Raw genomic sequence first — 56,556 nt, 5'->3', positions numbered from 1 at the left:
CCATGACCACGCCCGCCCCGATCCCCGCCGAAGCACAGGCCTTCCGCAATGGCATGAGCCTGCTGGGTGCTGCGGTGAACCTCATCACCACCGATGGCCCGGCGGGCCGGCACGGGCTGACCGCCTCTGCGGTCTGCTCGGTCACCGACACGCCGCCCACCTTGCTGGTCTGCATCAACCGCAATGCCTTTGCTCATGACGCTTTCGTCCGCAATGCGGCGCTTTGCGTCAATGTGCTGGGGGAAGAGCATCAGGCGCTGTCGCTCTCCTTCGCGCGCTACACCGGCGAAGACCGTTTCGTCCCGGAGGCCTGGGGGGTGGCCGCAACCGGCGTGCCGGTTTTGAAAAATGCCACCGTCTCCTTCGATTGCCGCATCGCCGATGTGCAAACGCGGGGCACGCACAGCGTTTTCTTCTGTGAGGTTCAGGCAACCTCCGTCAAGGATCAGGCCAGTGCGCTTTTGTGGTTTGGCCGCGGGTTCCACACGCTGAAAGCGGGCTGACCGGCAGCGGCGCGGGGAAAACACCGGCAGCCGCCGCCGCAAAAGCTGGTGAAATTATGTGCACATTACTTTACCTTCTCCCCCCATTGGCATTATCTGCACCAGAGCTTACCGACCCGCCCCGGACGTTTCAGGCGCAGGGCCGCGACAATCATTGGACCACCGAGGAGCCTCCCGTGAACGCCCCCAGCGCAAGACATGTCAAAATGGACTGGCCGTTTTACTGGATCAGCCGGGTGAATGCCCGCTATGTGCAGGCACTCGAGCGGCGCCTGAAGCCGATCGGCATTGATGTGCCGCGCTGGCGGGTGCTGATCTCACTCTGGGAAGAGCAATATCTGTCGATCTCGGAGATTGCGGAATTGTCGACCATGCGGCTGAACACCACCACCAAAGTGGTACAGCGGATGATCACCGATGAGCTGGTCACCACGCGCGTGCGCCCGACCGATGGCCGGGTGACCGAGGCCTGTCTGACCGAAAAAGGCGACCGGCTGCGGGCTCTGGCGCTGGTCGAAGCGCAATCGATCCTGCAGGACAGCTTTGGTGAGATCACGGCGGAAGAACGCGTGCTGCTCAACAATGTTCTGGGCCGCGTTTTCGCCCGGCTCGACCGCATGTAAGACCGCCCCCCCCCAAGGCCGGGCCACCGATATTGACCCTTTCGGGGCGGGGCTGCGTCAGGTGTGATTGGTATATCTCGAAAGCCGCGCATTCGGACATCCCGCGCTGCGGAGCGTCGCCCTGCGCCCTGCATATTCTTGCAATTCCCGGGATAATGCAAAATCCGGCCGGGCCCCTGCCCTCAGACTTGTGCCCTCAAACCTGCGCCCACAGAGCTTCGAAGCGGTTGTCGGAAAAATACTCGACCAAAGTGTCGATGAAAAGCCGGGTGCGCGCCGGAAGATGGCTGCGCGACGGGAAGGCAATGTTCATCGTCAGCCGCGGCAATTCCCAGTCGGGCAGCACGCGCACCAGCCGTCCCGCGCGGATGTCATCATAGACCACATAGGCCGGCTGAACCATGATCCCCAGGCCATCCAGCGCCGCCTGACGCAGCAATTGCCCATCATTGGAAACAACTTCGCCTTTCACCGGCAGCACCCTGACCTCGCCGTCCCGGCAAAAATGCAGGCGCTCCCAATCATCGGCCAACGTGTACAGCAGCATCGCGCGTTGCTGCAGATCTTCGGGGGTTCGGGGCATCCCGTTGCGCGCAATATAGGCGGGTGACGCCGTCAAAACCCGTTTGACCTCTGCGAGTTTGCGGATCGTGACGCTGCTGTCCACCTCAACCCGGCGTGTGCGCACGGCCAGATCCAACCCGTTCTCGACCAGATCATAATACCGGTTCGAGGATTGAACTTCGACGCTGACCTGCGGATAGCGCGTGCGGAACAGCGCGATAACCGGCATCAGATGCAGCATGGAAAACGACAATGACGCGCCCACGCGCAGGGTGCCGCGCGGTTCCGCCGCGACATGGCTGATGCTGTCCTCCGCGTCGCGCAAACTGGCCAGAATCTCCCGCGCACTCGCCGCGAAACGCCCGCCTTCCAGCGTCAGATGCATCTGCCGGGTGGTGCGCTGGATCAGCCGCACCTGCAGCCGATCCTCCAGGGCTGAGAGATGCCGGCTGACGCCCGAGACGGAAATGCCCAAGGCACTGGCGGCCTGGGTCAGGCTTTCTTCTTCGGCGATCTTTGCGAATACCTCGAGTTCGGTGAGCCTGTCCATTGCGTGCATCCATGATTTGTTACGTTAATGTTACTGCAAATCGGACATCTGGCAATTCTCTTATTGCGCGCGAGGTGCTTTTTTTGACGAAACTGCAAAACTGTTTCCTGAAATACGTGATTAATCCTGTAAAAGCAGCTGCTACTGTCAGAGCTGAAAAAAGCGGCACCCTGACGTTGTGCCGTGACAAACACGAGGATCCCGATGGCCACAAAGCCCCCCTGCCCGATCCGCCATATTGTGATGTGGCGGGTCACTGGCGAAACTGACGCAGAGCGCTCTCTTGCCATGGCCCGGGTACGCAACGGATTCGAAGCCCTGCGCGGCGCGATCCCCGGCATGACGCATCTGGAGATCGGCATCGACATCAGCCGGATCGACTACGCCTGTGACATGGTGCTGGTGACCGAGTTCGACAGTGCTGCCGCACTCGCGGCCTATGCGGTTCATCCCGCGCATCTGGCGCTGCGCGATACGCTGGCCGGGCTGCGCATCGCGCGCCATCAGGTCGATTACGTCGTCGCATCGGCAGGGGAAGTCTGAATGCAACAGCGCCAGTTTACCTACACCAGCCATCCCGCCCGCGTGATTTTCGGCAGCGGCACCATCGCCCGCCTGCCGGAAGAACTGACGCTGCTCGGCGCGGAGCGGGTCCTGATCCTCTCCACCGCGGCGCAAACCGCCGAGGCCGAAGCGCTGGCGGCCCGCATTGGCGCCCGCGCCGTCGGGGTTTTTGCCCGGGCCGCCATGCACACGCCGGTGGAGGTCAGCGAAGCCGCAACCGAGCATGCCCGCCAGCTTGGGGTGGATGCAGTCATCTCGCTCGGGGGTGGCTCGGCCATCGGGCTTGGCAAGGCGATTGCGCTGCGCACGGATCTGCCGCAGATCGCGCTGCCCACCACCTATGCGGGATCGGAGATGACGCCGATCATCGGCGAGACGGACGGGGGGCAAAAGCGCACGCAGGTCACCGCGAAAGTGCTGCCCGAAGTGGTGATCTATGACGTGGATCTGACAATGACCCTGCCCGCCGCCATGTCGGGCACCAGCGGGATCAATGCCATCGCCCATGCGGTCGAGGCGCTTTATGCGCGGGACACCAACCCGGTGATCAATGCCCTCGCGCTTGAGGCGATCGCGGCCCTCGCCCGGGCGCTGCCCGCCATCGCGCAGGATCCGCAAGATCGCGCCGCCCGCAGCGAGGCGCTCTATGGCGCCTGGCTCTGCGGCACCTGCCTTGGCGCGGTCGGGATGGCGCTGCATCACAAGCTCTGCCACACGCTCGGCGGCAGCTTTGAATTGCCGCATGCCGAAACCCATTCGGTGGTTTTGCCGCATGCGCTGGCCTATAATGCCCCGGCGATCCCGGAGGTGATGGCGCAGCTCAGATCCGTGCTCGGCGCGGATCCCGCGGGTGCGCTTTATGATCTGGGCCGGGCGGTCGGCGCACCGGCAGGCCTGGCTGCCTTGGGCATGCCGGAGGCCGGGGTGGCACGGGCCGCCAATCTGGCACTGGCCAATCCCTATTGGAACCCGCGCCCGCTTGAGCCCCGGGCCCTGCGCGACCTTATCGCGCGGGCCTATCACGGCACCCGTCCACTCTCCGAATGAGGTAACCATGTCGCAATATCTGACCGCAGAGAATTCCGTTGAGGTTGTGAACGCCCGGATTGGTGCCGAAACCGATCCCCGGCTGGCACTGGTGATGTCCTCGCTCGTGCGCCATCTGCATGCCTTCATCAAAGACGTGCGCCTGACCGAGGCCGAATGGGAGAGCGCCATCGGCTTTCTGACCGAAACCGGCCAGATGTGCAGCGATCAGCGGCAGGAGTTCATCCTGTTGTCAGACACGCTGGGCGCCTCGATGCTGGTGGATGCGGTGAACCACCCCAAGCCCGCAGGCGCGACCGAAACCACGGTCTTTGGCCCGTTTCATGTGGCCAATGCCCCCGAACGGCCGATGGGCGCGCAGATCAGCCTCGATGGCAAGGGCGAGATCTGCCTCTATCAGGGCCGTGTCCTCGATCTGGACGGCAATCCGGTTGAAAACGCGCTGATCGACGTCTGGTCTGACAATGCCGACGGGTTTTACGACGTGCAGCAGCCCGGGCTTCAGCCCCAGTGGAACAATCGCGGTATCTTCCGCACTGGCCCCGACGGGCGCTATGCGTTCCGCGGGATCAAACCGGTCTCCTATCCGATCCCCGATGATGGCCCTGTGGGCCGGATGCTGGCGGCGCTGGGGCGTCACCCCTGGCGGCCCGCGCATATGCATTTTCTGGTGACCGCCCCGGGGTTTGAGCGCGTCATCACCCACACCTTTGTGGCGGGGGATGACTATCTGACCTCGGATGCCGTCTTTGGCGTCAAGCAATCGCTGATCACCACCTTTGTCCCCACCCAAAGCCAGTCTGAGGCCTGGGTGGCCGATTATGACTTCGTGCTCACCAAAGCCTCTTAAGAAGGCGCATCACTCACGGGTCGCGAACGGCCCAAGGCCCCGCCAGATGACTGGCGCGGCAAAAACTCAGGGAGAGACCTATGAAAATCGCACCGCCCGACAGCGCCGTTGACACGCTTTTGCCCGCCGTCGCGGATTTCCTCGCCGCGCCAAAAATGGTGATCGGCGGCGAGAATGTCGCCTCGGCCAGCGGCAAGACCTTTGCCGTCTACAACCCGGCCACCGGCAAAGAGCTGGCCCGCGTCCCCGCAGGATCGGCCGAAGATGTGGACCGCGCCGTCAAAGCCGCGCAGGCCGCGTTTGAGGGCCCCTGGTCGAAAATGCTGCCCGCCCAGCGTCAGGGGCTGATGCTGAAACTCGCCGATCTGATCGAGGCGCATGGCGAGGAACTGGCGCAGCTCGAGACGCTCAACAACGGCAAGTCGATCATGCTGTCGCGCCTGATCGAAGTGACGGCATCGGCAGAATATTTCCGCTATATGGCCGGTTGGGCCACGAAAATCACCGGCAGCACGCTGGATGTCTCGATCCCGATCCCGCCGGGGATGCGCTATCAGGCCTATACCCGCAAAGAGCCGGTGGGGGTTGTGGCGGCGATCACCCCCTGGAACTTCCCGCTGAACATGGCCTCGTGGAAAATTGCGCCTGCGCTGGCGGCGGGCTGCACGATTGTCCTGAAACCCGCCGAAGAGACCCCGCTGACCTCGATCCGGCTGGCGCAGCTGGCGCTTGAAGCCGGGATCCCGGAGGGGGTGGTCAACGTCGTCACCGGCATGGGCGAAGACACCGGCGCGCCGCTGGTCGCGCATCCCGGCATCGCGAAAATCGCCTTCACCGGTTCGACCGAGACCGGCAAGCTGATCGGCGTGCAGGCGATGAAGGACATGAAGCGCGTCACGCTGGAGCTCGGTGGCAAGGCGCCGATGGTGATGTTTGACGACATGGACCTCGATCTTCTGGGCGTCGCGGCGGGCATCGGCAGCTTTTTCAACACCGGGCAGACCTGTTGTTCGGGCGTGCGGATCTATGCGCAAAGCGGGATCTACGAAAAGGCGCTGGAGGTGATCACCAACATCACCCGCAGCCTCTCCATCGGCTCCGGCCTTGACCCGCGTCACCAGATCAACCCCGTGGTTTCCGCCCGCCATCAGGCGCATGTGAAATCCTGCATCGCGCGCGGGATCGAACAGGGCGCAAAACCGATGATCTGCGCCACCGCGCCGGAAGACGGCTTTTTCGTCGCGCCCGAGGTGTTTACCGATGTGCGCCAGGACATGGCCCTGATGCAGGACGAGGTCTTCGGCCCTGTCATCTCGGTCACCCCCTTCACCGATGAAGATGCGGCAATCCGTATGGCGAATGACACCCGCTTTGGTCTGGGCGCTTCGATCTGGACCACTGACCTCAACAAGATGATGAAATATGTGCCCCGGCTTCAGGCGGGCACCGTCTGGGTCAACAGCCACAACATTCCGGATCAGAACATGCCGTTCGGCGGCATGAAGCAATCCGGCATCGGGCGCGAACATGGCGCGGGCGCGGTCGAGAATTACCTCGAGACCAAATCGGTCTGCATCGCCTACCGCTGACGCCAGACCCCGGCTTCTTCCCCCCCGACTACCCCTCCGGCCCTGCGCCGGAGGGGCTTTTACCCGTTCCACGCTTGCGCAGGGCACTCGGTTCCTGTCCGGTCCAGCTGCGATAGGCCCGCCAGAACACCGTACCATCCGCATATCCCAGCGCGTCGGCAACCTGCCCCACCTGCGCGCCCGTCTCGCCCAGATGCGTCACGGCCAAAGCCTCGCGGTGCTCGCGCAGCAAGGCCCGCAGCGACGTGCCCGCCTCGGCCAGATGCCGCTGAAAACTGCGCGGCGACATCCGCATTTCCGCCGCGAGTGAGGCGACCGTGATCGGTTTCTTGCCGAGGAACGCGCCGATCATGTTGCGCACATTCTCGGTGACCGAGAGGCTGGACGTCGATTGCCGGATCAGATCACCGATGTGATGTTCGAGAATGGTGACCAGCCCCTTGTCCTCGGCGCGGTAGACCCGCATCGCATCGCTGCGCCGCAGGATCAGCCGGTTGCAGGGCTGGCGATAAAGGACAGGGGCGCGGAAAACGCGCTGCATCAACGCCGGGTCCGCCTCGTCGCCATGCTCGAAATGCACCTCCACCGGGCGCCAGTCCGAAGCAAAGCTCGAGCGGATCAACTGACAGACCGCCGCCAGCGTGTATTCCGCATCCTGACGGCGCGGCCACAGCGCGGGGTCGCTCGGCCTGTAGGTCCAGACCAACTCGTCATCCGCCTCGAAGAGCGAGGACTGCGTGCCGCCCTGCAGGGCCATCACATGGGCCGCAAGCCGTTGCATCCCAACGCGCAGGGTGGGCGACAGCGAGAACAAGACGCCCATCGGCCCCATATCCGCGGGCCGGGCCTTCATGCCGATCCGCAAGCCCAGCGAGGCATCCTCAAGGGCTGCGGCCGACGCCTCGAAAAGCGCCACATATTGCGACAGCGCCACAACCGAATACGGATCCGCCAGATCAGCAACCCGCAGGTTCTGCTCTGCCAGCAGCCCTGATTCGTCGATCGGCGACGCCACGAGATACTCATAAAGCGGCGTCAGCGCCGAAGCGCGTATGGTCGTCCGGCCCGGCTGCCCGGTGGGGCTGTTTGCGTGCCGCATGGGCTCTCCTTGGCGCAATTTATCGGATCAATGGCGCGGTTGGCAATGGGCTGTCAAGACGCGCGTGGCATACTGGCAAAAAACAAAAGCATCATCAGGGAGTCATCATAATGTCATTCGATGCCCAAACGGCGCCGCCAAACGGCACCACGCATCTCAAGCGGAACTCGATCGGTCTCGCGCATATCGTGTTTTTTGTCGTGGCGGCGGCGGCACCGCTGACCGCCGTGGTGGGCGCGTCGCCCGTGGCCTTCGCCTTTGGCAATGGCGCGGGCGTGCCGGGAGCGTTTTTGCTCTCCGGGCTGCTCTACATCATCTTTTCGGCCGGTTTCACCACCATGAGCCGCCATATCGGCAGCACCGGCGGTTTCTACACCTATATCGCGCAGGGCCTGGGGCGCCCCGCCGGCGTTGCCGGGGCGATGATGGCGCTGCTGACCTATACGGCGGTGCAATGCGCGGTTTACGCGATGTTCGGCGTGTTCTTTCAGGGCGCGATGGCGGGCCTCGGGCTTGAAGCGCCGTGGTTTGTCTGGTCGCTGATCGCCATGCTGCTGGTGCATCTGGCCGGGCAGCGCAACATTGCCTTTTCCGGCAAGATCCTTGCGGTGGCGATGACGCTGGAGGTTCTGATCCTGTTGATGCTGGACATCGGCATCATCCTGCAGGGCGGCGGCCCCGAGGGCCTGACCCTGACCACCTTCGCCCCGGCAACCGTGTTCTCCCCCGGCCTTGGCGTGGCACTGGTCTTTGTGATCGGCTCGTTCATCGGCTTTGAAGCCACCGCGATCTTCGGCGATGAAGCCCGCGATCCGCACCGCACGATCCCGCGCGCCACCTATGTCGCCGTGACGCTGATCACCGCCTTCTATGCGCTCTCGACCTGGGCCATCGCGGTCTATTACGGCCCCTCGAACATCCAGAGCGTGGCGCAGAACGGGTTGGAGACGCTGTTCTTCACCGCCGCCGAAAACGTGCTCGGCCATTGGTCGGTGACCTTGATGAACGCGCTGCTGCTGCTCTCGCTCTTTGCCTGCGTGCTGTCGTTCCACAACACGCTGAACCGCTATTTCTTCGCGCTCGGCCGTGAAGGGATCATTGCCAAAACCCTCGGTCAGGCGCATCCGGTCTACGGCTCACCCTCGCATGCGGGCTATCTGCAAACCGCCACGGCAGCAATCATCCTCGGCACGTTCATCCTGCTCGGCGCCGATCCGATGCGGATCGTCTTCTCCTGGATGTCGGGCATGGCGGTCCTTGCGGTGCTGGCGGTGCAGGTCATGGTCTCGCTGGCGATCATCGCCTATTTCCGGCGGGTCAATGCCCCTGAACACCCGCTTCTGATGACCCTGATCCTGCCGCTTCTCGGCCTCGCGGGTCTGGTGACGGTCATCGCGCTGGTCTTGCAGAACCTCAGAATGCTGATCGGCGTGGACTCGCCCATTGTCTATCTGGTCCCCGTCATCATTGCGGCTGCGGGCGTCATCGGCCTGCTGGTCGCAACCCGGATCAAACGCGCAAACCCCGCCCTTTACGACAATCTGGGCAGCGTTTTCGAATAACGCCCCCGATCAATTCCCCCGGTGGCACGCAATGCGGCCACCCCCCCTTTCCCACTGGAGACAATCATGTTGGACCGCACGGATAACTTCCTGCGCGAGCATAACGCACGCCATCAGTTCCACCCGATGACCCATCCGCTGATCTCGCAAGAGCATCCGCCGCAGATCATCACTGACTCGCAAGGGTGCTATGTCACCGATATCGATGGCAAATCCTATGTCGATGGCATTGGCGGCCTGTGGAACGTCAATGTCGGGCACAACCGCCGCGAGGTGAAAGAGGCCATCATCGCGCAGATGGACAAGATCTCGTATTACTCCAGCTTTGCCGGCACGGCGACGGGCCCGTCGATTGAACTGTCGGCCAAGATCTGCGCGATGGCCGATGTGGAAGAGATGGACAAGGTGCTGTTCTCGGCCAACGGCTCGGATGCGGTGGAAACCGCGCTGAAGCTCGCGCGGCAGTACTGGAACCTGATGGGCGAATCGGGCCGCTACAAGTTCATCTCGCTGAAGAATGGCTATCACGGCATCCATTTCGGCGGCGTCTCCGTCAATGGCGCGCCCTATTACCGCAACGTCTATGGCCCGCTTTTGCCCGGTTGCACGCAGATCGACACCCCCTGGACCTACCGCAACCCCTATACCGAGGATCCGGAAGCGCTCTCGGCGATGATCGTCACGCTCCTTGAGCGCGAGATCTATCACCAAGGACCTGAATCAGTTGCCGCCTTCATCGCCGAGCCGATTCAGGGCGCGGGCGGTGTCATCGTACCCCCCGCCAGCTTCTGGCCCAAGGTGCGTGAAGTGCTGGACCGCCACAATATCCTGTTGATCTCGGATGAGGTGGTCACCGGGTTCGGCCGCTCCGGCAGCATGTTCGGCGCGCGCGGCTGGGGCGTGAAACCCGATATCATGTGCTTCGCCAAGGGCATCTCGTCGGGCTATATCCCGTTGGCCGCAACCGCGTTCAACAAGCGTGTCACTTCTGCCTGGTACAAGGGCTTTTCGCCCAATGGCATCATCATGCACGGCTTTACCGCGACGGGTCACCCGCTGGCCTGCGCGGCGGGTCTGGCCGCCCTCGACATCGTCGAGCGTGAGGATCTGCCCGCCAATGCCGCCCGGCAAGGCAAACTGCTGCTCGACAGTCTGCAGCATCTCGCCACCTCTTCGAGCCTTGTCGGCGAGGTGCGTGGCAAGGGCCTGATGGTGGGCATTGACCTTGTCTCGGACAAAAAGACCCGGCTGTCGCTGGACCCCGGCACCGGCCTTGGCGAAAAGGTCGCCGCCTATGCCCGCGACGCGGGCGCGATTGTGCGGCCCGCCGGATCGACCATCATCCTGTCGCCGCCGCTGGTGATCAATGAGCAAGAGGTCATGGTGATTGTGGATGCGCTCAACAGTGCTTTCGCGCGGGTTGAGAAAGAGCTCTGACTTTCCTCGGTCCGGGGCCGCGCGATTGCCGCGGCCCCGGCGCCGGACCACACCGGCGCAGGTGTCTTAAACTATTGTTTTAAATATGATTTTATCAAACCAACGCTGCATCGCCCGCGCAGTGTTATTTCAGCTTTTCATAAGTCTGTTTTGCAAAAATAGCAAAAAACTTTCCAAATCAAACTGCTAGCTTCAGTGCCATGGGAGCGAAGATTCCCCCTTTGCGACAAGACCATCCAACATGGAGACGGATATGGCACTTTCCACCTTTACCCCTGTGCTTCGCGGCATGCTTTTCACTTCACTCCTTGCAGCGCATGGGATGGTCTGGGGCAGCGCTGCCGCCGCAGAAGACACCCTGCGCTCGCTGACGGCTTTCCCGTCCTCGGATACCACGGCAAGCCTCTACGGTCGCTTCGTTCAGGAGGTGAACACCCGCGGCAAAGGCATCGTGCAGATCGAGGTCGTCGGCGGCCCCGAAGCCATCCCCGGCCTGCAGCAAATTGATGCGGTGGGGCGCAACGTGGTCGACATGACCTATGGCCCGCTCAGCTATGTGCTGGGCACCATGCCGGAGGCCGACGCCTGGGTCGGCAGTGACGTCCCGCCCCTCGTCTCGCGCGAGAACGGCGGTTTTGCGCTGATCCAGAAGATCGGGCAGGAGAAACTGGGCGTGCATATCCTCTCGCGGTTCGCCCCGGCCGCGCCGGTGAACCTGTGGTTCCTCGAAAAGCCCAAACTCAAAGAAAATGGCGAGATTGATCTGACTGGCCTGCGCCTGCGCGCCTCGCCGCTCTACAATGCCTTTTATGAAAGCCTCGGCGCGGTGCCGGTCAGCATTCCGGTGCCCGATGTCTACACCGGCCTTGAGCGCGGCACCTTTGACGGCATGGGCTATCCGGCCTCTTCGATCGAAGGCTGGGGTTGGGACAAGTTCCTGAAATACCGTCTGGAGCCGAGCATCTTCCAAACCGATCTCGGCATCTACATCTCGCCGAAGAAATGGGACGCGCTGAGCGAAGAGGCCCGTACGATCCTGACCGATACCGCCGCCGCCTTTGAGGAAACCTCATATACGGAATGGCAGAGCTACACCAAAGAGGTCACCGACAAGCTCGAAGGCAACGGGATGCAGGTCATCACCCTCGAAGGTCCGGCGCGCGACGCCTTTGTCAATCAGGCCTATGATTCGGTCTGGGCGCGACTGAAGGCCTCAGGGTCGCCCGATTACGAGAAACTGCGTGCGGCCTATTTCTCGCACTAAGCGTCACCCCGGTTGATATCGGCGCAGTCATCCTGCCGCCGATATCCCATTTGGGCAGATACCAATGCAAAAAATCCTTCGATCTTACGACCGTCTCATCTACGGGCTTGCCTGTCTCGCGGGGATCTCGCTCGCGATTGTCACCGTGCTTGTCATCTATGACGTGATCAGCCGCAATCTGGGTCTGCGCCCCTTCCGGGCGATCAGCGCCATTGTCGAATATGTGCTTTTGTTCAGCACGATGGCGGCCGCACCCTGGCTGGTGCGGATCAACGGGCATGTTTCGGTGTCCTCGATCCTCGGCCTGATGCCGCGCGCAGTTCAGGGCCTGGTCAGCCGCCTCTCGCTGGTGTTGGGTGCGGGCGCGACGGGGCTTCTGGGTGTGGTTGCGGCACGTCTCGCCATCGCGCAGGCACGCGCCGGAAACGTCGATGTCCGCGCCGTCAGCCTGCCCGCCTGGATCCTCTTCGCCTTCCTCGCCGTCGGGTTTTTCCTGATGGCAACCGAGCTGTTGCGCATGCTTTTGCGCGGCGAAACCTATACCGGCGCGGAAGGGGATCACTGAGATGATGGAATGGTATTCCGCAACGGCGCTGCTCATCGGTGGCCTTGTCGGGCTGATGTTCATGGGCATCCCCGTCGCCATTTCGTTCCTGATCATCAATATGGTCGGGGTCGTGCTGTTGATGGGTGGTTTCGCCGGCATCGAGCAGCTTTTGGTCAATGCCTCGGCCTCGGTGACCACTTTCACCCTGGTGCCCGTGCCCCTGTTCCTGATCATGGGCGAGCTGTTGTTTCATTCGGGCCTCGCCATCGGCGTTTTCAATGCGCTGGACAAATGCTTTGGCAATATCCGGGGGCGCCTTGCCTATCTTACCGTCGGCGGTGGCACAATCTTTGCCACATTGTCGGGCTCGTCCATGGCCAATACGGCAATGCTCGGCACCTCGCTGATGCCCGACATGATCAAGCGCGGCTACAAGCCCAAACTGATCATGGGTCCGATCATCGCCACCGGCGGTCTGGCGATGATCATTCCGCCCTCCTCGCTCGCGGTGCTGCTCGGATCGCTGGCCAAAATCGACGTCGGCGGCCTGTTGATGGCGGGCCTGATCCCGGGGATCATTCTTGCCAGCCTCTATGTCTTCATGATCTGGCTGATGATCCGCCTCGATCCCGAAGCCGCCCCCGGCTATGCCACGGAAAAATACCCGCTCCGCGAGATCATCGGCGGCCTGATGCGGGACGTGTTGCCAATGGGCCTCGTGGTTTTTGCGGTGATCGGGCTGATCCTGCTCGGCTGGGCGACGCCGACGGAATCCGCCGCCTGCGGCACCGCTGCGGTCCTGATCCTTGCGACGTTTTACCGCCGCCTCAGCTGGGATGTCATCGTCAAATCCATGCGCGGCACGGTCAAGGTCTCGGCGATGATGCTGATCATCATCCTCGGCTCGACCACCTTCTCGCAGCTGCTGGCCTTTTCGGGTGCCTCACGCGGGTTGATCTCTTTCGCCACGGGGTTTGAGCTGTCAGCCTATGCCATGTTGCTGGTGATGCTGGTGGTGCTGATCGTGCTGGGCATGTTCATGGATCAGCTCTCGATCATGATGCTGACCTTGCCGATCTTCATGCCGCTGATCGCCTTTTACCATTTCGATCCGATCTGGTTTGGCGTGGTGATGTTGCTGGCGCTGGAACTGAGCCTGGCCACCCCCCCGTTCGGCCTGTTGCTGTTCGTGATGATGGGGGTCAGCCCGAAGGGCACCACGATGTCGCAGATTGTGCAGGCCTCCGCGCCTTTCCTTTTGTGCTCGTTGTTCCTGATCCTGCTTTTGGTGTTGGTGCCTGACCTGGCCCTGTGGCTGCCCGGACTGATCCGGAACTAGGCACCGCAACCCGGCGCAAGTTGCCCAAATCCGGCCTCGGCCCGGGTTTGGGCATCACGCCACTTTAGGGCGAACCTTTCCGCGCGGCCATTTTTTCAGGCGGGCCGGTGTCACGACGCTGACGACAGACGAACGTGGCATGGTGGTGCACCATCACAATCGCGTCTGCGCGGCCGCAAGCCTTTCGATCACAGTCCAAGGGTGGTAGCGTTCAAAGACCACGGTTAGTCTTCCCCACAAAGGACATTTCTTATGTGCAACCTTTTCAGGGCAACCGCCCTCTCTTTGGCTTTTTCCTTAGCCGCTACCGCCCTCGCGCAGGCGCAAACAGAAACCCAACCGACGGCCACAGAAACAAAACCCGCCGAAGCCGCCCTCACGCTGCCGCAGATCAAAGAAATTTTGGCAAACGCCACCGATGACAGTCAAAAATCGCAGGCGATGACCGACCTCGAAAGCCTGGCAACACAGGGCAATGTTCAGGCGCAAAACCTGATCGTCAGCACGCTGCTGAGTGCCGGTGACGGAGAAAAAGCAAGCGAACTGCTGCAAACTTTCGCCGATGCGGGGTCGATACCCGCCATGCTGAAACTCTCCAAACTCCTGCTCAATGACAAAGTGAAGCCGACGGATCCCGCCCGCGCAGAACAGCTGATGGCGCAGGCCGCCGCCTTGGGCGACACGGGTGCCCGCCGGGATCTCCTGAACGCATATTACCGCGGCAAAACCCGCGGCATCGCCGCCGATCCGGTCAAGGCCCGCAAGCTGATGGAAGAAGAGCTGAAGGCAGGCGATGCGACCTATGCCGCCGCCCTGGGCGACATGTACCGCGATGGCACCGGCGGCCCGGTCGACGGGGCCGCGGCACTGGCGGCATATGCCGCTGCCGACAGTGAGGGCGCACATATCAAACGCGCAAAGCTTCTGTTGGCGGGCGACCTTGTTCCGGCAGACCCCAAAGCTGCCGAGGCGGATTTGCGCCAGGCCGCCGACGCCGGAAGCCAGCCCGCGATGCTGCTGTTGATGCGGGGCTACAACAAAGGCCAGTTCGGGCAAGCGCCTGACCCGCAGGCCGAGTTGCGCGTGGCCGCGATGCTGGCGAAAACCGGCAATCTGGCGGGGGCGCTGACTGTGCTTCGCCAACCCAAGGAGGCGGCCACCCTCGGCGCTGATGTCAGCGCCGCTGCGGCACTGGCCGAAACGGCCGCGCGTGAGGGGGATGCCAGCGCGTTCAGAACGGTTTATGCCTATCTGAGCTCCCCGGCAGCGCCGCAGGATGCCGCACCGAAACTGGCCGCACTCGTCGCCGCCAAACCGGATCTGGTGCCGATCCGGGATCGCGTGAAATCAGCGCAGACATTGGGCGCCTACGCAGATTTTGCCACTGAGATCCGCGAAACCGCCCCCAAGGCACGCGCGGCCAAAATCCGTGCGCTGCGCAGCGGAAATCCCAATGCCTATGTCTATTTCATGCAAGAGGTGCTGGACGCAGATGGGCTTTATGACGGGCGCAAGAACGGGCTTTTGACCTCGTCGACCATCGTGGCCTTCAGCCAGTTCTGCAAAAAGGCCAATATCGCCGAAGAATGCATCCGCGGGCCGCTCTCCGGTCCGGCCGCAAGCGCGTTTGCGCGCACGGTTGCCGAAGCGCCCTAACGCCCGCCGCCACCGGCACCCAGACATAATGCCCCCCACCGCAGGGTGGGGGGCATTTCCATTTCTCAGGCTGCGCCCACACAGACAGACCTGCCAACCAGGTTCAATGCAGCCACGCTCAGTGCATCAGAACCGCAACCGTCGGGCAAACCCTGAAGACCGCCTCAACAGGTTCACCCACATCGACAAAACGCATGCGCATACCGCCCGGATTGCCCATCAGCCCTTCTGTCTTGGCGCTTCCGATGTAAAAACTGCTTGTGTTGCTCGCGTCATCTCCAAGCAAACGACCACTGAACCGGCTTTTGATCGTTTCTGTCTGACCGGCGTTGAAATCGAGTTCGATCTCCAGCGATCCTTTGGTCAGCACCGGCATCTCCACCTCAAGCCGGTCCTGCAGCGCCATGCCAACCGGCCCGTCCACCCATTCCCCCGGCGTGAAACTCTGACGAACTTCAAACGAATAGGGGCTCTGCGTACAATCGGGCTGCACCGCGCTTTGCACCTCGCGCAGGGTCGAGCGGAACGGCACTTCCGAGAAAGCGGTATAGGGGATCTCCCAGAGGATCAGCGACGGCGGGTTCTCGTCAAAACCATGCGCCGAGAACCTGCGCGCCGCGATGTCCACACCGCCGCCGTCCAGAGCCCAATTCTCCACATCCTGCTGCAAGGCATATTGCACGGAATCCTCCCAACGGAAGCGATCCTCATTGGCCTTGTTGGAGAAACTGGTCCCCCAAAGCACCACGCGGCCAAGCCCCCCGACCTGATCACCGAACAGATCGTCTTCACTGACTTTCTCAGCACCTTTGGCGGCGACGACGGCTTGATATTCCACCGTCTCGACCGGGACATCGACCTGACAGATTTCCGCAACCCGGGCCCCGATCAACCCTGCAATATCAAAGGTCTTCGTATCCCCAAGGACATAGGTGGATCCGAAATCGGGCAAGGTCAGGGTCAACACCTGCTCAAGCGTGGTGCGCAACGCCAACGCGGTGCGCAATGCGGCACCGGGGGTCCAATGGGTGTCGGTATCGAAAAAGAATTTGGGTTGGCTGGCATCGGCAACCAGCGTGCTCAGATCCGGCACGATCGCACCAGCGGATCTGATATCGCCCGTCAGGTCCAGATAGGACTGGCGCACCGTGCGCTCGGCGAGAAAATCGGTGGAAGGCAGGCCGCGTGGCGGCGTCAGGATCATTGCGAGGTTTGTGCCGAACCTCTCGCGCAGTGATTTGACCGTGATGGCAAGCATGGACACCGTGTCGGGGGACAGACGGTCCAGAGGCTCCAAATCGCCTTTGCGGAGCATTCTTGTGCCGCCCCGCGCAATTTCAATCGGCGCCAGCCAAGTCCAATCCGCAGGATATTGCGAGACATCCGCGAGGGCGGGACAGCTCACCTGCGCAACAGATGCCAGAGGCGCGGTGATTCCCATCGCCAAAGCGAGGGATGCAGCCTTGAGTTTCATTTTTGTACCGCCTCTACAGTCAGATAACGCTCGGGAATTTCCCAAAGGACCACATTTGGCACCGTCTCTGCCGTGTCCAGCTGACGGAGAAACCGGCGCATGGGCTCAAAGGGCCCCTGCCCTTCCAGCGCGTAATTCACCACATCTGCCTGACAGGCCGATTTGAGGAAATCGGCGAAATGCCAGTCCTCGATGGCGGAGTAACTGGTCCCGACCAGGGCAATCGGCGGAGCTGTTTCGCCGAACAGGTCCAACGCATCGGCATCGGCGCGCGCGCTCGTGTAAATGGCGACCCGCTCCGGAAGCAGCCCCAGTTCGTCTGTGAACGGGCCCAACGGAATAAAGTTCAGCAAATCCCCGGTCCGGTCCGCGAACCCGGTAACGGTCGTTGTGAAAGGTGCATGGTCTTCACTCAGCAAGGGCGCGGCAGAACATAGGGTTGCCGCCACCGTTTGAGCGCCCTCCGGCGTCCAATGCGTGTCCGTGCGCAGGAAACCGGGAGAAACGGTCGAGAGCGCTGCCCGCAAATCCGGCAGAGCAATCCCGCCGCGCCGCAGTTCGTTCAGCGCCAGATCATAGCGCCCCTCGATCCGCGCCGCACGCGCTGTGACTACTTCAGCCGAGGCCATCCGGGCCTTGTCCGGCAGCAAGGCGACCTGCAGCGCGATCCCCCTCTCGTCCAGAACATCACGCACGGCCAGGATTTCCGCGAGGCTTGTTGCCAATCTGTCTTCGAAGGTGACATCAATCTGATATTCTTCATCCGAAAACAGCCAGCCGTTGCGCCCGACCACGACGCCCTTGGCCACTTCGCCAAATACGCTGTACCGCAGGGCCGACCAAGCGGCGATCGCAGGATCGCGCACGATCACCGCGGCCTCAAAGGCACGCTCCAGCCGCTGTTGTGTCTCTCCATCCACAATGTCGGCGGACAAGATTGGCTTCAGATCGGCCTGAACCAGGCTCGCGCCGCCAATTATCGCCATGACCACCAACAGAGATACGCCGGAATATTTTGTCCACATGGCCCTAGAACTGGAAATAAAGGAAAGGGGAGAATGATTGTGCGACCATCCTGCTCAGGGTGACGATGAAGAGCAGGCTGTAGGTCAGGCTTTGCAGCGCGGGATGGATCCTTATATCGGCAAGCTTCAGGCCACGCGGCAACAGGCACAGCCCCATCGCAAGCACCAGAACCAGAATTTCACTGCGTTGAATCTGCCAGCCAATTTCAGGGGTGATGGCGATGCCGTTCAGGCCGATCATGCCAGCATACATGGAAAAGGCCGCGCTGACGCTGCTGGCACGGAACATCACCCAGCCGATCACCACAAGACAGAAGGTCAGAGGCAGCGCCACCGCGGCGGGCCAGATTGACTTGCGCCCTTTCGCCCCCAAAGCACGCTCGAACGCCATCAGGCCGCCGTGCCACGCCCCCCAGAGCAGGAACGTCCAGTTGGCGCCATGCCAAAAGCCCCCCAAAAGCATGGTCAGCATGAGGTTGACATAGGTCCGCACCTTGCCGTGCCGGTTGCCCCCCAGCGGGATATAGAGGTAGTCGCGCAGCCAGGTCGACAGCGAGATGTGCCACCGCTGCCAGAACTCGGTGATAGAGCGGCTGATGTAGGGACGGTCAAAATTCTCGATGAAGTGAAAGCCCATCATCAAGCCCAGGCCGATTGCCATCCCGGAATAACCGGCGAAATCGAAGAAGAGCTGAAACGAATAGGCCAGAGCGCCCAGCCAGCTTTCCCACAAGGTCGGTGCGGGCAGCGCGAAAATACGGTCCGCCAAAGGTGCGAGCGTATCGGCGACAAGCACTTTCATCGCCAGCCCGAGCAAGAAGCGATAGACGCCACGCGTCACCAGTTCTGGCGAATGAGTGCGGCTCACGAACTGATCCGCCAGATCTTTGTACCGCAGCACCGGCCCTGCAATCAGCTGCGGAAACAGCGCGCCAAAGGCGAGAAAATCGACCAGCCGCCGCGCGGGCGGCGCGTCTCCGCGATAGACATCAATCACATAGCTTATGGATTGGAAGGTGTGGAACGAAATGCCGATCGGCAAAAGGACACGCGCCACATCCCAATGTTCCGACCCTGAAAAGGTTAATATGCCATTCACATTATCGACGAAGAAATTGCAGTATTTAAAATACAGCAAAGCACCCAGGTCACAGCCGATCCCGAACCACATGGCACCGAGGCGCATTCGGCGTGTGCTGCCGTGGTGGGCGATCTTGGCTGTGTAAAAGCTGAGGGTCGACATCGCGAAAATAAGCAGCAGGTACTCATATCGCCACCAGCCGTAAAAAAGGTATGACGCTGCCAGAATGACGTAACTTTTCCCGCGCCAGGGCGTCACATAATAAATTGCGAGAAAAACCGGCAAGAACAGAAAAACGAAGAGATCCGTGGAGAAGATCACTCGACGATACCCTTGTGGACAACGGAATAAATCAGGCTCACCGCGCCATCCCCATCGACCAGAATTGTCGGGTCTTCCCCACGGCGCAAATCTATCTTGTACTCTTCCCCAAGGGGCTTTCCTTTATCAAATGTTTGTAAAACAACGGAAATCGGGTTCACCAAACGCTCCCCCATCCCCCCCGCAGCCACGTCGGCAACAATCGGCACAACTTTCTTGCCCACGGCCTTGAGATCGACACTGCGGCCGGACAGGTTCACGACGCTGATGCGCACTTTCTCGGCTTTGCGCTCTCCCTCGATCAAATCCACCGATGCGCCACCCGCGGCACCGATGACCGTCGCGAACTGGCCGGGATCCATCGCAACCTGCGGGCCATGAAAAACCAAATAATCCTGTGTTTTCAGTATTTCCAACGGAACGTCGACACCATGCCAAGTGACCGGAGCAGCTGTTTCCATTCCCAGAAACCGCACGAAAACAGCATCTGGCGGCGGCGGCGCATCATAGAGCGCTTCGTCCTGCGCAAAACTCTGACCGGCGGCAAGAATACCAAGCCCAAAGACGAGACCCAGAAAAGGTACACGCATTCCCATTATAAACTTCCACAAAAACGATTCTGCAATTTAAGGCATGATTCCATACTGCTCTAGGTTAGCAACAAAAATAACACAACAACGCTTTTCGCATCTTTTAACGGTGCGACTTGCCTGTTTTTAACCACACCGAAGGGGCACTCACCCCGATTCAGGTTCAAAAATCAACAATCGTTGTTCCTTTCAGGACCGGAGCCCGGTCACATCGGCGCTGCGGTACGACCCTACGCCGGACCGCGAGCGGCGCTTTCGGCTCCCGGGATCAGCCAAGCCAGAAGCCCCGGGCCGCCCCGAGGGCCCGGAGGCGCTTCATCACGGCGCTGCGGATCTGGGGGTCGGTTCCGGCCCCGCGTTTCCGGCGACACGGGCCTGTTCAGGCGGCGCTTCCCCGGACTTTGGCGGGGCCGGAACCATTGCCCGCAGCGGGGCGTTCCCTCCGGAGCAAAACCCCACCGCGGACACGCGCCCGCCGCAGGCAGCTTTGCCTGTCAACCGGGCGATATCGCCCTGATGCGGTGCCACAAGAAAGGATACTCCATGTCGGACACGGAAAATCCAAAGTCGATCATCCCCCCCGAAGTGCTGCGCACCGAAGGGAACACGATCAATCAGATGCAGCAGCAGATTGATCCTGCGGGCCAGCACCGGCAGGATACGAATGCCAATGCGGAAAGCCCGGAAAACACCAAGCAACCTGGGCGCCTGCCAGCGGAAAAATCCACGGACACCGAGGTGCGGCAGGTGCGTGACGCGGGCACCGAGGCAATGCGCAACCCTCCCAAGACCTGGTCGCAGGTTGATGAAGAAAGCGACGAGTCGTTCCCCGCCAGCGATCCGCCCGCAAATTACTGAGACCCCGCAGGGGCTCCGCCGCCGGGCCCTGCCAAGATGGGCGGCAAAACTTGTGTGGCGGCTGTCAGCACCCGGCACAACCACGGCTCCGTATGGTTGCGCCGATGGAATAATGCCGGTCCCCCTCCCGTTCGTCGGGCAGGAAGTGGCACGACCGTCGGTGCCAATCGGGACAAAGGAGAGACATCAAAATCCCTGCTGACTCCAAGGCCCAGCGAAGTGTAGCCGAAATGGCGCTGGCGGCCAGGCGCGGAAAAGCCAGGGCAGCCGATCTTTGGGGCGCGGCGCCGGGGAGCTGCGCCCCGCCCTGCCCCGCAGTCAGTACCTGGCCCCCGCTCAGAAATCGCCCGGCGCGCATTGCAGGCAGGTCAGACCGGCATCGCGCCAGAAAGCCACCACGGAGGATCGGTCATCCACCACCAGCCACGGCCGGTGCCCGTCGGCGCGGATGCGCTGCAGGGCAAGGGCCTTGGCGTCAGGATCGGGCAGCGGATCTTCCTGCGGCTGCCGAAGATAGACGGCATCAAAGGGGATATCGGCCTGCCGCAGCCAATCCTCGGTCAGCGCCTGCCAACCGACCGGACGGCCCGAACATATGACGATCTGCTCACCCTGCGCCTTCAGATGGCGCAGCAGCCGGACGATGGGCGCAATGGCGGGGGCATCGGCCATCGCCGCGTGAAATTCGTCCCACCGTTTTTCGACGCCATGCACCAAAGGACCCAGCCGCTCGGCATCAAATTGGGCAAGGGTGCCGTCCACATCAAAGATCACGCAACTCATCGGTCGCTCCTTGCCGCGAAAAGCGGCTGTTCGTGCCACCCACCGGCGGTGACCGAGAAGAGCAGCGGGGTTGTGTTCGGGGCTGAGGCCCCGGTGAAATCGCCCCCTGTGAGCGCGCGTGCGGCGCGGATCACACCGGAATGCGCCACAATGACCGGCAGAGCCGTTCCGGCCGCCATCAGGCACTGCCGCAATGCCCCGGCGACGCGGGCGAGCAAAACCTCCCAGGCTTCACCCGCAATGGGGGTGGTGGTGCGGGGGGGAAGTTCGGCAAGCGGGCGGCCCTCATGGATGCCCCAGTTGCGTTCGCGCAGATCCTCGACAACGCGCGCACTTTGGGCCGGAAATGCCAGCGCAGCGGTTTCGCGGGCCCGGTCCTGCGGGCTGGTGAACAGCGCCACGGGGCGCGGCCAGACCTGCGCGGCAAGGGCGCGGGCGGCATCACGGCCCGGCTCGGTCAGTTGCGCCTCGGTCCGGCCCGCGATGATGCCATCGCGGTTGGCCTCGGTCTCGCCATGGCGGATCAGGCAAAAATCATACGGGGGCAGGATCATAGCAGAGTCCGTTCGCCAAAGGTCAGGGCCAGATCGGTTTCCAGCAGGTAATCCTCGGGCATGGGACAAAACAGTGGCGCAAAGCGCCGTGCGCCCAGCCGCGCCAGCATCCGCTTTTGATCGCCGAGCGGCGGGTGGACGTTCCAGCGGGTGAAATGCCCTCCATGCGCCGCGATGGCGCGGGCATGGGCGGTCATATGGCCGGTGAAGATCACCACCGCCCGCTGACCCAGGGCGCCACTGTCGCGCCAATCCTGCACGAGGCGCCAAGCCATGCCGCCATCCGCATTCGGCGTGTCGCAGATCAGGAACCGCGCCGCGGGATCAAAGGGCATGTCGATCACCGAGGCCAGCTGGCGCGCCTTGGCACTCACCCCGCCCGCCGCCAGCGCGGCGCGCAAGGTGGCGCGGCAGGCATCGTCGAGCGTGACCGCACCGCGCGCCATCAGATGCAGCGCCACCTCGCCCGCGCGCCCCGAGGGGGGCACCGGAAACAACACCTGCACCGAGGGGTCGAGCCCCTCCAGCACCGCATCCAGGGCGGCGCGCCGGGCCAGTTGCGGCACCGCGTCGAGGTGATAGGAGGCGTCGATCAGCGCGGTACCGGCGGCAGGCGGCGGATCAAAGGCGAACCAGTCGGATTCCTCCGACCAATCGCCGGAATAAAACAGCCCCTCGCGCCCCAGCGCAAAATGCAGCCAGACGCCGCCCAGAGCATGGCCATTGCGCCCGGTGGTCAGGGTGATGCCGTCGATGACGGTCTGTCCCCGCTCGGGCAGCAGCCGCAGATCCGCGCCGGGCGGCAGCGCCCGCGCGGTCTGTGCCGTGGTGTGGATCGGCAGGCCCGCACGGATCGCATGCGCCGCGCCGCCGATATGGTCGATGTGGTCATGGGTGATGAACACCGCATCGGCCCCCTGCAACCATTTGGGCTGAAAGGGCGAATTGGCCTCGGGACCGAAACCCACATCCAGCAGCCACAACCGCCGCCCGGTCCAGAGCCGGATACAGGCGGGGCCCTTTTCGCCCAGACCCGACAAGACCTCGATCCAGGGGGCGGTGCCGCGATCCTCAACCCCTGCGTGGAACATCAGAGATTCACGCATCCTGCATCTCGCGCAGGATCGCGGTGGCACTTGGGTCATGAAAGGCCCAAGGGGATTGCAGCGACAGGCGCATCTCTTCGCCCGGACGGGCGCGCATTGGCGCATGGGCGATCAGGGTTTCCTGCGCCGTCTCCAGCACCAGCCGGAAGCGGCCGCCCTGATAGGTGCAGGCGCTGACGCGGGCGCGGATCGGCCCCTGCGGATCGATGCGCAGCTGCTCGGGCCGGATGCAGATATGGGTCGGCGCGGCATCGGCACCGCGCGCCTCGATCTGCTGACCCAGCGCCTCGACCAGGACCCGCCCGCCCTGTGGCATTGTCGTGGCCTGCAGGGGGATCACCGCGCCATCCCCCACAAAGCCCGCCACAAAGCAATCGCGGGGCCGATCATAGAGCGCCTCGGGGGCCGCGAATTGCCGGATCTGGCCGCCCTGCATCACCGCGACGCGGTCGGCCAAGGCCAAAGCCTCGGTCTGGTCATGGGTCACATAAAGCATCGTCGCCCCGGTGCGGCGGTGAAAAGCGGTGAAGGCCTCCTGCATGGCGGAACGCAGCGCGAGATCGAGGTTCGCCAAAGGCTCATCGAGCAGCACCGCGCGCGGATCGGCGACGAGGCAACGGGCCAGTGCCACCCGCTGCCGCTGCCCGCCCGAGAGCTGCGCGGGCGCGCGGTCGGCAAAGGCGGTGAGGCCGGTCAGCGCCAGCGCTTCAGCAACGCGGCGCTGCCGCTCGGCTGTGGGCACCCGCCGGACCTCCAGCGGGTAGGCGACATTGCCCGCCACCGTCTTATGCGGCCAGAGCGCATAGGACTGAAACACGATGCCGATATTGCGGTCTTCGGGCGGCACGAAACGGCCGCCGCCCGCAAGGATCTGCCCGTCGAGCGCGATCTGGCCGCCGTCGGGCATTTCAAACCCGGCGGTAAGGCGCAAGAGCGTGGTCTTGCCACAGCCCGAGGGGCCCAGCAGTGCCACGAATTCGCCCTTGGCAATCTCGGCGCTGACGCCGTTCAGGGCCGGGGTGCCCGCGAAGAGCTTGGAGACGTTGGAAATACTCAACCCTGCCACGGCACGGTTCCTTTCGGCAAACGGGCGGCAGCAAGCTGCACGATCCCCATGAGGGTGATGACAAGCGCGACGATGGAGGCGGCAAGCGCCGAGGCCATCACCGTATCGCCGCTGTCTTCGAGGTTGAAAATGACCACGCCGAGCGTTTCCGTGCCCCCCGCCCAGAGCAGGGCCGAGACCGTCAGCTCATTCACCGCCGTCAGGAACACGAGGATCGCGCCCGCCGCCGCCGCCGGGGCGCAGAGCGGCAGCACGATGGTGCGCAGACGGCGGCCAAGGCGCGCCCCGGCACTGGCGGCGGCCTCTTCCATCGCGGGGTCCAGCTGGCCGATGGCAGCCTGCACCGGGCGCAGCATCACCACCAGAAAGCGCGAGAGATAGGCCAGCAGGATGAGGGTCAGCGTGCCATAGAGCGTGAGGCCGAAGGGCAGACGCATGAAGGCCAGGATGCACGAAATGGCCAGCACCACGCCCGGCAGCGCATAGGGCAGATCGACCAGCGTGTCGATCGCACGGGTCAGGCGCGTCGGACGGCGGCTCATGATCCAGGCGAGCGGGATTGCCACCGCCATCAGGATCGCGGCGGCGGCACTGGCCAGAAACAACGAATTGGCATAGGCGCGGCGGGTGAAGGGCTGGTTGAAGAGGACCTCGCCCCATGCTTTCAGCGTGGCGCTCTGCAGGGTCAGCGGCACACCATAGGCGGGGATCAGCGAGGTGGCCAGAAGCGCCAGCAGCGGCAGAACCAGCGTCAGTGCGATGAAACCCCACAGGAAAAACTCAATCACCGGGCGTTTGCGTCCCAGCGTCAGCGTCAACGGCTGCGCCGAGAGACCCACGAGGCCATAGGCGCGGCGGCGCAGAAAGATCCGCCCGGCCAGCACGCCGATAATGGCCACCGTGCCGATCAGCAGGGCCAGCACCGCAATCTCCGGCAGCACCGAGGGGCCCATGCCCGCAAGCCGTTGATAGATCAGCGTCGGCAGGGTGGAATAGCGCGCGGGAATGCCCAGCATGGCGGGAATCCCGAAATTCCCCAGCGCGGTCACAAAGGTCATTGCAGCGCCCGCGGCCAGGCTCGGCAGGCTCAGCGGCAGCACGATCTGTGCCCAGACCCGGGCGCCCCGGGCGCCGGAAATCCGCGCGGCCTCGACCAGATCGCCGGGGATCATCCGCAGCCCGGCACGCAGCGTCAGAAAGACGATGGAGGCATGCTGAATGCCCAGCAAGACCGCGATGCCCCAGGCCGAATGCAGCGGCTGCGGGCTGCCCAGCGGCGGCGCAATCCCCAAGGTTTTCAGGAGCACCGACGACGGCCCCGTCACTTGCATCCAGGCCAGCGCGGTGATCTGCGGCGGGATCATCATCGGGATCATCAGGCAAAACACCAGCGCCTGTTTCGCGCGAATATCGGTCAGCGCCACCACAAAGGCGAAGGCAGCCCCGATCACGATTGAAATCAGCGTTCCGGCCCCGGCGGTGATCAACGAGTGCTGCAAGGCGGTCAGCGTGGTCGGGCGGCCCAGAACCTCGGCCGCATGCGACAGGGTCAACCCGCTGCCCCATCCAAAGCCCTCGGCCAAAAGCCGCAGGATCGGCCCCAGCGCGATCAGCGCCACCGGCAGCAGCAAAAGAGAAATCAGCCGGTCCGGGGACCGGCTGATGAGGGTGCGCGAGAGGCGGATCATTTGATGCCGAAGATCTCGGAGAATTGCGCCTTGTTGGCGTCGGTATCGGCCAAGGCCTTGGCGGCATCGAAGGGCATCAGGTTCAGGCTGTCACGGGCGGGAAAGCCTGCGGGGCTGGCCACGCCGTTGCGGGCCGGGATGTAGCCCATGTCGGACACCAGTTGCTGACCCGCCTCAGACAGGACGAAATCCACGAATTTCTCGGCGGCGGCGCGGTGGGCGGCACCCTCCATGATCGCCACCGGCTCGGTGACATAGGTCAGACCCTCCGAGGGGAAGACGAAATCGACGGGCGAGCCTTCGGCCTTGGCGCGCAACGCCATGTAATCCACCAGAATGCCATAGGGTTTTTCGCCCGAAGCAACCGCCTTGAACACACCGCCATTGCCGCCATCGGCGCGCAGATCATTGGCGGCCAGCGCCTCGTAATGTTTCCAGCCAAGCGCGGGATTGTTGGTCAGCGCTGCCAGATGGATCAGCGCAGCGCCGGAGTAAAGCGGCGAGGGCGCGGCCACGAGGCCCTTGTATTCCGGCTTTTCCAGATCGGCCCAGGCGCCCGGGATCTCGGTCGCGCCGGTGTTGTAGACGATGCCGGTGGTGATCAGCTTGGTCGAGTAATAATAGCCCTGCGCGCTGAACAGCGCCGGATCATAGGCAGCAGCCTCGGGCGAGGTGTAGGCGGCCAGCTTGCCTTCCTGCGCCAGCCCCTCCAGCGTGACGGTATCGGCGATCAGCAAGACGTCGGGCTGACCGGCACCGGCCTGCATCTCGGCCGCCATCCGCGCCATCAGCTGGGTGGTGCCGTCGCGCACCCATTCGACGCTGATGTCGGGGTTCGCCGCCTGGAAAGCGTCAACCGTCTTTTGCGCATCCTCATTCGGCTGCGAGGTGTAGAGTTTCAGGGTTTCGGCCGAGGCCGCGACGGGCAGCGCCAGCGGCAGGATGAGGGCGAGGGCAAGACGAGACATGTCGATCTCCGGGGTTTGTGCTTTCGTACGAAAGCTGTTTTGAAACGGCGATGGGCAGCGAATACCCCGCCTCTGTGACAGAGAGGTGACGACATGCGGCTTTATCTGCAAAAATTTTCGCTTGGGTATCAGGGTTTTTGGATCATACTGGCGCTGCCCCTAGTTTCGAACGAAAATGAAAAACACAGAAACCGCACGCCGCCGCGACCGCATTCTGAGCCTCTTGTCCAGCCATGCCTCGCTGTCGGCCACGGCGCTTGCCGAACGGCTGGCGGTGACCGTCCAGACCATCCGCAGCGATCTTCGGATGCTGGACGAAGAGGGGATCGTGCGCCGGCGTCATGGCTCGGCCCATCTGCTGACGCCCGGCGACAACATCGGCTATCAGCCCCGTATGGCGGTGGCCCGTGACGAAAAGATCCGGATCGGCGAAGCCGTTGCCGCCCTGATCCCGCCGGGGGCGAGTGTCGCGCTTGGCACCGGCACCACGGTGGAGGCCTGCGCCCGCGCGCTCGCCCGGCATGAGGGGTTGAGCGTCTTCACCAACAACATCCATGCGGTTCTGGCGCTGCAACTGGCCCCGAAGGTCTCGGTCTCGCTCGCGGGGGGGGCAGTGCGGCTGCGCGATCTGGACTTTATCGGCTCGGAAAGTGTCGAGTTCTTCGCCCGTCTGCGGCCGGATTTCGCGGTGTTCAGTGTGGGCGGGATTTCGGCGGCAGGCGATTTGCTGGATTTCAACATGGAAGAGGTTCGCGCCCGCCGCGCGATCTTTGATTGCGCCCGCCACCGCATTCTGGTGGTGGACCAGTCCAAGATCGGCCGCGCGGCACCGCATTCACACGGCAAGCTCTGGGCGGCAGAGACGCTCGTGTGCGGCCGGGAATTTCCGGATGCGATTCAACAGGACATGCACCTTGCGGGACGACGGCTGGTTCGGGCCTAGCGCAGGCCGCACCTGAGGACAGGCAAGGCGCGTGACGACAGGGCCAGGCATTTTCACGCCAAAGAGGCGGCGGTGTTTCCGGCTGACGGGGACCGCGCGCACCCGGAGTTGCCGCAGCCAGACCCCGGGTGTCGGCGGGCCGCGAAAGCGCCGGAACCCCGCGGCACTCCGCTAGGGCGGGAAACCGAAATCATGGATAAGCTGCCACAATGCGCGGTTCAGGGCGGTCAGATCCGCGATTGTCGCGCGCAGCCCATCAATTGCCGCCCCATCCAGCCGCCGCTTGTCCCCCATCCGGATCGCATCACGACGGTCGGCGATCCGCATCTGGATCGTGCTGATCCCGCCGCCTTCCGCATCAAAGGCATAGATCGCATGGTTGTAGCGGTTGCGTTCGGCGGCATGCTGAACCAGCGCCTTCGTCGCCGCCAACAGGCGGTGCAGATCCGCCTCGGGCATACCCTTGTGCTTGGCCAGACGCTCGACCAGATCAACCCGCGCCCGGGTGGTGTTCAACGTCAGAAACAGCACCAGCGCGGTTTCTTTGTCACAGCCGACCAGCCCCGCCATGAAATGCACCAACAGACTTTCGGTATTGGTCCAGACATAGGTCAACCGGCCGATCTCTTGCAGCGCCAACGCGAATGGTGGCGCGGCATCACTCATGGCTCGCGGCCCTGCCCGGTCAGATAGCGGGTGGCCGCCTCGGTTCGGTTCGCGACGCCGAGTTTGGCGATGATGTGATGAATGTGCAGCTTGACGGTGTGCTCGGACAGCCCCAGCGCATCGGCAATCACCTTGTTGCGCTGCCCGCGGGCCGCAAGCCTGAGCACCTCATTCTCGCGCCGGGTCAGGTTGCTGCAGGGCTGCGGTTCCGGAACCGCGCCGGCGCCTGCCTGTGCCGGACCTGGTGCCGGTTCCGGACCGGCAACCAGCGCCGCCGGGACCATGATCTCACCGGAGAGCAGCATCCGCATCATCGCCACCAGCGCCTCGACCGACATTTCCATCGGCAAGAACCGCATCTGCCCGGCGGGTGGCCGGTCCTGCTGGCGGTGCAGCAGCGCCCGCGCCAAAGTCAGATCCCGATAGGCCATGACCGGCACCGCTTCGCCGCATAAACTCTGCAAACGGTGCGGATCTTCAAACAACCGTGCACCATAGCTTTCCTCAAATATCAGCAGGCGGACCGGACCGGTCGCCCCCTCCTCATCGAAGTCGGCGACCTCCATTCTCCGGGCCCTGGCACCATCGATTTCATTTCCGACAAGGCGCAGCATGACATCCGGAAAAACAAACTTACTACCGATAAAGACAATCTGATCGTGCCAGCTCTCGGCAGGCTGCACGACGGTATCAACCGCGAACACCACTTTACCCTCCCCCCGGATGCAATATCCGAAAATGGGCTGCCATCTATCAGACTGATCATGCCCATTTTGAAGAAGAATAGCCCAAAAAGGCTGCATCCGTAACTAGCCGAAAGATTATTGCCCGGCGGATGACTGATTCCCTCTTGCCAAAAAGACAGGGAGATGGGCCGCAAAGAACCGCCGCCGGGCGCGCAACCCAGAGGGGTAATTTTATTTCATACAAGAGTTTACAGCCGCAATTTTCTGCACATACAGAACCCCCAGCCCGTAGTCCCTCCTCGCAGGCTGGGGAAACGGCGGACTCCAGAAATTTGCACAAAAATTCGGTTTATATCATTAAAAAACATATAGTTACTATATAATTGAAAAAATTAACCGTTTGGTCATCTAGCGAGCGTCCTGGGTTGCTGGCAGCCTGTGTTCACCGGTCTTGGAGGGGCCGGCATCGGTTTCTCCAAGGGGGAACGGGGTCAAGGCTCCGCCGAATCAGCATCAGTTTCCGTGCCTGCTGCATGGCCCATGGGGCCGGTCGGCAGTGCACCACCGGGTACCGGCGCAGCGCGCGCCGGTGGTCACAGCGCTGTTGCCTGACACAACCTTTGCAGAGCCGGTCACAGCAACCCGCCCCGCTTTTACCGCCTTGGAAACGACTGGCGGTCCCCCGGGGCATTGAAAGCTATGGGAGAGAGCCATGTCACGCAAAGGTCCGAGCGGCAGCAATCAGGTCATGTTCGATGATCTGGAAGTTGACGAAGTGAATATTGATGTCGATGCCAAAATCGACATCGAAAAGGCCGAGATTGACGCCGATACGCAGCAACAGCAGCAACATGCAGCAGCGGATGCAGACGCGGACGCCGATGCCGATGCTGATGCGGAATCCAACGCGAGTTCCGAGGTGAAGGTGGACACCGACACCAAAACGGAAACCGAGCAGGATCAGGAACAGGCGCAACAGCAGCAGCAAACCCAACAGCAGCACAACAGCAATGGTGGTGATGACAGCAACGCCAACTCCAATGATGTCGATGTGAACATCGACTTCGGCGGCGGCGAATGGATCCCGCGCGATGACGACAACATCGACATCGACATGAAGGATCATTCCGCGATCGGCGAGTTTTACGGGGCGGGCCGCGATATCGACACCGGCAATGACCAGTCGATGAACAACATCCTCAGCCATTCGCTGAATGGTGGCGGCATGGCAACCGGCGTGGTCAATGCGCAAAACGCCAGCCTGTATGATGATGACAGCCTCTATGACCCGAGCGTCAGCAACGATGGCACATTCACCTTTGGCGGGTCGGCCAATGGCGGCACGGCCACCTCGTCCGACGGGATCAGCTCCAGCTCAGGTGGCGGTGACGGCGGCGGTCACGGAAGTGCCGATGGTGGTGCGGCCTGGGGCGGCATGGCACTCGGCGGCTTTGCTGCGGGCGGCGACGGTGAAGGCGACGAAGGTGGCAATGCCTCATCCGAAACCGGCAATGGCGGCGATGCTGCGGTGACCTCGGCGGCTTTGGGTCTGGGCCTGAGCAACGCTTCGAATGACAGCGAAACCACCGGCGGCCGGGGCGGCGATGCGGATGCCGACAATGACGTCGACACCCATGCCGAGAACGACTCGGAAACCGACGGCGACAGCGGCGATGGCGGCGATTCCGCCGCGCTGGGTGTTGGCCTTGGCTTGGCGGGCGCGGCGTCGGACGCCGAGGCCGAGGATGCCACGGGCGGCGATGCGGGCGCGCTGGCGCTCGGGGTCGGGCTTGGCCCCAACGGCGCGGACGCCGAGGCCGAAGATGCCAATGGCGGCGATTCCTCGGCCGCGGGGCTGGGCATCGGGGCCGGTCTGGGCGCATCGGGCGCAGATGCCACGGGCGGCGACGGCGGTGATTCCGGGGCCCTTGGTCTGGGCGGCGGCCTCGGCTCGGCCGAAAGCGACGCCGACAGCCGCAGCGGTGGTGCCAGTGGCCCGATGGGCATGATGCACGGTGGCGGCATGCCGCATGGCGGCGGCAGCAGTGGCGGTGGCAGCGGCGCGGAATCCGGGGATGTGGCCGGGATCGGGCTGGGCCAGGGCATCGGCTCGTCGCAGGGCGGTGACGGTGGCAATGCGGGCGCTGAATCCGGCGATGTGGGCGCGGTCGGCTCGGGCGAAGGCATCGGCTCGTCTCAGGGGGGCAATGGCGGTATCAATGAAGCCGCCGCGGCCAATCAGGGCGACGGCACCGGTCAGGCCAGCACCGGCACCACCGAGGGCGGCATGGGCGTGAACCAGGCCAGCGCGGCGGCGGATGCCAATGGCGACGGCAGCGCCGACGCGGACAGCGATGCGGGCGACGGCGGGATGAATTTTGTCTTTGCCGAACATGACATCGATGGCAGCGCCGACGGCATGGCACAGGCGATCTCGGGCTATGGCACGGGTGGCTACTCCGGCAATGATGCTGCCAGCCTCGCCAATGGCGGCGCCACCTCGAACGCGATGCTGAACGGCACCGGTGATGGCGGTGAGGGCTATGCCCACGGCGGCAACGGCGGCTATGGCTATGGCGGCGACGGCATGATCGGCGACACCACCGGCGGCGCAGCGCTCGTCGGGGATGCCGGCAGCGTCTACAACGGCGCGGGCGGTGAGGGTGGCAACGGCGGCACCTGGGGGTCGCACAACGGTGATGATGGCTATGTCACCGGGGAATCCCATGCCTCGGCAGCCGCGACGCTGGATCTGGCGGCCTTCAACCAGAACATCGTCATGGGGGCCAATGTGCTCGGCAATACGGTGGATATGACCGTGGTCGGTGGCGACCACACCACCACGCTGATCGGCCAGGACGACATGAGCTGATCACAAACTCTCTCGCGGGCCCGGCATGCCGGGCCCGTTTGCTTGCTTTCATTTGAAACAAGCCCCGCCAGACCCCGCAACCCGCAGGACCGGCGCAGGCGACAGGGGGCGCCTCACATGCCATTGGACCATATTTCTGAAATCATCGCGCATTTCATCGGGACGCTGCACACCACCGGCGAGACCCTGCGCATGCGCGAGGAATATGAGGGCTTTCGCGGCCGCCATCCGGCAGCAGATCCGGCCTTTGACCCCACACATGTGCGCATTCACATCACCTCCCCCTATGATCTCGAAGGGTTCGATCCTGGCCTCCGGCTGGAACTGCCCCCATCGCCTCCGGGCCAGCCCGGCGGCATCCGTGTGGAACTGGCGGCGACGCCGCATCACACCATATCGCTCCTGCATCTGTCGGGTATGTCCACCGGGGCACGGATCCTTGGCGCATCGGGCCAGAAGGCGGATGTGACCTGGAAAATTCCACTGCCGCCGGAAGTGATTACCGTGACCGAGCAGGTTCTCTACCTGTCGGACAATGATCTGCTGTCCTTCCGGGGCGGCACCAGCTTTGCCGATCCCGCGGGTCTGACCGAATTCATGCATGATCTGGCCGCCCAAGCTGCAGCCCTCGGCGGCGATCTGTCCAATCTGATCTATGGCCTTTTGCCTGATGCCGATGTGCCCACGGCCGCCGACATCCTGAGCTTTGCCGAAAGCGTCACCGCCCTGCCCGCAGAAGCAGGCCAGATGCCGCTGATCCGGCTCTACAGCCCGACCGCCAGCGATGAAGGCGCCGCCGACACGGCCGGCACCGATGCGTCTGGAACTGATGCGGATGAGGTCACGCTGGTCTATGTCAACGGCCATGCCACCGACAGCATGCCGGACTTTCACGACTATTTGCCCGCGGCCGTCGCCGCCCGCATTGATCCGCCCGCGGACCAAACCCCCGCTGCCGGAGACACCGCGGCGCCCGGAGCAGGCTATGCCGATGCCTATGCCGTTCCCGCGGGCCATCACCTGACCACCGGCGGCAATCTGACGGTCAACGAGGCCTATATCGCGTCCAATGGCGTTGATGCCGATGTGATCCTGGTCGGTGGCAATCTGGTGCAGATCGATGCGATCAGCCAAGTCAATCTGGCGTATACCACGGCCGGAACGGCCCTAGGCGCCGCCGCCGACAGCACCATGCCGGAGGCACGCCCCCCCGCTGCGGCGGATCTGACCGGCGCGGCAGAAACCGGTGATGCCAGCCACGGCGCCGACATCACCGGGGTGACCGCTCCCGTCGCTGCCCCGCCGCCTGCCGCACATCCAACGCCAGAGACCGACCCGGCCCCCGGAGCGGCGCGCGCCATCAATGCGGCGCATATCGACCCGCATCAGAGCCTGCCAGACCCCGCGGCGCAGACCGGATCTGCGCATGAGATGGTCCTGCCCGCGCACTGGCAGTTGCAGCGCATCGAGGGGGATGTGGTCTTTGAAAACCGCATCGATCAGCACATCTTTGCCAGTGATCACGACCGGGTTGAGGCCGTGTTCACCGCCTCGGCAACGGCGATCAGCACCGGCGACAACACCTTGTCGAACTTCACCACCCTGCAGGCGCTCTCGCAGCATTATGACTTCGTCATCGTTGGCGGCAATTTCCTCACCTTGAACCTGATCCAGCAGGTGAATGTCCTGTTTGATGTCGACGATGTCAGCGGCGTCCCGGGCGATGGTGTCTGGAGCTGGGGCAACGATCTGCTGATGAACAGCGCCGACATCCTGCATGGCAGCCGGGACACGCTGCACGAGATTCAGGACAGTTTTCAGCAACAGTTGCAAAGTCTGGCCGAGGGCGGTGCGGCGCTGTCGGCCACGGTGGCGCGCGATGCCCTGTTTGACGGGCATGCCATGCTGTCGGCGCTCTATATTTCCGGCGACCTGATCGAAAGCAACATCATCCGGCAGTTTTCCTATCTGGGCGATGTCGACCAGATCGCACTGGCGCAGGGCGAGGCGCTGGCCACCGCAAGTGCCGCGGGCATGAGCATCGACACCGGGCAGAATGTGATGCTGAACGCGGCGCGGATCAATGATCTGGGGATCGATTCCGCGCTCGTGGCGGCGGGGCAGGTCTATTCCGACGCGCTGATCCATCAGGCGGGCCTGATCGACGCGCAGATGCCCGGGCTGGACGGCCTGACTGGTCCGTCGGCGGCGCTGGTCAGCGAAGCGGTGGCCTTTCTGGTGCCCGAAATGATGGAACAGGGCCAATCCGACCTGCCGCAGGCCCTCGCCCATCCCGGCGATCTGGCGGGGGCTGCTGCTCCGCCGGACGGCTTGCACATGCTGATGAGCTGACACCACGCCGGACCGGTGCGACAGGCGCTGCCACCTGTCGCAAAACTGCAGAATGCGCGGAACGGCCCAGCCGCCAACCGCACGACAACAGGTGGAAAACCTGGGGGGGATACGTTGAAGGACCATAGCGAAACATATGAGACCGCGCACGCCTGCCGCGATAGTGCGGCGGCGACCCCGATTGCGGCGCGGAAAGACCCACTGCCGCTGACGGCCGCGATGCGCCGCGACGGGGCTCAAAACCCGCCAGACGCCGCCCCCGCAGATGCGGCACCTGCTTCCGCCCCGGCCACGGCCCGCCCCATGGCGGAGAGGCCCGCCCCGTCAGCCGCGCCAGCCCCCATCCCGAACCTGCAGCAACCCGCGCTTGCGCGCACCGCGCAGATGGCCGCCCCGGCGCGCCGGGCAGCGGCCGAGGCCGCGGCGGCCGAAATGGCGCAGGCCGCCAGCGCATTGGCTGAGCCGCCTCGGGCACAGCAAGAACCGCTCTCCGCTGAGGCGCCGTCATCTCCCCGCGCATCCCCAGATCCTGCCGCACCCCCGCCGCAGGGCAGGGCGGCGCGGCAGGACCCGCTCCCGGACAACGCAACGCTGCCAGACAACGCAAAGCTGCCGGAGACCGAAGAGCCCCCTGCCCCGGAGCGCGGCAACAGCACCCGTGGCTGGGACCGGGGCGGCGCCCCTCTCGGGCCGACGCTCGATCAGGATCGCGGACCGATCCTGCGCCGCGACGGTGGCGGCAAACCCCCGCGCCCCTCCGGCGAGGGCCCGGGGGGGGGTGGCCCCGGCGGTGCGGGCGGTGGGGCCGCATTTCACCGGCGTCTGGGGCCCGAAGATTATTCCGGCGCGATGAAACGCGGCCTTCGCGCCGTGCGGGGCAATCTGGGGCTGGTGTTCATCATGACATTGGCCACCAACATTCTGATCCTGGCGATCCCGATCTATCTCTTCCAGATCTCGGACCGGGTGATGACCAGCCGCTCGGTCGATACGTTGATCATGCTGACGCTGGTGATTGTCGGTGCCGTGATCCTGCAAGCGGCGCTGGATGCCATCCGCCGCTTCATTCTGATGCGCAGCGCGGTGGAACTGGCGGCGCAGCTGGGCGCGCCCATCCTCTCCGCCGCGGCCCATGCCTCGCTGTCGGGCAATGGCCGCGAATATCAGACGCTGGGCGACCTGCAGCAATTACGCAGCTTTCTGACCTCAAGCACCCTGATGTCTTTTCTCGACGTGCCTTTCGCGCCGCTGTTCATGCTGGCGATTTTCATGGTGCACCCGGATCAGGGGATGATCGTTGTGGTCACCGGACTGGCCTTGGCCCTGATTGCGGTGATCAACCAGAAGGTCACCCACGAGCCCTTTGCCCGCGCCACCGCCGCGCAAAGCCGCGCCAATCTGCATCTGGATTCCATGACCCGCAACAGTCAGGTCATCAACGCCATGGCGATGATCCCCGAGGCGGTGGAAATCTGGGGCCGCGACACCGCGCAATCGCTGACGGCCCAGGTTCTGGCGCAGGACCGCAACATCATCTCGGCCTCGGTCTCGCGCGGGGTGCGGCTTTTGGCGCAGGTCTGCATGCTCGGCTGGGGCGCGCATCTGGCGCTGGCGGGCGAGATCACCGGCGGCATGGTCATCGCCTCCTCGATCATCGCGGGCAAGGCGCTCGCCCCGATCGAAGGCGCGATCGAGGGGTGGCACGTGTTTTTGCTGACCCGGGCGGCACAGGGGCGCATTCAGCGCCTGCTGCAAGGCTCGCGGTTGCAGTTCGAGCGGCTCTGGCTGCCCAATCCGGAGGGGCGGCTGGATGTCGAGCGGCTGCTCTATGTGCCCGGCGGCACCAAACAGGTGGTGCTGAATGGCATTTCCTTCGCGCTGAACCCCGGCGAGGCTTTGGCGGTGATCGGCAATTCCGGTGCGGGCAAAACCACTCTGGGCAAGATGCTGGTGGGATCGGTCCTGCCCACCTCCGGCAATGTCCGGCTGGACCTGATGGACCTGCGCAACTGGGATCCGCGGCAACTGGGCGAGAATATCGGCTATCTGCCGCAGGACGTGCAGCTGTTCCCCGGCACGATCAAGGAGAACATCGGCCGCATGCGGCGGGGGGCCAAAGATGAGGACATCTACCGCGCCGCGGTGCTGGCCGATGTGCATGACATGATCGCGCAATTGCCGCAGGGCTATGAGACGATCGTGGCCGCCGATGGCGCGCCGCTCTCGGGCGGACAAAAGCAGCGGATCGCCCTCGCCCGCGCCTTTTTCGGCAATCCGAGGTTTCTGGTGCTGGACGAACCCAACGCCAATCTGGATGTCGCGGGCGACAAGGCGCTGGCCCGCGCCATCGACCATGCGCGCGCCAATGGCATCACCACGGTGGTGATCACGCAAAAGCCCGCGCTGCTGAACTCGGTCGACAAGATCATGCTGCTGGCCAATGGCAGTGTGGCCTTGTTTGGCACCCGCGAAACGGTGCTCGAACGGCTGGCGGGCAAAACCGGGGGGGCTGACGCGTCCGGCGCGGGCGGCGGCGGGCATCTGCCCGGCCAGAACCTTTAGGGAGGGCATGTGATGACAACGACCGATCCTGCGGAATGGTATGCCGAGGTGCCGCGGCGGGTCCGCAACCATGCCATGCTGGGATTTGCGCTGATGGCGCTGGCCTTTGGCGGCTTTGGCTTTTGGGCCTTTCGGGCCCCGCTGGCGGCTGCGGTGATGGCCCAGGGCAGTTTTGTCGCCACCGGCCAGAACAAGGTGATGCAGCATCTGGAAGGCGGGATCATTGCCGAAATTCTGGTGCGCGAGGGGGAAAACGTCACCGCCGGGCAACCCATCATCCGGCTGGATGGCACGCTGGCCACCGCCACCAAGCGCGAACTGGACGTGCGCCGCGCCCGGCTGGAGGCGACGCAGGCGCGGCTGCTGGCCGAACATCAGGGCGCGCAGCAATTGCAATTTCCCGCGGATCTGAGCCGTCAGGCCGCTGACCCCGAAATCGCCTCCATTCTTGATGGTCAGCGCAAGGGTTTTTTGGTGGCACAATCCGCGCTGTCGAATGACCTGATGCTGATCCAGCGCAATCTTGAGGCGCTGGAGGCCCGCCGCCATGGCTATGAGATTCAGCGCAGCACGATGGCGGCGCAACAGGTAATCCTGAGCGAGGAACTGGAGAGCAAGCAGGGTTTGCTCGACAAGGGCATCATCTCCCGCGACACTGTTTCGGCGCTGCGGCGCGCGCGACTGGACGCCGAAGGACAAGGCGCCCGGATGGAGGCCGAGATGCTGGAGATTGACAGCATGAGCCAGCGCTATCTGACCCAGATCCAGCGCACTCTGGATGAGCACCGCGAGGCGGCCCTGACGGAATTGCAGGGCATTCAGGCCGAGCTGGAAAGCGTGCGCGAGCAGATCCGCAAGGCGGAAAACGTCCTGTCGCGCACCGATCTGGTGGCCCCGGTCGCAGGGACGGTGATCCGGCTTTACTACCATACGGCAGGCGGCGTGATCGAACCGGGCCGCCCCATTGCCGAGATCCTGCCCGCCGATGCGCCATTGATCGTCGAAACCCTGATTTCCCGCTCGGATATCGACAGCGTGCAACCCGGTCAGGAGGCGACGATCAAGCTCATCGGCCTGAACCAGCGCACAACCCCGGTGCTGAGTGGCAAGGTAGACTACATTTCCGCCGATGCGGTCGCGACCGGCGATCCGACATCGGGGCGCGAAGCCTATGTGGTGCGCGCCTCGCTGACGCGGGATGAGCTCGCGCGGGTCCATCACTTTGTGCCCAAACCGGGGATGCCGGTTGAGGTGATGATCCGCACCGAAACCCGCAGTTTCGCGCAATATATCGCCAAGCCCATCGTCGACAGCATGTCCCGCGCCTTTCGGGAGCAATAGTGCGCGCTGCGCCAGATACGGCGAAAGGCAGCGCCCCCAAGCGGCCGGGCAATCCGGATCCGAAGCGAATGCGCGTCTGATCCGGCAATGTCGCGATCGGCGCACTGAGGCAGATGTCAGGTCTCCTGCCGCGGTGCATGGGCGCCTCTGCACGGCAGACGCGAAAGAGGCCGCGCGCGGGCAGAGTTCCGGATCCGCCCAGCATCTGCCCGCCGATGCGCTTGCCGGGGGGAGGGCGGCAAAGAGACAGGATCGGCGGGATGCGACGCCGGGCCTCCGCGGCGGACCGGAACGGGCTGAAGATCAGGGCTTTGAGATGGCAGCGCACATCACCTCTCTGCCGCCGATGGTGATCTCGACAGAGGTGCCCTCCGCGCCAGCGCGCCGAGAACCGCAACAGCGATGGTCCAAAGGGCTTTCCGACCCGGCAGGTGGCACATTCCGCCACCGGTGGCGCGGGTGAAGGTGATCGGCGGATCGCCCCCAGCCGCGCCTTCCGATCAGGCGCATCAATACCCGGCCCAAGCCTGAGGGCGTCCGTTCCCCGGTAGTGTTCCTCGCCGACCAGTACGGCCACTTCCCCGCAAAACGCTGTGGTCAGCGGCAGGCGCCGTTGTCCCCCCGTTGGAAGCGTGTGGCGGGGGGGCGAAAAGCTCCTCCCCCCCTTCAAACCCTCACAGCACAAAACCTCAGCGCCCGGGTTCAGACGGCGCAGGCCAGCTGCCCCCTGCCCGCGCGGCGGCCCAGCCAGACAATCCCCAGACCGGCGGCGGCCAAAAGCCCGCCTGCGACAGGCACGGCGGCATAGCCGAGCCCTGCGCTGATCACCCCGCCGCCAACCGCCGCGCCGATGGCATTGCCGAGGTTGAAGGCACCGATGTTGATCGATGATGCCAGCCCCGGCGCCTCCGAGGCCGCCTGCATCACCCGCATCTGCACCGGCGGCACGATGGCAAAGGCGGCACCGCCCCAGACCAGCAATACGACCGACGCGCCCGCATGGCTGCCAATCAGCAGGGGCATCACCAGCATGATCACCGCCAGCGCAGCGAGGAAAATCGCTGTCGCCCCATCCAGCGACCAATCCGCAACGCGCCCGCCAAGGCCATTGCCGAGGGTGAAGCCCAGGCCGATCAAGGCCAGCGCCAGCGTGACGAACCCGCCCGACGCCCCCGTCAGCGTCTCCAGCAGCGGCGCGACATAGGTGTAGAGCGTGAACATGGCGCTGGCCCCCAACACCGTGGTCAGCAACGCCATCACCACCTGCGGCCGCATCAGCACCTTCAGTTCCCGCATCACCTCAGGTCGCGCCCCGGGCGTGCCCTTCGGCAGGGCCAGCCACAGCGCCGCAATGGTTGCCAGCCCCAGAACCGCCGTGCCCGCAAACGCCGAACGCCACCCGAGGTTCTGGCCGACCCATGTGGCCACCGGCACGCCGCCGAGATTGGCGAGGGTCAGCCCCATGAACATGGTGGCCACCGCGCTTGCCTGTTTGTCCTTCGGCACCAGACTGGCCGCCACAACCGACCCCAAACCAAAGAAGGCGCCGTGGTTCAGGCTGGTCACCACGCGGGCCATCAGCAGCGTCCAGTAATCGGGCGACAGCGACGACAGGACGTTGCCAAGGGTAAAGATCACCATCAGCGCCATCAGCGCGGTGCGTTTGCCCCAGCGGCTGAACAGCAATGTCATGACCGGCGCGCCGATCATCACGCCGAGCGCGTAGGCGCTGACCAGAAGTCCGGCCGAGGGGATCGAGACCTGCACCCCTTCGGCAATCACCGGCAACATGCCCATCGGCGAGAATTCCGAGACGCCAATCGCAAAGGCGCCCACCGCCAAGGCCAGCAGTGACCAGCGGAAGCCACGCAAGTATTCTGTGTTGCTCATATCCATATCCTCACGCGGTCCACTCGGGCGCCAGCCCGTCGGGGCTCACCAGACGCCCCCCGGGCCGGGCAAGGCCGCTGATGGCCGCCATCTCGGCGGCAGTCAAAACGAAATCGAAAATGTCGAAATTCTCGGCGAGACGCGATGGTTTCGCGGTTTTCGACAGGGTGACGACCCCCTGCTGAACCAGCCAGCGCAGCCCCACCTGCGCCGCCGATTTTGCATGGCGCGCCGCGATATCGTTGATCAGCGGATCGCGCGGGACGGCCCCGTCGGCCATGCCGAAATACCCGGTCAGGCGGGTGCCCGTCTCCTGTGCCACAGCCGCCATGTCGGATTGATCCAGATAGGGATGCATCTCGATCTGATTGGTCACCACGGGCGCGGCGCTGAGGGCGATCGCTTCCCGCAATTGGCGGCGGTTGTAATTGCTGACGCCAATCAGCCGCGTCTTGCCCGCCGCCTGCGCGGCGTTCAGCCAGGCCACCTGCTCGGCCACCGGAACCGCCGCGCCCGGCCAATGCGCGAGCAAAAGATCGACCTGCGCCACACCCAGCCGGTCCAGACTCTCGTCCACAGAGGCAAGGAACCGCGCCGCGCTGTAATTCTCCACCCAGACCTTTGTGGTCAGGAACAGATCGTCGCGCCGGACCCCCGTCGCGGAGAGCGCCCGGCCCAATGCGGCCTCGTTCTGATAGATCTGCGCGGTGTCGAAATGGCGAAACCCGACCTCAAGGGCCGCAGGAACCACCGCCTCCACCTCGGCCTCTGACATGCGGAACACGCCAAAGCCGAGCGCGGGGATCTTGGCCCCCGCGACATCCAGATACTGCATTTTCATCTCCTGTTATCGCGATCAGCGCCACCGCACACCCGCACCGGGCGCGTGGCTTCGGGAACCCGCCCGGTGGCAGATCCCCTCCGGGGCGCAGCTTTCTGTCTTGAGCCGAGATATACGCCTGCGGAATAGCCTTGATAATCGGCCGATTTTGCATTTCATCTTGGAATGAAATTCACAGGTGACAGATATGGACAATCGGGCGGGCGAGATGCAGGCCTTTTTGCGGGTGGTCGAAGCGGGCAGCTTTTCCGAGGCGGCCCGCCAGATGCGCATGACGCCCTCCACCCTGTCCAAGATGATCGCGCGGATCGAGACGCGGCTGGGCGCGCGCCTGCTCGAACGCTCAACCCGCCGCCTGTCCCTGACGGCAGAGGGCTGGATCTATTACGAGCGCAGCCAAACGCTGCTGGCGGGGATCGAGGATCTGGAGCGCGACCTGTCCCAGGGCGCCGCGAGCGTCGGCGGCACATTGCGGGTCAGCGCCTCGGTCGGGTTTGGCATGGTCGCGATCGAGCCCATCCTGCCCGCGTTCTGCGCGGCATTTCCCAATATGGTCGTTGACCTCTCGCTGTCTGATGAGGTCGTTGACCTTTATCTCGACCGCACGGATATCGCCTTTCGCGTCGGCAGTCTGGCCAGTTCCAGCCTGACGGCGCTGAAGCTGGGCACCGCACCCCGTCTGATCGTGGCATCGCCGGCCTATCTGGCGCGCAACGGGACCCCCCGGTCCGCCGCGGATCTGGCGCAGCACCGTTGCCTTGGCTTTAACTTCCGCCGCTCCTCCCCGGTCTGGCCGCTCCGCGAAAGCGGCCGGATGGTGGACCGCACGGTCACGGGGCCGCTGCTGGCCAACAATGGCGAGACGGTACGGCGCATGGCGCTGGCCGGGATGGGATTGGCGCGGATGGGCGAGTTCCACATCCGGCAGGATCTGGCAGCGGGCACGCTGGTTGAGGTTCTGGCCGAGAGCGTTCAGGGCGACACCGAGGATATTCACGCGCTGTTTTTCGGCGGAGAACGGTTGCCGCACCGCGTGCGCGTCTTCCTCGACTTTGTGACGCCGCCGTTGCGGGCTTTTCTTGTGGACCGGCCTGAACCTCATCGCGCCGGGCCATGACCCGGCATCCGGGCGCGGCCCCGCCCGGGCCGGGATGGCGCCACCACCACCCTCTGGCGGCGGACGCAGACGGCTGCCGCCGCACCGCAGGTAACCTACGCCTTGTGCAGGGCCTCTGCCGCCAGTTCTGAGACCTTCCGGCGCCGTTCGATGAAAGGTGCGATATTGGCTTTGACCACCGCCAACAGCTCCGGATCTGCCGAGGCAGGCGACCCCGCGGTGAAGGGCGGCGCCGGATCATATTCGATCTGCAACTGGATTTCTTCAGCCGCGCGCTGCCCCAAAATCTCAGCCACCACCGTCAGGGCAAAATCAATGCCTGAGGTCACCCCCGCCCCGGTGATCCGGTTGCGGTCGCGCACGACCCGCTCGGGCACCGGGATCGCCCCGAACAGCGCGAGCTGGTCGAGGGAGGCCCAATGCGAGGTGGCGCGGTACCCCGTGAGCAGCCCCGCCGCCGCAAGAACCAGCGAGCCGGTGCAGACCGAGGTGACCCACTGACACTCTCCCGCAACGCGGCGCAGGAATGCCAGCGTCCCGGCGTCGGACATCAGATCAATTTGCCCCGGGCCGCCGGGGACACAGATCACATCCAATTTTGGCGCCGTCCCGAAGCTGTGCGACGGCAGGATCCGCATGCCGCCATCCGAGGTGACATGCTCTGTCGTCTTCCAGATCAACGAAATCTCGGCGCCAGGCATGCTGCTGAAAACCTCAAACGGCCCGGTCAGGTCGAGTTGGGTCAGGCCCGGAAACAAGAGTAAACCGATCTGCATGTGTCTGCCCTTCACAATACCCTGCGCCAGACGACAGGCTATTGCCGGATCCCGCCGGTCGCAATGGGCCGCAGCGCGATCCAGCCGGATGCGCCCGGTCCTTCGGACGCGCCGGTGCCTGCCCGACGCCGCTCAGGTCGCGATCACCTCCACATCCGCCTCCCGCAGCATGACCTCTGACACCGCGAAACTGTGATCAAGGGCGCCGTCATGCTCCGGCCGCGGCGGGCTGATGACCATGGTGATGCCGCTTTGAATGATCGCCCGCGCGCAATCGGCGCAGGGAAAGCGGTTGACGTAGATCGTGCATCCCGCAACCGGCGTGCCAACCCGCGCCGCGTTGTAGATCGCGTTGCGCTCAGCATGCTCAAACCAATAGAACTTCTCGCCGCTCGCGCGGTCAAAACGGGCATCATCCCCGGACTTCACGCCGCGCGGCAGGCCATTATACCCTGTTGCGCGGATTTCATGATCTGGCCCCACGATGACGGCCCCCACATGGAAATCCCGGTCCTCGGACCATTCGGCAATGTGGTTTGCCAGATCCGAGAACCTTTTCGTCCAGATGTCCCTGTCAGCCATGATCACCCCGCACAAACATAAGATGTTTTTACCACCGTATAGAATTCAACAGCATAGCGCCCCTGTTCGCGCGCGCCAAATGAGGATCCTTTGCGCCCGCCAAAGGGCACATGGTAATCAACCCCCGCCGTGGGAAGGTTGACCATCACCATGCCCGCCTCGGCGCGCCGCCTGAACGCCCGCGCATGGTAGAGGCTGGTGGTGCAAATCCCCGCCGCCAGACCAAATTCCGTGTCATTCGCCATCGCCACCGCCGCGTCGAAGCTGTCCACTTTGAGGACCGAGCCGCAGGGGCCGAAAATCTCTTCGCGGTTGATCCGCATCGCGTTGGTGGTGCCCAGAAACAAGGCGGGGGCCTGATAAAAGCCGGGCTTGTTCAGCTCAAGCCGTTCTCCGCCGATCACCTCAGCCGCTTCGGATCTGGCCAGGTCGACATAGGCGAGGTTGGATTTCAGTTGCCGGGCATCCACCACCGGACCGATCTGCGTGCCTGCATCCAGCGCGTCGCCCACCGTCAAGGCCTGCATCTGCCGGATCAGCTCTTCGACGAAACGGTCGTGAATGCCCGCCTGCACGATCAGACGCGACGAGGCGGTGCAACGCTGCCCGGTGGAGAAATAGGTGCCGTTCAGACAGGCCGAAACCGCCGTGGAAAGGTCGGCATCGTCCAGCACGACCATGGGGTTTTTGCCGCCCATCTCCAGCTGCACCTTCTTCTTCATCCGGCCGCAGACCTCAGCAATATGATCGCCGGTGGTCCGCGACCCGGTGAAGGATATTGCCGCAATATCGGGATGGGTGACGATTGCCTCGCCCACCGTGGCGCCGCGCCCCATCACCAGATTGAACACGCCGGGCGGGCAGCCCTGTTCGTGCAGCACCTGCGCGAGGATATGCGCACAGCCGGGCGTCAGATCGGCGGGCTTCAGGATGACGCAATTGCCAAAGGCGAGCGCGGGCGCGATCTTCCATGCCGAAATCGCCATCGGAAAATTCCACGGCGTGATCAGCCCGACAATGCCGACAGGTTCGCGCGTCACCTCGACATCAATGCCGGGCCGCACCGAAGCTTGCAGATCCCCCACTTGCCGCAGACATTCCCCGGCGAAGAATTTGAACACCTGCGCCGCGCGCAGGGTTTCACCAATCCCCTCGGCCAGGGTCTTGCCCTCCTCGCGCGCGAGAAGGCGGCCGATCTCTTCCTTGCGCGCGGCCAGCTCCCGGCCGACGGCCTCAAGAAGATCATGGCGGGCTTGCGGCGTGGCATCGGCCCAGCCCGCCTGCGCGGATTTGGCGGCCGCGACAGCCGCCTCGACCAAAGCGGCATCGCCATAGGAATAGGCGCCGATCACATCCCGCGTGTCCGAGGGATTCACATTGTCCTGATAGTTGCCAGAACTGACCCATTCGCCTTTGATCAGATGATCGTGGTTGCGCATCGGCAGTCTCCCCCTGATCGCGCGGTCACAGCGCCATCGCCGCGGCCAGGTCCGGAATGGCGTTCAGGGCGGCCCGTTGCGCCTCGGTCAGGGGCGCGAAGGGCGGGACAACCTTGGCCCACCGCGCATCGCCGCGTTGGCGTGCGACCAGATATTTGATCGCCGGGATCAGGGGTTGGCTGCTGATCGCCCCGCGTTGCGCGGTAATCTGCGCGACCAGATCGGCGGGCGGTGCCGAACGCGCCGCCCAGATCTGCGCGCAGAGCGGCGCCGTCAGATTGACGGTTGCGGAAATGCAGCCCGCGAACCCCGACGGAACGGCCTCCGAGAGCGAGGTCTCGGAACTGGGAAAGACCTGCAGCCCCGGCACGTCGCGCGCCAGTTGGCGGCAATAAGCGAGGTCCCCCGACGAATCCTTGATCCCGCAGAACCGCTCGGGAAAGGCTGCCCGCAGCCGCGCGATCAGTGCAACGGACAGGGTGATGCCCGTCATCTGCGGATAATTGTAGAAGTAAACCGCGATCCTGCGCGTGCCGAGCGCCTCATGCAGCGCCGCGTACCAGTCAAACAGCCCCTCATCAGAGACGGGTTTGTAGTAATAGGGCGGCAGCACCAGCGCGACGCCATAGCCCAGATCATCCGCATGCCGGGTCAGCGCGATGGTCTCGTCCAGCGACGGGGTGCCGGTGCCCACCATCAGACGGGCGCAATCCAAGCTTTCGGCGGCCCAGCCCATCACCCGTTTCCGGGTTGCGGTGTCAAACGAATTGGCCTCTCCGGTCGAGCCGAGCACGTTCAGCCCGTCACAGCCATGGTCGAGTGCCCAGGCGCAATGGCCAAGAAAGAGATCGCGCAGCGGCGCACCCTTCGCGTCGACCGGGGTCGGCACGGCGGCAATAATTCCTTGCATGCTCTGTCCTATTCCTGAGAGGGGCGGGTCTGCGCGCGGCGCGCCGCAACCGCCGGATGGTCGGGGATCGGCGGCGCGGTTTTGCGCCAGCCGCCGGGTTCGGAAATTTGGCCGTCTGCGTTCTGAAACACCGCGATGTTGATCTGAACGAAATCCGCCTCAGCGGCGTCGGCCTCGTCATCATAGCGGATCGCATCCACCGGGCAGATGCTCTCACACATCCCGCATTCGATGCATTCGGTCGGGTGGATGTAGAACATCCGCTCGCCCTCATAGATGCAGTCGACCGGGCAGGCCTGCGTGCAGATCCCGTCTTTGACATCAATGCAGTTGCTGCCGATGAAGAGCGCCATATCGCCTCCGCTATTTCCCGCGCCAGACGGGGGCGCGCTTTTCCCGGAAGGCGGCAACGCCTTCATCGGAATCCTCGGATGAGAGCGCCGCCATCAGCGCGGGGATCTGCAGCGCGCGGGCCTCTTGCGGGGTCAGATGCCCGGTCTGGCGCACGGTCTGCTTGATCGCCGCCACCGAGAGTGGCGCGCAGGCGAGGATATCCGCCACCCAGGCATCCACCTCGGCATCCAGCTGCGCGGCGGGCACCACGGCGTTCACGAGGCCATAGGCATGCGCATCCGCCGCCGAGAGCATCCGCCCGGTCATCATCAACCCATTGGCAATGTTGCGCGGGATCAGCCGTTGCAGCGCCACCATGCCGCCGTCCAGCGGCAGGCGGCCCACCTTCGCCTCGGGAAGACCAAAGCGGGCGGTGTCGGCGGCAATCACGATATCCGCGCCCAGCACCATCTCCATGCCACCCCCCAACGCCAGCCCGTTCACCCGGGCGATCACCGGCACCGTCAGACTGGTGCGCAGGGAAATCCCGCCAAAGCCGTTGGGATTGAGCGCGGCCCAATATTCCAGCCCGGATTTGCCGCTGTCAGACTTCAGATCCGCCCCGGCGCTGAAGGCGCGCTCTCCCGCCCCGGTCAGCACGATGCAGCGGATATCGTCGCGCGCCTCGATCTCGGCCCAGATCCGGTCAAGCGCCGCCTCGGTCGCGGCATCCACCGCATTCATCCGCTCGGCCCGGTCAATGGTGACGCGGGCGACGTGATCGCTGACGGTGAACCGCACGCTCATCCCGCTGCCCTCTCCGGTGCGGCACCCAGATTGAACTCTGCAATGATTTCATCGGTATGCTCGCCCAGACGCGGCGGCGCATGCCGGATCGTCATCGGCGCCTCGCTCAGATGCACGGGAGAGCCGACCAGCGTGATCCCCCCAAGGATCGGGTGATCGATCTCGACCAGCATGCCGTTGATCGCCGTCTGCGGATCCGCGAGCGCCACATCGAGGGAGCGGACGGGCGCGCACAACAGATCCTGCCCCTCCAGCCGTTCCAGCCAATGGTCGGTGGTGTTGGTGGCAAAATGTTCGCGGAACACGCCCTGCAGATAGGGCTTGTTCGCCCGCTGGATGGCGAGGGTCGGATAGGCGGGCGAGAGATCCTCAATCCCCAGCGCCGTGCAGATGTCGCGCAAGGGATTGGTCTTGAACGCGCCCACCACCACCAGCGCGCCGTCGGTGGTGTCAAACACCCCGGTCAGCGGCATCGCGGCCCAATTCAGCACCTCGCCATGCACATTCCATTGTGCCGCTTCCTGCATCTGCATCGCGATCATCGAGTCATAAAGCGAGACGCTGACCTGCTGCCCCTGCCCCGATTTCGCCCGCGCGAGCAGCGCCGCCAGAATGCCCTGCACCAAATGCATCCCGGCGGTATAGTCGCACAACGTGGTCGGATAGATCGATTTCGGGATCGACGGGTCCGAGCGTTTGTCCATCACGCCGCTCATCGCCTGGGCCAGAACATCCTGCCCGCCCTTATGCGCATAGGGCCCCGTCGCGCCAAACCCGGTGCCCGAGGCGCAAATGATGCCCGGATTGATCGCCCGCAGACGCTCATAGCCAAAGCCGAGGCGGTCCATCACCCCCGCCCGGAAATTGTCCACGATCACATCGGCATGGCGCACGAGGTCATAGACCATCTCTTTGCCCTGCGCGCTTTTCGTATCAATCTCGATCGAGCGTTTGTTGCGGTTGAGCGAGGCAAAGACCGCGTTGTTCAGCGCCGCCTCCGAGGTTTCGCCATAGAAACTGCGCGAGAGGTCGCCCGCACCGGGGCGCTCCACCTTGATCACATCCGCGCCGAAATCGGCCAGCATCTGCGTGGCGCAGGGCCCCAGCATCACTTGGGTGAAATCAATGACACGAATGCCGGCAAGCGGAAGGGTAGTGTTCGGCATCATCGCCTCCTATGCGTCAATTTTCGTGTCGACCAAAGCATTGGCCGAAGGGATGTCGCCGGGGTCTGCCCCCTGGGCGCGCATCTGTTGCTGGATCCGTTTCACATCGACATCGCGCAGCGCCGTGTTGCCATTCAGCGCGAGCGCGACGGCCACGCCCGCGGCCTCGCCCTGCGCCATACAGGGCGGAATTTCGCGCGACATTTTCTGTGCTTCGCTTTCAACCGAATAATGACGGCCCGCCACGATCAGATTGTCGATGCCCTTGGGCAGCAGGGCACGGTAGGGGGTGTAGTAATCGCGCCCGCGGCAGACCGAATCCGCAAAATGGCGGCGGCTTTTCACATCCTCTTTCGTCACCACATATTCGCCCTGCAAGAGGCGGGTCTGGCGCACACCCATCTGCTCGGCCGCGCCCAGCATCTTGGCATTCTCAAAGCCCGGAATATTGGCGCGGGCAAAAGCCAGCAGGCGCATCATCCGCTCGCGGCCTTCGATTTCGGCGGCCACCATATGTTCGGGCGAGAGGCCGTCATATCCGGGCATATGCGGGCAGTTGCACCAGACAATACCCGGCAGCGGCGTCTTCAGCCACCACATGCCCCAGGCGCCGCCAATCACCCGCCGCGCCTCGCGGTCGAGCTTTTTATAGGCCTCGGGGTTGGCATATTCATAGGCCTCGGCCTTGTCGGTATCGACATCGCAGAGCCGGAAGACGGTGGTGACGATATACTGCCCCTCGATGAACGAGGCCCCCGCTGACGCGGCCACATCCAGATCGCCGCTGGCGTCAATGACCATATCCGCGCGGATCGCCTGACGGCCGAGCTTGGTCTGGCAAATCACGCCGGTGATCTTGTTGCCTTCCACCAGCGCTTCCGAGAACCAGGAATGCAGACGCAGGTTGATCCCGCTTTGGGTGACCAAATCGAGGCTGACCCGTTTCCAGGCATCCGGGTCAAAGGCAACCGCATGGATGATCGGCTGCGGCATGCCGGTCGCGTGAAAGTCGATGCAGCCCCAGCGCGACCATTTCTGCCACATCTCCCAATTGGTCAGGCAGTCCTGCGGCGGCGGAAACACCGCGCCGTCCTGCTTGGCCATCCGCTCGACATATTCGCTGACAATGCCGGTGGTGACGATCTCGGCGCCGGCATTGACCATGTCATCCAGCACCAGCACCATGCCACCCGAGGCCATGCCGCCCATGTGGTGATAGCGTTCCAACAGCGTGACCGAGCAGCCGTTGCGCGCCGCCGACACCGCCGCCGACACCCCTGCCGGGCCCGCCCCGATCACCACCACATCGCTGTGGGCGACGACGGGCACCTGTTCCTGCCGGGATTGAATATACTCTTTGATTTGCGCAGCCATCAGGCATACTCCTCTCGCAGCGCGGCTGAGACCCTGATCTCAAGAAGCGCATTTCGATATTGAATTCAGTTTTTTAGACTACCAGCGCACCACCAGCCGCTCGACAATCGAGACCGCTGCAAAGAGCAGGACCGACAGACCCGAGGACATGAAGACCGTCGCGTAGAGGAGCGGCGAGTTGAAGTTGAACGTGGCATCGAGGATCAGCGCCCCAAGCCCGACATCCGCCCCGACCCATTCCCCGACAATCGCGCCGATCACACATGTGGTGGCCGCGATTTTCAGCGCCGAGAACAGGAAGGGCAGTGACGAGGGCAGCCGGATCTTCCAGAACACCTCGGCTTTGGAGGCCGAGAGGATGCGGGCCAATTCCAGCGCCTGCGGGCTGACCGCTTGCAGGCCGCGCACCATGTTGACCAGCGTCGGGAAGAAACAGATCAGCGCCGCGATCACCACCTTGGCGCTGAGGCCCGGGCCGAGGATCAACACCAGGATCGGCGCAATCGCCAGGATCGGGATGGTGTTGATAAAGACGGCGATCGGAAAGAAAGCACGCTCGATCATCCGGCTGTGCACGAAGGCCACGGCAATGATCACCGCGCTGACATTGCCGACCACAAAGCCCAGCACGCTTTCGAAAAACGTCGGCCAGAAATTGGTCAGCAGGATCGGGAATTTGTCGCCGAAGGTGGCCACGACATCGGTGGGGGCTGGGGCGATATAGGTCGGCACGCCGAAGAATTTCACGCCCAGTTGCCAGATCAGCACCAGCAGGACGGCGGTCACCACCGGCACGCCAACGGCGATCATTTTCTTGCGCCGCGCCGCCACGCGCTCTTCATCAATGATCTGGCGCGAGGGGGGCAGGTTATCGACAGCAGCCATCAGCATGTCTCCAGAAGTTTGCGCAGATAGGCGGAATAGCGGGTGAATTCCGGGGTGTCGCGCAGATCAAGCCCGCGCGGATGCGGCAGATCAATATCGACAACCTCACGCAGGCGGCCCGGATTTGCCTTCAGCATCAAGACCTTTTGCCCCAGAAACACCGCCTCCGGGATCGAATGGGTGACGAAGAGGATGGTGGTGCCGGTTTCCTTCCAGATCTGCAACAACTGCAGGTTCAGGTGATCGCGCGTCATCTCATCCAGGGCGCCGAACGGCTCATCCATCAGCAAAAGCTTGGGCTGACAGACCAGCGCCCGGGCAATCGCCACCCGCTGACGCATGCCGCCGGACAGTTCATGCGGCAGCGCATCCTCGCGCCCGCCGAGACCCACCAGCTTGAGCAATTCACGCGGGCTGCGGTCACCCACCGGAATTTTCACCCCCCGCCGCCGCCCGATTTCCAGCGGCAGCTCGACATTTTTGAGCGCCGAGCGCCAGGGCAGCAGGGTTGCATCCTGAAACACAAAGGCAAATTCCCGTGCCAGCCGCGCCTCTTCGGTGGATTTGCCAAAGATCGAGACCTTGCCCGAGGCCGCCGGAATGAGGTCGGAGACCAGCCGCAGCAGGGTGGATTTGCCGCAGCCGGAGGGGCCGAGGATCGTGTAGAACGCCCCCTGCTCGATGGTGATCGACAGGCCGTCGATGGCCGTGAAGCGCCCGAACTTGACCGAAGCGTCGGTCAAGGCGGCGGCGGGGACGCCTGCCGCCGAGGCGGCAGATCCCGGGGTGATTTCTTGGCGGATGGTCATCTCTGCCTCACCCATAGGTCGGGCGCGCGCCCGCGGTGGCGTCCAGCACCGACAACGTCATCACATCGGACACCGCGGGCACCGTGCCCTCGAACTGGCCCAGCTGCGCATAAATGTCGATCTGCGCCTGCCAGTTCTCGGCGGTCATCGTGCCCCAGCCCTTGGCGGCCGTGTTCGGGTTGAACGAATAATCCATCAAAAGATCGACGGTATCGAGCTCATTCTGCAGGTCCATGTTCGGGTAGCGCTTGAGCAAGATTTCCACCGCTTCCTTGCGGTTTTCATAAGCATAGCCCCAGCCCTTTGAGATCGCGCGGATCATTGCGGCAACCTGCTCGGGGTGCTCGGCGAGCGTGCTGTCGGTGACGTAATAGGGGTTGGCGTAAAGCTGGATGCCCGCATCCCAGAGCGACAGATCCACCCGCTGATCGCCGAGGATCGACAGCGCGCTGGTGTTGGTGTTCCAGCCGGTCACCACATCCACCTGCCCGGTCATCAGCGGCGCCATATCCGCCCCCATCACCAGCACTTCCACTTCATCCTCGGAAATGCCGTTCTTGGCCAAGAGCGCCCGCAGCAGGATCCGCGCGGTGCCATTCGTCGCCACCTTCTTGCCGATCAGATCCTGCGGCTTGGTCACCGGTTTGCTCTTGAGCGAGAAATAGGTGAACGGATGCTGCTGAAAACCCGCGGCAATGCATTTGATCGGCAGTCCGGCTGAGCGCGCCAGCATCAGCGACGGGCTGGAGGAGATCGAGCCGAGATTGGCCCGGCCAGAGGCAACCGAGGCCACACCGTCAATATTGGGCCCGCCCGGCACCACCGTCAGCGTCAGGCCTTCCTCGGCGAAAAAGCCCTTCTCATCGGCAACCAACTCGCCCAGAATGCCATTGCTGGCGAGCCAGCCCAGCTGCAAGGTCACCTCATAGCTGTCATTGGCGCGGGCTTGGGTGATCCCGACGAAGGTCCCGGCACAGGCCAGACCCGCGCCCGCCCCGAAGGTTTTCAACAGAGATCGACGGCTGTAACGGCTCGGCACGGCATCTTTCATTTCACTCTCCGGTTGGTTGTCGACTTTTTTGCAGTCGAAGCTTTTTCGCTCCCTTGCATTGACACTAGGTCAGCAAAACGCGATGCGGGAAGGATCAATAGTTGCCAACAGTGGTGCGTTTTTCGCACAACCCCATCACAGGAGCGGCGCATGCATTCCATCTTCTTGAAATATTTCGACGAAGTGGCCCGTCACCGCTCCATTCGCAAGGCTTCGACGCTGCTGAACGTGTCATCTACCTCGGTGAACCGCAAGATTCTGAGCGTGGAAAGACAGCTTGGCGTCTCTCTTTTTGACAGGACGCCCGAGGGGGTCGACCTGACCAGCATCGGCGCCATCTTGCTGGAACATTGCCGCAAGACCCTGCACGATTACGAGCGGACGCGCATTCTGATCGACGACATGCGCGACCTGCGCACCGGGCATATCAACATCGCCACCATCGACTCGGTCGCCTACGGCATCCTGCCGCAGGCCCTGCAGCAGTTCAGCAAAACCTATCCCGACATCTCGATCTCGATCACCACCGCGCAGCCCGATGAGGTGATGCGGGCGGTCGCGGGCGGGGCTGCGGATGTGGGGGTGACCTTCCTGATCGACATCCATCCCGACATCCGGGTGAATTCGGAAAAGTCGGCGCCCTTTGGCGTGATCCTGCGCCCCGATCACCCTCTGGCCGAGCGCAACAGTGTCACTTTGGATGACATTCAGCATTACCGGCTTGTCCGCACCATCGACGCGCGCGGGCGCAATTCGATCATCGATCAGATGGTGTCAAATCTGGCCTCGCCGCTCTCGACGCATGTGTTCACCAACACGCTGTTCATCGCCAAACAGATGATCCTCGAAAATCAGGGTATCGGCATCTACACGAAGATCGGCTTCAGCAGAGAGATTGAGGAGCAGCAGTTGAAGTTCATCCCCCTGCTGCACGAAGGGCTGATTGACATGAAGATCGGCACCCTGGTCTCGGCGACATCGGGCATCAATCCGGCCAAGAGTTTTGTCTGCGACATCGTGAACCGGCTGATCCGCGAGATGCGGCTGGATTCCTAGGCGGCGTGCAACAGATTGCCGCGGGTGTGCCTGACGGCTTCCGGGCAGTGCCTGCGTAAGGCTCGCCCGGTTGCGGATGGTGCCGCGCGGTGCTTTGGCGCAGATCACAATGGGCGGTCTTCAACCCGCATCCGGATCGCCGTTGTGGGGCGCAGGGTGATTTCAGCGGTCTCGTCCAACGTCTGCCCCGGCATCAGATGCAACCTGAACCGGGCATAAACGCGCGTGATGATATGCGTGGCCATTGTGCTGGCCAGATGCAGCCCCACACAGCGGTGCTGGCCCAATCCAAACGGCAGATAGGCATCGCGCGGGCGTGGTGTGTGGTGCGCGAAACGCGACGGATCGAACCGCGACGGATCCGTCCAGAAACCCGGATGCCGGTGCAGCAACCAGGGCGATATCAGCACCGAACTGCCGCGCGGAATGTCATAGCCGCCGAGGGTGTCACCCGCGATCACCCGCCGCTCAATCACCCAGATCGACGGATGCAGCCGTAGGCTCTCGGCGAAAATATGGGCGGGATCAGCCGTTTCCCCATCCGCGCCCGCGCTGTGGACAAAGGACCAGGCCAGGGCGGTGGCCGTGGTTTCATGCCCCGCGAGCAGCAGCGTCAGGGCGGCGTCGCGCAATTCCTGATCGCTCAGATGGATGTCGCCCCCGGCCTCATGCGCGGCCAGAAGGTCCGTCAGCACATCATCGGGACGATGCGCCGCGCGCCGCCGGTTCTGGATCAGATCGAAGACAATGGCATTCACCTCGGCAACAGCCGCTTTGAACGCCGGTCTGTGCAGACGGGGCGAGAGCATCGAAGCATCAACCGGTGCTTCAATCCGCCGCCAGGTGTCGGCCAGCAAGACGGCAAGGCAGGCATTGAACCGTCCGGCATCAATATCGGCGGAGAACAAGATTTTGATCGCGGCCGCAATGACGAGCTGCATCATCTCATCAACAATATCGATGGTGCCCCGCTGCCGCCACCGCTCCAGCATCGGATCGAGCAGCGTGTCAATCACCGGGCCAATCGCCGCGAACCGGCGCGGCTGAAAGGCGGGCTGGATCAGGCGCCGGTGGCGCTGCCATGCCACGTGATCTGCCGAGAGCAGGCTGTTGCCGGTGGCCGCCGCAATCCGGCGGGCACTGCGGGTGGCCTTGTCGTAATTGGCGCCGTTGCGCGACAGAACCTGTTCGACAAGGTCGGGCCGGTTGATCAGATGCGCGGTCACCGGACCAAACCGCAGCCGCACCACATCGCCATGATCGCGGGCGGCCTGCGTCAGGCACGCCAGCGGATCCGCCTTGAACGCGGCCAGAGATCCCCAGATTGCGCTGCCCTTCGGCCCCGGGGCGCGCGTCATATCGGGTAGTTCCCCGCCTTGAAACTCCGCGCCCAGCGGGCGGCAACGATGGCCTTTGTGGCGGCGTCCAGTTCGGTGAAATCGTTCTTTTGGTAGCCGCTCAGGCTGTCCACATAGTGGCGCAGCTTCTGCTCAAAAGCTGCGAACCCGTCCAGCGCGAGATGCGCATAAACCTTGGCCATCTCGCCCACCGGATCCGCCTCCAGGTCGTCAAAACGAATGTCGATGATGCGGTCCTTGGCGACCAGCGGCAGATCCTCGTAATAGGCGTCGTACATCACCTCATGCCGCCGCAGGGTCCCCTCATCTATCGCCGCGAGATCGGGACGTTGCAAATAGGTGTACCATCCCGCCGTATCAAAGAAATGCCGCTGCGACTGAAACACCCGGTAGGGGTCACGGTGGACATGCACGAAACGCGCCTCTGGAAACATCTCCAGAATGGTGCGGATGCGGGCGGTATGCGGCGGCGACTTGATCAACAGCGCCCGGGAATCGTGCAGCGAGAGTTTCTTGCAAAACGTCACGAAGGCCGCCTTCCAGGCATCAACCTCGGCGGGATCAACACCGCGAAAACTCATATAGCGGTCATAATGCGCCATACGCTCGGGAAAGCTGATCCCGAGATAGAGCGAGGTGAGCGTCATCAGCAAAGGCGCAAACTCATCCTCCTGCGGCGAGGTGAATTTCAGCGCCATATTGTCCATCGGCCGCCGCTCGGGCAGCATCCAGCGAAAGGCGCGGGTGGCAAAGCCTTCGGTGGTAAGAAACGTGTAGGGATTCACCACTTGATAGGTGTTGGGAAACTGGAACTGCGCGGTATCCTGCGCCAGCAATTCATGCAGCAAAGTGGTGCCGCTGCGCCAATGGCCGAGCACGAAGAGCGGCGGCCGGGTGATCTCCACCTGCGCAACCGCCGCGCCATGGCGGGCGTTTTCCACCATGGCGCAGACCGAGTTCGAGAGGCTGGCCACTGTGATGACCGCCGCGCGGTGCAGATAGGCTGGCGAGATGCGAAAATTGTTTTGCGCCAGAAGCTTGCACCATTTCCCAAAGGTGATACCAGTCAGGTAATTATGCCCGACGCTCCAGCGGTGCTTCAGCCTGCGATCCATCGGTTGTCCTTGCGCTTTGGCAGTATGTTGACATGTTATCGGGCCAGCGCCTTGAAACTAGAGCCGGAGCCCGCAGATGACAATTCCCTCGTATGTCATTGAGATGTTGAAAAAGGCGCGTGCACGGTTTGACTCGGGCGCGGGGCCCCAGATGTTGCCGAGCGATGCCGAGTTCACCACGCTGCGCCCGGTCCGCACGGCCAGTCTGGCCTCGGTTGCGAAATACTGGACCCGGCTGCGCGAAACCGCCTCGCAGGCCGATCAGGACGCGCTGGCCGATCCGCTGACGCTGGAAAACCCCGACCGGTTCAGCGCGAATATTGAGAATTTCATTGGCACGGTGAAGATCCCGGTGGGGATCATTGGCCCCTTGCGGATCAACGGATTGAACGCGCAGGGCGATTATCATGTGCCGATGGCCACGACCGAAGCGGCGCTGGTCGCCTCCTATGCGCGCGGCGCCTATGCGGCAACGAAAGCGGGGGGGATCAGCACGGCGCTCCTCTATGAAGGGGTGATCCGCACCCCCGCTTTCGTTTTTGACAGCCTGCTGACGGCGGGTCAGTTCGTGGAATGGACCGTGCGCCACATCGAGGCGCTGAAGACCGCCGCCGAGGCGACCACCCGCTATGGCAAGCTGACCTCGGTCGAGCCGATCATCGACAACAATGTCGTCTTTCTGATCTGCCGCTACACCACGGGTGACGCGGCGGGGCAGAATATGGTGACAATTGCCACCGATGCCTTGTGCCATGCGATTGTGGCGGATTGTCCGGTGCCGATGAAGGCCTGGTATATCGAGGGGAATTTCTCGGGCGACAAGAAGGCCTCGTTTCTGGGGTTGGTGACCGGGCGCGGGCGCAAGGTCAGCGCCTCGGTCACCCTGCCCGCTGCGGTGGTGCAAAAGACGCTGGGGA

Annotated in this window: 50 protein-coding genes (1 of these 50 cut by a window edge); 21 read left to right on the top strand and 29 right to left on the bottom strand. The window is 63.6% G+C overall.

Annotated elements, in window-relative coordinates:
- Positions 1–2 precede the first annotated feature (2 nt).
- Entirely contained in the window at positions 3–503 is a 501-nt protein-coding gene (locus tag ACEN2S_RS09350) for a flavin reductase (RefSeq protein ID WP_441865384.1), read from the top strand.
- A 206-nt stretch (positions 504–709) separates the two neighbouring features.
- A complete protein-coding gene (locus ACEN2S_RS09345; RefSeq protein WP_441865382.1) occupies positions 710–1,126 on the top strand; it encodes a MarR family winged helix-turn-helix transcriptional regulator in 417 nt (138 codons plus the stop codon).
- A gap of 196 nt (positions 1,127–1,322) precedes the next feature.
- Here ACEN2S_RS09345 and ACEN2S_RS09340 read toward each other — a convergent pair whose 3' ends face one another.
- Positions 1,323–2,240: a LysR substrate-binding domain-containing protein gene (locus tag ACEN2S_RS09340; protein WP_441865379.1), complete on the bottom strand. Its 918-nt coding sequence runs from the start codon at positions 2,238–2,240 to the stop codon at positions 1,323–1,325.
- Between the two features lie 204 nt (positions 2,241–2,444).
- On the opposite strand from ACEN2S_RS09340, the gene ACEN2S_RS09335 reads away from it, so the two are divergent.
- The 4 genes from ACEN2S_RS09335 to ACEN2S_RS09320 all read left to right on the top strand — a co-directional run bounded on the left by ACEN2S_RS09335 (position 2,445) and on the right by ACEN2S_RS09320 (position 6,290).
- Positions 2,445–2,783 carry a Dabb family protein gene (locus ACEN2S_RS09335; protein ID WP_441865377.1) on the top strand — a complete coding sequence of 113 codons (339 nt, stop codon included), beginning with the start codon at positions 2,445–2,447 and terminating at the stop codon, positions 2,781–2,783.
- Complete coding sequence (locus ACEN2S_RS09330) at positions 2,784–3,851, top strand: maleylacetate reductase (protein WP_441865374.1); 1,068 nt, start codon at positions 2,784–2,786, stop codon at positions 3,849–3,851.
- 7 nt (positions 3,852–3,858) lie between these two features.
- Positions 3,859–4,701 carry an intradiol ring-cleavage dioxygenase gene (locus ACEN2S_RS09325; protein ID WP_441865371.1) on the top strand — a complete coding sequence of 281 codons (843 nt, stop codon included), beginning with the start codon at positions 3,859–3,861 and terminating at the stop codon, positions 4,699–4,701.
- A gap of 80 nt (positions 4,702–4,781) precedes the next feature.
- Positions 4,782–6,290 carry an aldehyde dehydrogenase family protein gene (locus tag ACEN2S_RS09320; RefSeq protein WP_441865368.1) on the top strand — a complete coding sequence of 503 codons (1,509 nt, stop codon included), beginning with the start codon at positions 4,782–4,784 and terminating at the stop codon, positions 6,288–6,290.
- Positions 6,291–6,318: 28 nt separating this feature from the next.
- Here ACEN2S_RS09320 and ACEN2S_RS09315 read toward each other — a convergent pair whose 3' ends face one another.
- Positions 6,319–7,389 (bottom strand): AraC family transcriptional regulator, encoded by a 1,071-nt coding sequence (locus tag ACEN2S_RS09315; protein ID WP_441865366.1) that lies wholly within the window; start codon positions 7,387–7,389, stop codon positions 6,319–6,321.
- 110 nt (positions 7,390–7,499) lie between these two features.
- Between ACEN2S_RS09315 and ACEN2S_RS09310 the strand changes: the two genes are divergently transcribed.
- From ACEN2S_RS09310 to ACEN2S_RS09285, 6 genes are all read left to right on the top strand, one after another.
- A complete protein-coding gene (locus ACEN2S_RS09310) occupies positions 7,500–8,951 on the top strand; it encodes an APC family permease (RefSeq protein WP_441865363.1) in 1,452 nt (483 codons plus the stop codon).
- Positions 8,952–9,017: 66 nt separating this feature from the next.
- Positions 9,018–10,388 carry an aminotransferase class III-fold pyridoxal phosphate-dependent enzyme gene (locus tag ACEN2S_RS09305; RefSeq protein ID WP_441865361.1) on the top strand — a complete coding sequence of 457 codons (1,371 nt, stop codon included), beginning with the start codon at positions 9,018–9,020 and terminating at the stop codon, positions 10,386–10,388.
- 253 nt (positions 10,389–10,641) lie between these two features.
- The gene (gene dctP / locus ACEN2S_RS09300; protein ID WP_441865359.1) at positions 10,642–11,652 is read left to right on the top strand and encodes a TRAP transporter substrate-binding protein DctP; all 1,011 of its coding nucleotides are present in this window, start codon (positions 10,642–10,644) and stop codon (positions 11,650–11,652) included.
- A 64-nt stretch (positions 11,653–11,716) separates the two neighbouring features.
- On the top strand, positions 11,717–12,217 hold the full coding sequence (locus tag ACEN2S_RS09295; protein ID WP_441865357.1) for a TRAP transporter small permease: 501 nt from the start codon (positions 11,717–11,719) through the stop codon (positions 12,215–12,217).
- A gap of 1 nt (position 12,218) precedes the next feature.
- On the top strand, positions 12,219–13,538 hold the full coding sequence (locus tag ACEN2S_RS09290; RefSeq protein WP_441865354.1) for a TRAP transporter large permease: 1,320 nt from the start codon (positions 12,219–12,221) through the stop codon (positions 13,536–13,538).
- Between the two features lie 441 nt (positions 13,539–13,979).
- Positions 13,980–15,194 carry a tetratricopeptide repeat protein gene (locus tag ACEN2S_RS09285; RefSeq protein ID WP_441865351.1) on the top strand — a complete coding sequence of 405 codons (1,215 nt, stop codon included), beginning with the start codon at positions 13,980–13,982 and terminating at the stop codon, positions 15,192–15,194.
- Between the two features lie 118 nt (positions 15,195–15,312).
- Here the strand turns inward: ACEN2S_RS09285 and ACEN2S_RS09280 are convergent, their stop codons facing one another.
- The 4 genes from ACEN2S_RS09280 to ACEN2S_RS09265 are packed head-to-tail and all read right to left on the bottom strand — an operon-like array spanning position 15,313 to position 19,691.
- A complete protein-coding gene (locus ACEN2S_RS09280) occupies positions 15,313–16,668 on the bottom strand; it encodes an alginate O-acetyltransferase AlgX-related protein (RefSeq protein ID WP_441865349.1) in 1,356 nt (451 codons plus the stop codon).
- The gene (locus ACEN2S_RS09275) at positions 16,665–17,693 is read right to left on the bottom strand and encodes an alginate O-acetyltransferase AlgX-related protein (RefSeq protein WP_441865346.1); all 1,029 of its coding nucleotides are present in this window, start codon (positions 17,691–17,693) and stop codon (positions 16,665–16,667) included. The genes ACEN2S_RS09280 and ACEN2S_RS09275 overlap by 4 nt, the downstream gene beginning before the upstream one ends.
- Positions 17,694–17,697: 4 nt before the next feature.
- Entirely contained in the window at positions 17,698–19,095 is a 1,398-nt protein-coding gene (locus ACEN2S_RS09270) for an MBOAT family O-acyltransferase (protein WP_441865343.1), read from the bottom strand.
- Complete coding sequence (locus tag ACEN2S_RS09265) at positions 19,092–19,691, bottom strand: hypothetical protein (protein WP_441865340.1); 600 nt, start codon at positions 19,689–19,691, stop codon at positions 19,092–19,094. The genes ACEN2S_RS09270 and ACEN2S_RS09265 overlap by 4 nt, the downstream gene beginning before the upstream one ends.
- 537 nt (positions 19,692–20,228) lie before the next feature.
- On the opposite strand from ACEN2S_RS09265, the gene ACEN2S_RS09260 reads away from it, so the two are divergent.
- Positions 20,229–20,543: a hypothetical protein gene (locus tag ACEN2S_RS09260; protein WP_441865337.1), complete on the top strand. Its 315-nt coding sequence runs from the start codon at positions 20,229–20,231 to the stop codon at positions 20,541–20,543.
- A 336-nt stretch (positions 20,544–20,879) separates the two neighbouring features.
- Here ACEN2S_RS09260 and ACEN2S_RS09255 read toward each other — a convergent pair whose 3' ends face one another.
- Genes ACEN2S_RS09255 through ACEN2S_RS09230 form a run of 6 tightly spaced genes read right to left on the bottom strand, consistent with a single transcriptional unit; the run spans position 20,880 to position 26,708 of the window.
- The gene (locus tag ACEN2S_RS09255) at positions 20,880–21,326 is read right to left on the bottom strand and encodes a phosphatase domain-containing protein (protein ID WP_441865334.1); all 447 of its coding nucleotides are present in this window, start codon (positions 21,324–21,326) and stop codon (positions 20,880–20,882) included.
- Positions 21,323–21,880 (bottom strand): histidine phosphatase family protein, encoded by a 558-nt coding sequence (locus ACEN2S_RS09250; protein WP_441865332.1) that lies wholly within the window; start codon positions 21,878–21,880, stop codon positions 21,323–21,325. Before ACEN2S_RS09250 ends, ACEN2S_RS09255 begins: the two co-directional genes overlap by 4 nt.
- Complete coding sequence (locus ACEN2S_RS09245) at positions 21,877–22,986, bottom strand: MBL fold metallo-hydrolase (protein ID WP_441865329.1); 1,110 nt, start codon at positions 22,984–22,986, stop codon at positions 21,877–21,879. Before ACEN2S_RS09245 ends, ACEN2S_RS09250 begins: the two co-directional genes overlap by 4 nt.
- Positions 22,979–24,052 (bottom strand): ABC transporter ATP-binding protein, encoded by a 1,074-nt coding sequence (locus ACEN2S_RS09240; protein ID WP_441865327.1) that lies wholly within the window; start codon positions 24,050–24,052, stop codon positions 22,979–22,981. The genes ACEN2S_RS09245 and ACEN2S_RS09240 overlap by 8 nt, the downstream gene beginning before the upstream one ends.
- Entirely contained in the window at positions 24,040–25,740 is a 1,701-nt protein-coding gene (locus tag ACEN2S_RS09235; RefSeq protein ID WP_441865325.1) for an ABC transporter permease, read from the bottom strand. Before ACEN2S_RS09235 ends, ACEN2S_RS09240 begins: the two co-directional genes overlap by 13 nt.
- Positions 25,737–26,708 (bottom strand): ABC transporter substrate-binding protein, encoded by a 972-nt coding sequence (locus tag ACEN2S_RS09230; RefSeq protein ID WP_441865322.1) that lies wholly within the window; start codon positions 26,706–26,708, stop codon positions 25,737–25,739. Before ACEN2S_RS09230 ends, ACEN2S_RS09235 begins: the two co-directional genes overlap by 4 nt.
- A 175-nt stretch (positions 26,709–26,883) precedes the next feature.
- On the opposite strand from ACEN2S_RS09230, the gene ACEN2S_RS09225 reads away from it, so the two are divergent.
- Positions 26,884–27,651: a DeoR/GlpR family DNA-binding transcription regulator gene (locus tag ACEN2S_RS09225; protein WP_441865319.1), complete on the top strand. Its 768-nt coding sequence runs from the start codon at positions 26,884–26,886 to the stop codon at positions 27,649–27,651.
- A 171-nt stretch (positions 27,652–27,822) separates the two neighbouring features.
- Here ACEN2S_RS09225 and ACEN2S_RS09220 read toward each other — a convergent pair whose 3' ends face one another.
- Positions 27,823–28,317, bottom strand: coding sequence for a hypothetical protein (locus tag ACEN2S_RS09220; protein WP_441865317.1), 495 nt, complete (start codon positions 28,315–28,317; stop codon positions 27,823–27,825).
- Positions 28,314–29,120: a response regulator transcription factor gene (locus tag ACEN2S_RS09215; protein WP_441865315.1), complete on the bottom strand. Its 807-nt coding sequence runs from the start codon at positions 29,118–29,120 to the stop codon at positions 28,314–28,316. Before ACEN2S_RS09215 ends, ACEN2S_RS09220 begins: the two co-directional genes overlap by 4 nt.
- 595 nt (positions 29,121–29,715) lie before the next feature.
- Here ACEN2S_RS09215 and ACEN2S_RS09210 point away from each other — a divergent pair.
- From ACEN2S_RS09210 to ACEN2S_RS09195, 4 genes are all read left to right on the top strand, one after another.
- Entirely contained in the window at positions 29,716–31,875 is a 2,160-nt protein-coding gene (locus ACEN2S_RS09210) for a hypothetical protein (protein ID WP_441865312.1), read from the top strand.
- A 117-nt stretch (positions 31,876–31,992) separates the two neighbouring features.
- On the top strand, positions 31,993–34,227 hold the full coding sequence (locus ACEN2S_RS09205) for a hypothetical protein (RefSeq protein WP_441865310.1): 2,235 nt from the start codon (positions 31,993–31,995) through the stop codon (positions 34,225–34,227).
- An 849-nt stretch (positions 34,228–35,076) separates the two neighbouring features.
- Positions 35,077–36,789 (top strand): type I secretion system permease/ATPase, encoded by a 1,713-nt coding sequence (locus ACEN2S_RS09200; protein WP_441865308.1) that lies wholly within the window; start codon positions 35,077–35,079, stop codon positions 36,787–36,789.
- 12 nt (positions 36,790–36,801) lie between these two features.
- Positions 36,802–38,130, top strand: a complete 1,329-nt coding sequence (locus ACEN2S_RS09195) for an HlyD family type I secretion periplasmic adaptor subunit (RefSeq protein ID WP_441865306.1) — start codon at positions 36,802–36,804, stop codon at positions 38,128–38,130.
- A 702-nt stretch (positions 38,131–38,832) separates the two neighbouring features.
- On the opposite strand, the gene ACEN2S_RS09190 is transcribed toward ACEN2S_RS09195, so the two are convergent.
- Both ACEN2S_RS09190 and ACEN2S_RS09185 read right to left on the bottom strand, forming a co-directional pair.
- Positions 38,833–40,020 carry an MFS transporter gene (locus tag ACEN2S_RS09190; protein ID WP_441865304.1) on the bottom strand — a complete coding sequence of 396 codons (1,188 nt, stop codon included), beginning with the start codon at positions 40,018–40,020 and terminating at the stop codon, positions 38,833–38,835.
- Positions 40,021–40,030: 10 nt separating this feature from the next.
- Positions 40,031–40,855, bottom strand: coding sequence for an aldo/keto reductase (locus ACEN2S_RS09185; protein WP_441865302.1), 825 nt, complete (start codon positions 40,853–40,855; stop codon positions 40,031–40,033).
- Between the two features lie 193 nt (positions 40,856–41,048).
- Between ACEN2S_RS09185 and ACEN2S_RS09180 the strand changes: the two genes are divergently transcribed.
- Positions 41,049–41,978, top strand: a complete 930-nt coding sequence (locus tag ACEN2S_RS09180; RefSeq protein ID WP_441865300.1) for a LysR family transcriptional regulator — start codon at positions 41,049–41,051, stop codon at positions 41,976–41,978.
- 95 nt (positions 41,979–42,073) lie between these two features.
- On the opposite strand, the gene ACEN2S_RS09175 is transcribed toward ACEN2S_RS09180, so the two are convergent.
- From ACEN2S_RS09175 to ACEN2S_RS09125, 11 genes are all read right to left on the bottom strand, one after another.
- A complete protein-coding gene (locus ACEN2S_RS09175; protein WP_441865298.1) occupies positions 42,074–42,754 on the bottom strand; it encodes a DJ-1/PfpI family protein in 681 nt (226 codons plus the stop codon).
- Positions 42,755–42,886: 132 nt separating this feature from the next.
- Positions 42,887–43,336, bottom strand: a complete 450-nt coding sequence (locus tag ACEN2S_RS09170; protein ID WP_441865296.1) for a deoxycytidylate deaminase — start codon at positions 43,334–43,336, stop codon at positions 42,887–42,889.
- A 2-nt stretch (positions 43,337–43,338) separates the two neighbouring features.
- Positions 43,339–44,775, bottom strand: a complete 1,437-nt coding sequence (locus ACEN2S_RS09165) for an aldehyde dehydrogenase family protein (protein WP_441865294.1) — start codon at positions 44,773–44,775, stop codon at positions 43,339–43,341.
- Between the two features lie 25 nt (positions 44,776–44,800).
- Positions 44,801–45,685 carry a dihydrodipicolinate synthase family protein gene (locus ACEN2S_RS09160; protein ID WP_441865291.1) on the bottom strand — a complete coding sequence of 295 codons (885 nt, stop codon included), beginning with the start codon at positions 45,683–45,685 and terminating at the stop codon, positions 44,801–44,803.
- 8 nt (positions 45,686–45,693) lie between these two features.
- Positions 45,694–46,038: an indolepyruvate ferredoxin oxidoreductase subunit alpha gene (locus ACEN2S_RS09155; RefSeq protein ID WP_441865288.1), complete on the bottom strand. Its 345-nt coding sequence runs from the start codon at positions 46,036–46,038 to the stop codon at positions 45,694–45,696.
- Positions 46,039–46,048: 10 nt separating this feature from the next.
- Entirely contained in the window at positions 46,049–46,825 is a 777-nt protein-coding gene (locus tag ACEN2S_RS09150) for an enoyl-CoA hydratase-related protein (protein ID WP_441865285.1), read from the bottom strand.
- The gene (locus tag ACEN2S_RS09145) at positions 46,822–47,991 is read right to left on the bottom strand and encodes a CaiB/BaiF CoA transferase family protein (protein ID WP_441865282.1); all 1,170 of its coding nucleotides are present in this window, start codon (positions 47,989–47,991) and stop codon (positions 46,822–46,824) included. The genes ACEN2S_RS09150 and ACEN2S_RS09145 overlap by 4 nt, the downstream gene beginning before the upstream one ends.
- 9 nt (positions 47,992–48,000) lie before the next feature.
- On the bottom strand, positions 48,001–49,365 hold the full coding sequence (locus ACEN2S_RS09140) for an FAD-dependent oxidoreductase (protein ID WP_441865279.1): 1,365 nt from the start codon (positions 49,363–49,365) through the stop codon (positions 48,001–48,003).
- 78 nt (positions 49,366–49,443) lie between these two features.
- The gene (locus tag ACEN2S_RS09135; RefSeq protein WP_441865276.1) at positions 49,444–50,250 is read right to left on the bottom strand and encodes an ABC transporter permease; all 807 of its coding nucleotides are present in this window, start codon (positions 50,248–50,250) and stop codon (positions 49,444–49,446) included.
- Positions 50,250–51,059, bottom strand: coding sequence for an ABC transporter ATP-binding protein (locus tag ACEN2S_RS09130; protein WP_441865273.1), 810 nt, complete (start codon positions 51,057–51,059; stop codon positions 50,250–50,252). The genes ACEN2S_RS09135 and ACEN2S_RS09130 overlap by 1 nt, the downstream gene beginning before the upstream one ends.
- Before the next feature lie 7 nt (positions 51,060–51,066).
- Positions 51,067–52,110 carry an ABC transporter substrate-binding protein gene (locus tag ACEN2S_RS09125; protein WP_441865271.1) on the bottom strand — a complete coding sequence of 348 codons (1,044 nt, stop codon included), beginning with the start codon at positions 52,108–52,110 and terminating at the stop codon, positions 51,067–51,069.
- Positions 52,111–52,260: 150 nt separating this feature from the next.
- Here ACEN2S_RS09125 and ACEN2S_RS09120 point away from each other — a divergent pair, with 150 nt between their 5' ends.
- Complete coding sequence (locus tag ACEN2S_RS09120) at positions 52,261–53,166, top strand: LysR family transcriptional regulator (protein ID WP_441865268.1); 906 nt, start codon at positions 52,261–52,263, stop codon at positions 53,164–53,166.
- Between the two features lie 104 nt (positions 53,167–53,270).
- On the opposite strand, the gene ACEN2S_RS09115 is transcribed toward ACEN2S_RS09120, so the two are convergent.
- Together ACEN2S_RS09115 and ACEN2S_RS09110 are read right to left on the bottom strand one after the other, a co-directional pair.
- Positions 53,271–54,524, bottom strand: coding sequence for a cytochrome P450 (locus ACEN2S_RS09115; protein WP_441865265.1), 1,254 nt, complete (start codon positions 54,522–54,524; stop codon positions 53,271–53,273).
- The gene (locus ACEN2S_RS09110) at positions 54,521–55,639 is read right to left on the bottom strand and encodes a sulfotransferase family protein (protein WP_441865262.1); all 1,119 of its coding nucleotides are present in this window, start codon (positions 55,637–55,639) and stop codon (positions 54,521–54,523) included. The genes ACEN2S_RS09115 and ACEN2S_RS09110 overlap by 4 nt, the downstream gene beginning before the upstream one ends.
- Before the next feature lie 76 nt (positions 55,640–55,715).
- Between ACEN2S_RS09110 and ACEN2S_RS09105 the strand changes: the two genes are divergently transcribed.
- Positions 55,716–56,556 carry the 5' portion of a hydroxymethylglutaryl-CoA reductase gene (locus ACEN2S_RS09105; RefSeq protein ID WP_441865259.1) on the top strand. The gene runs 422 nt beyond the window's last position, so only the first 841 of its 1,263 coding nucleotides appear in the window; it begins with the start codon at positions 55,716–55,718; the stop codon falls past the right edge of the window.

The organism is Phaeovulum sp. W22_SRMD_FR3, from assembly GCF_052113705.1.
Lineage (GTDB): Bacteria > Pseudomonadota > Alphaproteobacteria > Rhodobacterales > Rhodobacteraceae > JBGQOG01.
This window is presented reverse-complemented; position numbering and strand designations above follow the sequence as displayed.

Bases quoted from the DNA above. Each gene is read 5' to 3' on its own strand.
- ACEN2S_RS09215 (WP_441865315.1), bottom strand. From the start codon at position 29,120: ATGCAGCCTTTTTGGGCTATTCTTCTTCAAAATGGGCATGATCAGTCT.
- ACEN2S_RS09295 (WP_441865357.1), top strand. From the start codon at position 11,717: ATGCAAAAAATCCTTCGATCTTACGACCGTCTCATCTACGGGCTTGCC.
- ACEN2S_RS09235 (WP_441865325.1), bottom strand. From the start codon at position 25,740: ATGATCCGCCTCTCGCGCACCCTCATCAGCCGGTCCCCGGACCGGCTG.
- ACEN2S_RS09325 (WP_441865371.1), top strand. From the start codon at position 3,859: ATGTCGCAATATCTGACCGCAGAGAATTCCGTTGAGGTTGTGAACGCC.
- ACEN2S_RS09350 (WP_441865384.1), top strand. From the start codon at position 3: ATGACCACGCCCGCCCCGATCCCCGCCGAAGCACAGGCCTTCCGCAAT.
- ACEN2S_RS09130 (WP_441865273.1), bottom strand. From the start codon at position 51,059: ATGACCATCCGCCAAGAAATCACCCCGGGATCTGCCGCCTCGGCGGCA.
- ACEN2S_RS09120 (WP_441865268.1), top strand. From the start codon at position 52,261: ATGCATTCCATCTTCTTGAAATATTTCGACGAAGTGGCCCGTCACCGC.
- ACEN2S_RS09275 (WP_441865346.1), bottom strand. From the start codon at position 17,693: ATGTGGACAAAATATTCCGGCGTATCTCTGTTGGTGGTCATGGCGATA.
- ACEN2S_RS09160 (WP_441865291.1), bottom strand. From the start codon at position 45,685: ATGCAAGGAATTATTGCCGCCGTGCCGACCCCGGTCGACGCGAAGGGT.
- ACEN2S_RS09150 (WP_441865285.1), bottom strand. From the start codon at position 46,825: ATGAGCGTGCGGTTCACCGTCAGCGATCACGTCGCCCGCGTCACCATT.
- ACEN2S_RS09190 (WP_441865304.1), bottom strand. From the start codon at position 40,020: ATGAGCAACACAGAATACTTGCGTGGCTTCCGCTGGTCACTGCTGGCC.
- ACEN2S_RS09285 (WP_441865351.1), top strand. From the start codon at position 13,980: ATGACCGACCTCGAAAGCCTGGCAACACAGGGCAATGTTCAGGCGCAA.
- ACEN2S_RS09125 (WP_441865271.1), bottom strand. From the start codon at position 52,110: ATGAAAGATGCCGTGCCGAGCCGTTACAGCCGTCGATCTCTGTTGAAA.
- ACEN2S_RS09310 (WP_441865363.1), top strand. From the start codon at position 7,500: ATGTCATTCGATGCCCAAACGGCGCCGCCAAACGGCACCACGCATCTC.
- ACEN2S_RS09195 (WP_441865306.1), top strand. From the start codon at position 36,802: ATGACAACGACCGATCCTGCGGAATGGTATGCCGAGGTGCCGCGGCGG.
- ACEN2S_RS09280 (WP_441865349.1), bottom strand. From the start codon at position 16,668: ATGAAACTCAAGGCTGCATCCCTCGCTTTGGCGATGGGAATCACCGCG.
- ACEN2S_RS09205 (WP_441865310.1), top strand. From the start codon at position 31,993: ATGCCATTGGACCATATTTCTGAAATCATCGCGCATTTCATCGGGACG.
- ACEN2S_RS09220 (WP_441865317.1), bottom strand. From the start codon at position 28,317: ATGAGTGATGCCGCGCCACCATTCGCGTTGGCGCTGCAAGAGATCGGC.
- ACEN2S_RS09345 (WP_441865382.1), top strand. From the start codon at position 710: ATGGACTGGCCGTTTTACTGGATCAGCCGGGTGAATGCCCGCTATGTG.
- ACEN2S_RS09290 (WP_441865354.1), top strand. From the start codon at position 12,219: ATGATGGAATGGTATTCCGCAACGGCGCTGCTCATCGGTGGCCTTGTC.
- dctP (WP_441865359.1), top strand. From the start codon at position 10,642: ATGGCACTTTCCACCTTTACCCCTGTGCTTCGCGGCATGCTTTTCACT.
- ACEN2S_RS09180 (WP_441865300.1), top strand. From the start codon at position 41,049: ATGGACAATCGGGCGGGCGAGATGCAGGCCTTTTTGCGGGTGGTCGAA.
- ACEN2S_RS09260 (WP_441865337.1), top strand. From the start codon at position 20,229: ATGTCGGACACGGAAAATCCAAAGTCGATCATCCCCCCCGAAGTGCTG.
- ACEN2S_RS09115 (WP_441865265.1), bottom strand. From the start codon at position 54,524: ATGACGCGCGCCCCGGGGCCGAAGGGCAGCGCAATCTGGGGATCTCTG.
- ACEN2S_RS09305 (WP_441865361.1), top strand. From the start codon at position 9,018: ATGTTGGACCGCACGGATAACTTCCTGCGCGAGCATAACGCACGCCAT.
- ACEN2S_RS09265 (WP_441865340.1), bottom strand. From the start codon at position 19,691: ATGGGAATGCGTGTACCTTTTCTGGGTCTCGTCTTTGGGCTTGGTATT.
- ACEN2S_RS09155 (WP_441865288.1), bottom strand. From the start codon at position 46,038: ATGGCGCTCTTCATCGGCAGCAACTGCATTGATGTCAAAGACGGGATC.
- ACEN2S_RS09255 (WP_441865334.1), bottom strand. From the start codon at position 21,326: ATGAGTTGCGTGATCTTTGATGTGGACGGCACCCTTGCCCAATTTGAT.
- ACEN2S_RS09335 (WP_441865377.1), top strand. From the start codon at position 2,445: ATGGCCACAAAGCCCCCCTGCCCGATCCGCCATATTGTGATGTGGCGG.
- ACEN2S_RS09140 (WP_441865279.1), bottom strand. From the start codon at position 49,365: ATGGCTGCGCAAATCAAAGAGTATATTCAATCCCGGCAGGAACAGGTG.
- ACEN2S_RS09250 (WP_441865332.1), bottom strand. From the start codon at position 21,880: ATGATCCTGCCCCCGTATGATTTTTGCCTGATCCGCCATGGCGAGACC.
- ACEN2S_RS09185 (WP_441865302.1), bottom strand. From the start codon at position 40,855: ATGCAGTATCTGGATGTCGCGGGGGCCAAGATCCCCGCGCTCGGCTTT.
- ACEN2S_RS09245 (WP_441865329.1), bottom strand. From the start codon at position 22,986: ATGCGTGAATCTCTGATGTTCCACGCAGGGGTTGAGGATCGCGGCACC.
- ACEN2S_RS09330 (WP_441865374.1), top strand. From the start codon at position 2,784: ATGCAACAGCGCCAGTTTACCTACACCAGCCATCCCGCCCGCGTGATT.
- ACEN2S_RS09110 (WP_441865262.1), bottom strand. From the start codon at position 55,639: ATGGATCGCAGGCTGAAGCACCGCTGGAGCGTCGGGCATAATTACCTG.
- ACEN2S_RS09225 (WP_441865319.1), top strand. From the start codon at position 26,884: ATGAAAAACACAGAAACCGCACGCCGCCGCGACCGCATTCTGAGCCTC.
- ACEN2S_RS09340 (WP_441865379.1), bottom strand. From the start codon at position 2,240: ATGGACAGGCTCACCGAACTCGAGGTATTCGCAAAGATCGCCGAAGAA.
- ACEN2S_RS09165 (WP_441865294.1), bottom strand. From the start codon at position 44,775: ATGCGCAACCACGATCATCTGATCAAAGGCGAATGGGTCAGTTCTGGC.
- ACEN2S_RS09200 (WP_441865308.1), top strand. From the start codon at position 35,077: ATGAAACGCGGCCTTCGCGCCGTGCGGGGCAATCTGGGGCTGGTGTTC.
- ACEN2S_RS09320 (WP_441865368.1), top strand. From the start codon at position 4,782: ATGAAAATCGCACCGCCCGACAGCGCCGTTGACACGCTTTTGCCCGCC.
- ACEN2S_RS09315 (WP_441865366.1), bottom strand. From the start codon at position 7,389: ATGCGGCACGCAAACAGCCCCACCGGGCAGCCGGGCCGGACGACCATA.
- ACEN2S_RS09170 (WP_441865296.1), bottom strand. From the start codon at position 43,336: ATGGCTGACAGGGACATCTGGACGAAAAGGTTCTCGGATCTGGCAAAC.
- ACEN2S_RS09210 (WP_441865312.1), top strand. From the start codon at position 29,716: ATGTCACGCAAAGGTCCGAGCGGCAGCAATCAGGTCATGTTCGATGAT.
- ACEN2S_RS09135 (WP_441865276.1), bottom strand. From the start codon at position 50,250: ATGGCTGCTGTCGATAACCTGCCCCCCTCGCGCCAGATCATTGATGAA.
- ACEN2S_RS09230 (WP_441865322.1), bottom strand. From the start codon at position 26,708: ATGTCTCGTCTTGCCCTCGCCCTCATCCTGCCGCTGGCGCTGCCCGTC.
- ACEN2S_RS09175 (WP_441865298.1), bottom strand. From the start codon at position 42,754: ATGCAGATCGGTTTACTCTTGTTTCCGGGCCTGACCCAACTCGACCTG.
- ACEN2S_RS09145 (WP_441865282.1), bottom strand. From the start codon at position 47,991: ATGCCGAACACTACCCTTCCGCTTGCCGGCATTCGTGTCATTGATTTC.